Origin of the sequence: Amycolatopsis bullii (genome assembly GCF_014654205.1) — a bacterium.
GTDB classification, from domain to species: Bacteria; Actinomycetota; Actinomycetes; order Mycobacteriales; family Pseudonocardiaceae; genus Amycolatopsis; species Amycolatopsis plumensis.
In genome coordinates, this window is sequence record NZ_BNAW01000046.1 from 1 (window position 1) to 57,324 (window position 57,324).

The following is a 57,324-nucleotide window of genomic DNA, read 5'->3' on the forward strand; positions in this document are numbered from 1 at the left end:
GCGCGGTGAGCAGGGCGGCGCCGGCGAGCAGACCGGCCGCCGGCTTCGGCCGGGAGCGCGTGGCGAGCGCGGCCGCGCCGACGACGACCACGGCGGCGGTCAGCAGGCCCCAGGACGGGGTGTCGAGATGGGACCAGAGGCCGGCGGCGACGTAGCCGGGGACGGCGAAGACCGGCAGCCCGAACGCGGCGACGGCCAGGACGGCGCCGGCCACGACGAGGGTGAGGTTCTTGCCGTCCGGCTCGGTGCCGTCCCCGGCGTCCTCGCGTTCGACGACACCGGTGCCGGCGGCGGCGAGCGCGGCCAGCGCGGCGAGCACGAGCGCGGCGAACGTCCAGGCGGCACCGGCGCCGAGGTCGTAGGTGAAGACGGGCGCGGCCGCGCCCCCGAAGCCGGCGAGGTTGCCGGCCTGGGTGGCGGTCAGTGCGGTGTTGAGGACGGCCGTGCCGGCCAGCACGATCCCGGCCCAGGCCACCCCGAGCACCGGCCGCGCGACGGCGGCGGTCTTCGGGACGAGCACCCCGGCGGCGGGAACGGCGAGCACGAGCGCGGCGGCGAGCAGGAACCAGCGCGCGGGACTGTCGGCGGCGGCACTCACCGGCGCGGTGGCCCCCGGGTTCAGCGCGGTGACGGCGACCTGCGGCGCGAAGGCGCCGATGAGCGCGGCGATCGCGGTCGCGAGGCCGAGCAGGCCGGTGGTGAGCCGCCACCAGAAGAGGCCGGGGAGGTTCGCGGCGCCGGTCTCGGCCTTTTGGGTGCCTTCGGTGAGCCGCGTGCCCGCGAGGCCGCCGACGATCGCCGTCGCGACGAGTGCGAGGGCAGGTCCCCAGGTGACGTGCAGGTCGGCCCGGAAGAGACCGGCGAGAACGGGCGGCGCGGCGACGGCGAAGGCACCGGCGGCCAGCCCGGCAAGCGCGCCCCGGGCAACGTGCTCGGCCGGAGCGGCCAGGGCGACCGCGGCGGCGAGCGGCAGGGCGGCGGCGAGCAGGAGGTAACCGCCGAGGGCGGGCCACGGCCCTTCGAAGGCGGCGCGGGCGAGCAGGAAGCCGTTGTCGGAGTGGACGGGCGCGGTGAGCAGCCCGGCCCCGGCGACGACGGCGAGCAGCGGGACGAGCAGCCGCCAGCGCCGTCGTTCGGGCTCGTCGTGGCTGCGGAGGGCCCGCCAGGCGACAACTCCGGCAGCCCCGGTCAGGACGTCCCCGGCGACGAGCAGCCAGAACCCGCCGCCGACGGCCGAGCTGCCGAGGAACCGGTCGGGCAGGTAGAGCTCGGGCCGGATGGTGAGCGGGCCGTTGACGGCGAACTGGAGGTCGAGGACCAAGCGCCCGGGCGCGAGGGCGGCCAGGCCGAGGACCAGGCCGCCGCCGAGGCCGGGTTTTCCGGTGAAAGCAAGCCAAACGGCGGCGACGGCGGGCGCGAGGGCGAGAAGGGCGAGCCAGGGCCAGCTGGTGAACCCGGGAGCGGCGGCGGGCGAGACGGGAACGATCGCGGCGGCGCTGAGGGCGACGGCACCGAGGGCGGCCAGGGCGAGGGCGGTTTTGAGGGTGCCGGAGGGGCGGGTGTCGGTGTCGTCGGCCCAGGGTTCGGTGGGCTCGACGGCGGTGGTTCGGGGTTTTTGCTGGGGGGTGGGTTGCGGTTTGCCGGGCTTGGCTGAGGCGCGCGGGGAGGTGGTGGCGTTTTCGGGCACGTCGGGTACACGTGCCGCGGCCGGGACCGGGCTTGTCGGTGGCTCGGATTCGGCGGAGTTTTCGGGAGAGGGGTCGGGCCGACGGGCGCTCGAGACACGGCTTGCCGAGGTGGCGGAGTTTCCGGAGGCGGGCTGCCCGGCGCTCGAGGCACCGCCCGCGGAGGTGGTGGAGCTTCCGGACGCGGGCTCGGGCCGCCGAGCGCTCGAGACACCACCCCCGGAGGTGGCGAAGTTTTCCGGCACCCCGCCGGCGGCGGGCACCGGTCGCGTGGGCGGATCCGGCTCGGCGGCGGCAGCGGCATCACCGGTGGAGGCGGAGTTTTCGGGCGTGGCCTGCCCGCCGTCGGCGGCAGCCACAGGCCGCGTTGGCGGGTCGGACTCGGCAGCGCCCGTCGCGGCGGCCCCGGAGGTAGTGGAGCTTTCGAGCCCGCTCCGCCCGCCCGCCGGCGCAGGCCTGGGCCGCGAGGGACCGCCGGACTGGCTAGCTGCCGCAGACCCGGCCGGGCTTGCGGCCTCTGCCTGCCGGCCGCCCGCGGCGGGGACCGGCTGGGTCGGTTCGCTCCCACCCGGGCCGGTGGATTCCCGCCTGGGGTCGCCCTGGCTTGCCGTGGGCGGGGTCGGGGCTGCCTTGGCCGGACCTCGGGCCTCGGGTTCTTCGCGGGGGCCGGGGGTGCTTCCGGTGGGGGGTTCTGCGCGTGGGGGCATATTGCCCGCGACGCTAGCAAGTTCGGGTCGCGCGGGAGCTCTCGGCGGGGCGCGAGTCGTCGGATGCGCTTGAACCCTCTTCGGCAATTCGTTATTCCGGCTCGTGACCCCTGCGGAGGCCCCGCTGGGCCTTTTGGCGGCCCTTCACCACCCCTTCGGCCTGTAAGGCAAGTCACACCGAACGCCGTAAACCCCCTCTAACTTTGGGTGATTTACACAGGTGAGCGCGCCGCCGGTTCCACTCGAACGGCCCACAGCGGGGGCACGTCTTGCCGACAGCGGTACCCCTTCGTTACTGTCCCGGGGTCCCCATTACAGTCAGGTCACGAAGTAGGACGCCGAGCAAACCACCCCCGAGGTTGGCTCACCGGGTTCCCCCGCCCGCAGTCCTCGACCCGGCTCCCCGACGATGGAAGGCCCTGTCTTGGCTTCACACCGCTCCCCCGGCGGCCAAGCTCCTTCCCCGGCACTGAAGGACGCGCTCGAAGGCGCGGTCGTCCGTGTCCGGGGTGCGCACCGCATCGCCCCGCCCTCTTCGGCCCTTCGCGGCCGTGTCGTGGTTGCCGCTGTTGCGGCTGGTGCGTTCGCCGCCGCTGCTGCGGGCTCGACCCTCAAGACGGTCACCGACTCGAACACCGCCGTCACCCCCCTGGCCAACAGCCAGGACGCCAGCGCTTCGCTGACCGCGGGAGGTGCGGGCTCCGGGGGCGCCCCCGAGCTCCTGCCGACCGGCCACGCCGTCGACGCCTCCGCCGAAGCCGCGAAGCTCGCCGACAGCGCCTCCGTCACGCAGGCCCGCGAGCAGCGCGAAGCCGACGCCGCCAAGAGGGCCGCCGAAGAAGCCTCTCGCCCCAAGACCTGCCTGCCCGCGCACGGCACCTTCACCTCGGGCTTCGGTGCCCGGTGGGGCACCAGTCACCTCGGCATCGACATCGCCAACTCCATCGGCACCCCGATCTACGCCGCCTCCGACGGCACCGTGATCGAGGCCGGCCCGGCCAGCGGTTTCGGCCTCTGGGTACGGATCCAGCTCGACGACGGCACGATCCAGGTCTACGGCCACATGAACAGCTTCTCCGTCAAGGAGGGGCAGAAGGTCAAGTGCGGCCAGCAGATCGCCGAGATCGGCAACCGCGGCCAGAGCACCGGCCCGCACCTGCACTTCGAGGTGTGGCAGAACGGCACCAAGAAGATCGACCCCCGGCCCTGGCTGGCCGCGCGCGGCATCGTTCTCTGATCCGTTCGCTCCCCGCACGGGAGCAGGCACCGCCAGCACGCCCGACAGCGGAAGCCCGGCCGTAGAGCGTTCTCCTGCTCCGGCCGGGACAGCGCGGGCAGCCGCCACCGGCGAAGGGCGCTGAAGGCACGCGCTCCGCCGAGCCGCTCGGGTGCTGGAACCGGTCACAAGATCAAGGTTCACCGCCAGAGGCCAAACACAAACAACCGGATCGGGTACGTCTTCCCCGGCACCCGACGAAACGGGCCGGACGGCAGCACGCAGCTCCGGCGAGTTCGCCGCTCCGCAGTGGAAGCACGTGCCGGGCTCGCGGCCTTCCGGACGCGAGACGCTCCCGGCATCCCGGCGAGATGAGGCACCGTGACTCGGCAACGACGCGAGGAGCGCTTCAGACCGAGCCGAGACCCACCGGAGGACAGAGAACCACTCCGGAGCCGGGAAAAAGCGCCCACAGGCGGCTCAGCGGCCGCAACCGCCTATCGCTGTCCGCCCGGTAACCGCCGGATGAAGTACGCCACCGCGACCTGCCACACCGTGCACAGCTCCGCCGGCCGCCGGACCGGCAGCCAGCCCCACGGCACCGCTCCCCCTGCGCCCCCCGCGGAGCGGACACGCGCGGCACTCCGGGCTCTGGTCGTCCAGCGGCGTCCCCGGCCGCAGGTGACACAACGCCCGTCCGCACCGAGCTCGTGCTGCCTGAGCAACGCTCGCCAGGCGGCGGCCAGCCGGCACGCCTCCGCTCCCGCACGCGAAGAGCTTCCCGAAGCCCCCGAAGGCTCCCGACCCCGATCCGGAACCCTCGTCCCCAGGACTCCTCGCAGGTATTTCTGTACCCCTTCGGCCAACAGGCCAAACAGCACCGCGTCCACACCACACTACCCCCTCCGTCGAACCTTTGTTCGATCGCAGGGTCAGTTTTACCGGGTGGGTACGACGATTCCGGCGGCGATCGGGAAGATCGCCGCCGGATTCACTCGGACGAGTGGCTAGAGCTTCACCATCGGCACGCTGCCGATCAGCATCAGGCGGACCTTGCCCGCCTGGCCGAAGTCGATCGTGGCCGTCGCGCGCGGGCCGACGCCGTCGCACGAAATCACCGTGCCCAGGCCGTACTTGTCGTGACTGACGCGGTCGCCGACGTCCAGCTTCAGCGCCACCGTGTCCTTCCAGCCCTTGCCGAACGACGGCGTGCCCGACGAAGACGGCGCGGAAGACCGCCGGCCGCCCCAGGTGGTCGCCGCCCGCGGGGTGCCGCGGGAACCGGAACCGAACGAGCCGAAACCGCTGCTGGACGGCTCCAGCCGCCGCCAGTCGACCAGGTCCGGCGGCAGCTCGTCGAGGAACCGCGAAGCCGGGTTCATCGACGGCTGGCCCCACGCCGAGCGCGTGATCGCGCGCGAGACGTACAACCGCTTCCGCGCGCGTGTGATCGCGACGTACGCGAGCCGCCGTTCTTCCGCCAGCTCCGTCGGGTCGCCGAGCGCCCGCATGTGCGGGAAGACGCCGTCCTCCCAGCCGGTGCAGAAGACCACCGGGTACTCCAGGCCCTTCGCGGTGTGCACGGTCATCAGCGTGACCACGCCCGCGCCGCCGTCGCCTTCCTCGCCGCCGTCGGGCGATGGCACCGAGTCGGCGTCCGCGACCAGCGAAACGCGCTCGAGGAAGGCCGGCAGCGAGCCCGGCGCCGGAACACCCTCCTCGACGACCAGCTCGGCGTTCTCGTCCGCGACGACCTCGGCGGTGATCTCGGTGAACTCCCGCGCGACCGTGACGAGCTCGTCCAGGTTCTCCACGCGCGTGTGGTCCTGCGGGTCCTCCGACTCCTCGAGCTCGACGCGGTAGCCGGTCTTGTCCAGCACCGCTTCCAGCACGTCGTGCACTTCGGCGCCGTCCGAGACCAGCGCGCCCAGCTCGTCGAGCAGCGCCACGAACCCGCCGATCGCCTTGACCGACCGCGGGTTCAGCAGCGGCACCTTGCCTTCGACGGCGTCCCGCAGCGCCTGCGCGAAGGAGATGCGCTCGCGCTCGGCGTGCGTCGCCACGACGGCCTCCGCGCGGTCGCCGATGCCGCGCTTGGGCACGTTCAGCACGCGCCGCAGGCTGACCGTGTCCTCCGGGTTCGCCAGCACGCGCAGGTAAGCGATCATGTCGCGGACTTCGCGGCGCTCGTAGAACCGCACGCCGCCGACGACCTTGTACGGCAGGCCGAGCCGGATGAAGATCTCTTCGAAGACGCGGGACTGGTTGTTGGTGCGGTAGAAGACGGCGACGTCGGAGTAGTCGGCTTCGCCCTTCTCCGCCAGCGCGTCGATCTCGCCCGCGACGAACGCGGCTTCGTCGTGGTCGTTGTCCGCCACGTAGCCGACGATCTTCTCGCCGTCGCCCGAATCCGTCCACAGCCGCTTCGCCCGGCGGTTCGGGTTCCGCTCGATGACGGCGTTGGCCGCGGACAGGATCGTCTGCGTGGAGCGGTAGTTCTGCTCCAGCAGGATGGTGTGCGCGTTCGGGAAGTCCCGCTCGAACTCCTCGATGTTGCGGATCGTCGCGCCGCGGAAGGCGTAGATCGACTGGTCCGCGTCACCGACGACGACCAGCTCGGCCGGCTCGACACCCGCCTCGTTCGGCGCCGTCCCGGCCAGCTCGCGGACCAGGGTGTACTGCGCGTGGTTCGTGTCCTGGTACTCGTCGACCAGCACGTGGCGGAAGCGCCGCCGGTAGTACTCGGCGACGTCCGGGAACGCCTGCAGCAGCGAGACCGTGCGCATGATGAGGTCGTCGAAGTCGAAGGCGTTGGCCTGGTTGAGCCGCCGCTGGTACTCGCCGTAGACCTCGGCGACGCGACGCTCGAGGTCGTTGCCCGCGTTCGCCGCCGCGGTCTCCGGGTCGGTGAGCTCGTTCTTCAGGTTCGAGATGTGCACGGCGAGCGTGCGGGCGGCGTAGCGCTTCGGGTCGATGTCGAGATCGCGCGCCACCAAGGTGATCAGCCGCTTGGTGTCGTCGGAGTCGTAGATCGAGAAGCTCGACGACATGTCCAGCGTCTTGGCTTCACGGCGCAGGATCCGCACGCACATCGAGTGGAACGTCGACACCCACATCGCGTTCGCGCGGCGCCCGACGAGCGCGGCGACGCGCTCGCGCATTTCGGCGGCGGCCTTGTTGGTGAACGTGATGGCCATGATTTCGCCGGGGTGCACGCGGCGTTGCCCGAGCAGGTAGGCGATCCGGCGGGTCAGCACCCGGGTCTTGCCCGATCCCGCGCCCGCCACCACCAGCAGCGGGCCACCGGCGTGGGTGACGGCTTCGCGCTGGGCGGGGTTGAGGTCGTCGAGCAGCTCGGCCTGCCCGCCGGCGGCGGGCTTGCGCACAGGGGTCGCGGCGGGGAGATCGAAGAGGGTGTCCATCGTGGCGTCCACGCTACCCCGGGCGGGCCGGGGCCCGGCAAACCGCGCCGGGTCCGCGGGGCGGTGCTTCGGCGGGGAGCGCCGGGAATGCCTCGTTACTGGCGTGGGACGCAGTGAATGACTCGTTCCTGACGTCCGCCCGGCGCCGGGTACCGCGGAGGGCGTAGCCGGAGGTGTCGCCCGGCACCCGACGCGCGGCGGGCCCGGCGCGCGGAACATCGGCGGACATGGAAGACACCAGTTCGGCCCCCATCCGGGCCGCCGACGCCGATCGTGACCGCGTCGCCACCGCCGTCCAGACCGCCGGTTCCGAAGGCCGGCTCACCCTCGACGAGGTCGAAGAACGCCTCGGCCGCGTCTACGCCGCGCGGTTCACCGACGAACTCGCCGCGCTCACCGCCGACCTGCCGCGGCCCGCGCCGCCCTCGCCCGGCTTCCCGCTCGGCCGGGAGGCGCTGCGGCGCCATCCCGCCCTGCGCGTCCACCTCGCCGTGGTGGTCGCGATCGCCGTGCTGGTGATCGCCCGCTGGGCCGTGCTGGGCGCCGGGTTCTTCTGGCCGGTGTTCCCGGTGTTCTGGCTCGGCGTGAGCCTCTTGGTTCATGCTCGGGTGCGCTCGGTCCGGGAGCGCGTCCGCACCGCTGTGCCATACTGACCGCATGCGGCACCACGCGAAGCGATTTTTTTACGGGACCCGGACTCCGGCTCCCGTGATCGCGTAGTGCCGCCAACCGCCATCACGCCAGCCCCGGAGTCCACGGACCCGGGGCTGTCGCCGTCCCTGGGGCCGGATCCGGGTCTCGAGGAAGAGGTCCCGATGAACGCACACGCCACGAACGCCGACGGACAGCCCGCCGAGCACACCCCCGCGGGCGACGACATCGCTGCGCTCCGCGAGGAGATCGACCACCTGGACAAGGAGATCCTGCGGCTCGTCAAACGCCGGGTCGAGGTGTCCAAGACGATCGGGGCGGCGCGGATGGCCGCCGGCGGCACGCGCATCGTCTACAACCGCGAGATGGACGTGCTCGCGCGCTACCGCGAACTCGGCCCGGACGGCCGGCAGCTGGCCATGGCGCTGCTGAACCTGGGCCGCGGGCGGCTCGGCCGGTAACGGTTGCGGCGAATTCGGGGTCTTCCCCGAGGCACCGGCGGCCGGGATACGGGCAGACTGGGGTCATGGACTGGCTCGTGAACCTCATCGCCGTCATCGTCGCGCTCGCGAGCGTGCTGGCCGCGCTGGGCCATGTGGGGTATCTGGCGCTGCTCAACAACGCGGCGGGTAAGCGGGCCGGCGGCGCTCCGGTCGCGCAGTACGTCAAGAGCAGGTGGGCCGTTGCCGGCGGTACCACCGCGGCTTCCCTGTTCGCCTGGTTGCTCACGGCCGGGGGACCGACGCTGGACGTCTTCGCGATCATCGTCGCCGCCGGTAGCGGCGTGGTGGCGACGAAGGCGCTGCAATCCACGCGCGACCGTTACCGCACGGGAGGCTGAAACCCCTGATCAGGGGCGATGGCACTGCGTGAAACTTCGCAGCGTCACCATCGCCCGTTCGGTCGCGCCCGACCGAGTGAAACCTCTGCAACTTGCAGGTTTGGGGGCGACTTTCTCCGCCGGATGCTCCTAGGGTTGAGGTTGTGAGGACCCTTGCGTCTGGGTCGGGCGATGCCCGGGGGACGCGCGGGGGCACTGGCCCCGCGCGCCTGCCGTCGCGTGCGCGTGCATTTGCGCAGTCCTTTGCGCAGTATTTCGAACGGGATTCCGCGCGTGAGGATGCTCCGATCGGGTCGTCCAGCCGCCGGACGGCGTCAGCAGCGCACGGCCGGGTGGTCGAGCCCACATGAGCCAAGGCACAGAGTTCCACGGACACGCCGCGATGCCCGCGCACCCCGGGCGGCACCGGCGTGGCGGCGCGGAAAGCTGGACGCCACCGCTGCCCGAGCACCGCCCCGTGCGGCACCACGCGGCGGGCGTCGCGCGCGAGCCCGGTTCGCCGCCCTTGCTGAGGTACGAGCCGCCCGAGCCCGGGTTTCCGGTGCGGTACCGCGGGACGGCCGAGGTCGGCTCACCCCCGTTGCGGCGGCAGGCGCGGGGCCAGGAACCCGGCTATCCGGCACGGTTCCGCGGAACAGCCGAGCCGCCGGAGGGTGGCGATCGCCCTTTCCGGCTCCGGGCCTCCGATTCCCGTCCGGGCGAACCTCCGGTGCCCGGTTCGCTTCCGTGGGCGCACCACCCTTCGGAGGCGGCTGACCGCCCTTTCCGGCCCTGCTCCGCCGTTCCCGAGCCGGCCGATCCGCCGGTTCGCGGACTGCTGCCGCTCGATCCGCCGTTGCTGCCGCAGCCGCGGAACCGGCGGCCCTCCGCTCCCCTGTTCCCCGCCGCGCACGGCAGCCTCCCCCTCGACGGCTTCGACCAGGACGAAGACGGCCAGGACGAGGCGCCCGTCACCGAAAGCCACGCCGAGCAGGCCGCCCGGCGCACCCGCGTCTCGCTGGCCGCTCCCGCGCCACGGAACGTCGACCTCGACGAAGAAGACGTCCGCATCTACTCCGCGCCACCGCTCGACGAGCTCGATGAGCTCGGCGGGCTCGGCGGGTTCGCCATCGGGTCCGTCCCCGCGTCGGTGACGCCGCCGAAGACCTGGAAGAAGGCCGCCTGGTTCGCCACCGGGGCCTCCGGAGCCGTCGTCGTCGGGCTGCTCTGCGCCGGCTCCTTCCTCGTCGGGAAGCCGCCGGTGGACCAGGCCGTTCAAGGCGCCTGGCCGGGCTACCAGGGCGCGCCCACCATCGCCGACCCCACCGGGGAGCACCGGCCGCCCACGCAGGGCGGCTCCGCGCCCGGGCCGGAGAGCCCGTCCCGGCCGGAAGACGATGCCGCCGCCGGCAAGCCTGGCGGGGGTACCGGGCCGGTCGACGGCGTGGCTCCCCCTCCCCACGCCGGCACCCCCAACGCGCCCGACACGACGACGACGACCGGCCCCGCCCGGCCGAGCGCGACCCCGCGGAAGCCACCGGTCACGCCCGCCCAGCGCGAAACCCCCGTCAAGCCACCGTGGTGGTACTCCTTCCCGCCCGACGCCCAGACCATGGGGGACAACTCGGAGAAGTTCTTCAACACCGTCACCACCGACCCGTCCGCGGCGTCGGCGGTGACCACCGGCCGGCTGCACGACGAGGGGCCGCAGGCGCTCGCCGACCGCTACGCCGGCATCGCCTACTTCGAAGTCAAGAAGGTCAGCATCGACCAGCAGCGCGGCGTCACAGTCAACACCGTCGAAGTGACCCACACCGACGGAACCAAGACCGTCGAAGAGCGCACCCTGACCTTCGGCGACGGCGACAAGATCACCGCTGACGGCCAGTAGCCGCACCTGCACGTGCGGTTCGCCCGTTCTGATGCACGTGCGGTGCGCCGAGCGGTTATGCCTGGTCCGGGTGGGTGACATAAGCTGCCGCTCGTCGTGTGGCGACGGCATTCCGGCGACAGAGCCTGGTGGTCGTCGTCCCCACAGGGTTACCTGACGACAACGAATCCGACAGTGAATCCCAAGACCGGCCACGAGCCGGCCGACCGGACCAACGGGAGCCCGGCCGAACGGCCGGGCGACCGTCCCCGGAACCCAGAGCGAGGACTTTCGTGCTTGATCGGCAGCGCACACGGCGTGAGTCACCCCACGCCGTCCGCGTCGAGGACGTCATCCCGGCCGAGATCCTGGACGGCGTCGCCGACGCCGACCGCGACCACCTCGAGCAGGTCTTTCGCGACCCACAGCGGTTCCTGCCGGCGCGGCCCGAGCCGGTCCGCGAGCCGGAGCAGGCCGAAGACGACGGCGAGCCGGAAAGCCGGTTCGCGCGCCGCGCGAAGCTGACCGGGCTGGTCGCCGCGGGCGCGCTCGTCGCCGGCGCCGTGGTCGCCGCGCCGATGCTGACCAGCTCGCACCGCGCCGCCACCTCCTCCGGCGGCCAGTCCACGCCCGCCGGGTTCACCGGCGCGGCGGAGCTCGGCGGCCTCGCCGTCCCGCAGCACCAGGCCGGTGGCAGCGCGCCGGAGCGGCACAGCCCGGCGACGCCGGGCACGCGCGCCGAGGACCCGCCGTCCACCCAGCCGGTGAACGGCACCCCGCGGTCCCAGCCGGCCCCGGTCGCCACCACCCCCGTCCCGGACAAGGCCGCCGACGCCCGCAGCGCGAGCCGCAAGATCCAGGCCGTCAAGGAGTTCTACGCCAAGATCGCCCGCGACTCGGCGGGCGCGCTGGCGCTGCTGAGCCCGGCGCTGGTCGACGGCACGGCCGGCGAGCTGGTCCGCACCTGGAGCTCGATGGACGCCATCGACGTCCAGGAGGGCGACACGCAGATCAACCCGGACGGCTCGATCCTCGCGGTCGCGACGCTGCACCGGCCGGACGGCGCACTGGTGCGCGTCACCCAGTTGTTCCGGGTCGCCGACGCCGGTGGGCTGATCACCGAAGCCCAGCTCGTCTCCGCCCAATACATGTAGCCCACGGCGACCACCCCTTCACCCCAGGTTCAAGTGCCCGTGCCGGATTCGTGTGCGCAGAGTGAGCGCCTAGCCTTGTCACGGGCCGGTCTCGGAAAAACCGGCTCAGAGCCCACGACATGTGCATACGCTCCAGCGAAGCGGCGTGTTCGCGGCCGCGTCACCAGGCATCGAACCGCACGCCCTGGTGAAGCCGGAGCCCAAAGGGAGGTCGCGTGAGCGACGAGGGTCGTCTGGTCGCCGATCGGTACCGCATCGTCGGCCGGATCGGCACGGGCGCGATGGGGGCCGTCTGGCAGGCGCACGACGAGGTCCTGGGCCGCACCGTGGCCATCAAGCAGCTCCTGCTCCAGCCGCACCTGGACCAGCACGACGCCGAGGACGCCCGCCAGCGGACGATGCGCGAGGGCCGGATCGCGGCCCGGCTGCACCACCCCAACGCGATCTCCGTCTTCGACGTCGTCACCGACGACAACGGCCAGCCGTGCCTGATCATGGAGTACCTCAACTCCACCAGCCTGGCCGCCGTGCTGCAGGAGCGCCGCACGCTGCCGCCGACCGAGGTGGCGCGCATCGGCGCCCAGGTCGCCGCGGCGCTGCGCGAGGCGCACGCGGTCGGCATCGTGCACCGGGACATCAAGCCGGGCAACATCCTGCTCGGCGGCAACGGCGTCGTGAAGATCACCGACTTCGGCATCTCCCGCGCCAAGGACGACGTCACGGTCACCAAGACCGGGATGATCGCCGGCACCCCCGCCTACCTGGCCCCCGAGGTCGCCATCGGCGGCGAGCCCGGCCCGGAGTCCGACGTCTTCTCCCTCGGCTCCACGCTCTACGCGGCGTGCGAGGGCCAGCCGCCGTTCGGGCTGTCCGAGAACACGCTGAGCCTGCTGCACGCGGTCGCGGCCGGGCAGATCAACCCGCCGCGCCAGTCCGGGCCGCTGGCCAGCGTGCTGGCCGTGCTGCTGCACCCGGAAGTCGAACACCGGCCGACCGCCGAGGAGTGCGAAGAGCTGCTCGCGGCCGTCGCCCGCGGCGAGACCCCGCTGGGTGGCCCGGCCGACGAGACCATGATGGCGCCGTCCGCCGGCGTCCTCGGCGCGGCCGCCGTCGCCGACCCGAACGCGACGCAGATGTTCGACGAGATCCCCGCGGGTCACTCGGGCACGCTGCTCAACGGCGGCGGCGCCCCGACGCAGGCCGTGCCGTTCTACGACGAGGACGACTACCCCGAGGCCACCGGCTACCCGGAGAACGACTACGACGGGTACGACCACTACCGCGACGACGACCAGCACGCGGCCGGGGGCGTGCCGCCGGGGCTGGCCGCGACCCGCGCCGTGCCGGTGCCGCCGCACGAGCACGACGGGTACGAGGACGACTACGACGATTACGACGACGACCCGGAGCCGCCCCCGGCGCGGTCGCGGCCCCAATTGAGCCCGGTCGACGAAGACGACAAGCCCGGCGCGTGGAAGCGCCCGGCGATCATCGGCGGCGTCGTGGTCGTGGGCCTGGTCGCGCTGGTCGTCTGGCTGCTGAGCCCGAACAACCCGGAGGCACCGGCCGCGCCGGTGCCCAGCACCAAGCCGTCGCCCGTCGCCACGTCGGAGTCGGAGCCGTCGACGTCGGAGACGCCGTTCAGCACGGCGGAGGTGCCGCCTCCGGTGAGCGAGACGACGTCGTCGTCGAAGCGCGCGACCACGTCGAGGGCCAGCGAGACGCCGACGACCACGCCGTCGAAGACGTCAACAAAGACGACGCCGCCGGAAACCAGCAGCGAAGCTCCGCCGTCGAGCTCGCAGGCGACGCCACCACCCACTTCCACCACGCCGTGACCCGAGGTATGTGTTGAGTTCCGAAGGCACCATCGTCGGCGGCCGGTTCCGGCTGGACCAGCCGATCGGCCGCGGCCGCGCGGGCATCGTGTGGCTGGCGTTCGACACGCGGCTGTTCCGCACCGTCGCGATGAAGCGGATGTACCTGCCGGTCGGCGCGGGTGAGCGTGCCGAGCAGGCGCGCGCCGCCGCCATGCAGGAAGGCAAGGACGCGGCCCGGATCGAGCACCCGTGCGCGATCAAGGTGTTCGACGTGCTGCCGGACGGCCAGGACGTCTGGCTGGTGATGGAGTACATCCCGTCGCGCAGCATGGCGACGTTCCTCGCCGAGCACGGCCGGCTCACCCCCGACCAGGCGGCGCAGCTGGGCATCCAGCTCGGCAACGCGCTGGCGGCCATCCACGCGGCCGGGTTCGTGCACCGCACCCTCGAGCCGGGCACGGTGCTGCTGGCCGACGACGGCGGCGTCAAGCTCACCGACATCGGGATCAGCGGCGGCGGGCCGAGCCCGGCGTACGTGGCCCCCGAGGTCGCGCGCGGCCTGCCGGGCACGCCGGCGGCGGACGTCTTCTCCCTCGGCGCGACGCTCTACACCTCCGTGGAGGGCGTGCCGCCGTTCGGGGACGACGGCCAGTCGTCCGAGCGCCCGCCGCAGAACTCGGGCGTGCTGACCGAGGCGCTGCGCAAGATGCTGCGTCCGGACCCGAACACGCGGCCGACGATGGCGGACACCGTCCACTCGCTGAAGGCGATCACCGAAGGCCGGGAAACGGCGTTCATCCCGCCGACCGCGCCGGCGATGCCGACCATGCCGGTCGGATGGCCGGCGGGGCCGGGCGGCCCCCCGATGCCGCCCCCGGGCGCGCCGATGCCCTCGGGCCCGCAGTTCCAGCCGCAGTACCCGATGACGCCGCCGCCGGGCTACGCGCAGGGGGCGACGCAGCAGATCCCGCCGGTTCCGCCCGCCCCCCAGGCAACGCAGTACGCGCCGCCGCCCGCCGCCGCGTCGCAGCCCGCCGAGCAGTGGAACCTGCCGGTGTCGAAGAAGACGCTGGTCACCGTGGCCGCGATCCTCGCCGCGGTGCTGGTCGGCATCCTCGTCACGGAGCTGTTCTTCGTCTAGGCCACCTTGGCGGTCGCCGCGCGCATGGCGGCCAGCAGCGTGCGGACGGCCGGGTGGCCCGAGGCCCGCGACGCGACCGCCGCGTGGATCGCGCGGACCGGCTCCGGGTGGCGGATGCGGCGGACGACCACTCCCGGATGCTGTGCGCCGAGCCCGAGCTCGGGGATCAGGCCGACGCCGATGCCGGCGGCGACGAACCCCTGCGCCGTCTGGTAGTCCTCGGACTCGACCACGATGTTCGGCGCGAAGCCGGCCGACGCGCAGGCGCCCTGCAGGATGTCGCGGCAGATACCGGGCAGGCCGTCGACGCCGACCCAGGGCTCCTCGGCGAACTCCGTGAGGTCCAGCACGCGCTTGCGGGCCAGCGGGTGGGCCTTCGGCAGCACGGCCCGGTACGGGTCGTCGAGCAGGTGCACCAGCTCGATGCCCTTGGCGGGCGGGGTCTGGCGCGGGAAGACGGTGATCGCCACGTCCGCGTCACCCGATTCGACGTCCAGGATCGGGTCGTCGAGCTCGACCAGCTTGAGGTCCAGGCGCACCCCGGGGTGCTCGCGGCGGACGGCGGCGATGGCGGGCGGGACGAGCGACGCCCCGGCCGTCGCGAAGTAGCGGATCGCCACGCGGCCGGTGCGGCCCTCCTTGAGCTCGGTCAGCGCCGCTTCGGCCTTGGCGAGCTCGGTGCTGAGCGTCTCCGCGTGTTCGGACAGCAGCGCCCCCGCCGCCGTCGGTCGGACGCCGCGGCCGACGCGTTCGAGCAGTTCGGTGCCGGCCTCGCGTTCCAGCGCGGACAGCTGCTGGCTGATCGCGGACGGCGTGTAGCCGAGGTTGCGGGCCGCGGCGGTGATCGACCCGCTGGTGATGACGGCGCGGAGGACCTGCATGCGGCGGACGTCGAGCATGGCCCTGATCGTACAGCTCAGCTTAAGTGTTCGTGCAGTTAATTTCGCTTGTCCTTACGTCTGGTCCGGGCGAAGCTGACCTCGGCTGTCGAAGGAGGACTGGGGTGGGCGAGACGAAGACCCTGCTCAGGATCGGTGCGCTGGCGCTGATGTGGGGCTCGAGCTTCTTCTGGATCAAGCTGGGGCTGGGGATGTTCTCGCCGGTCCAGCTGGTCCTGGCGCGACTGGTGCTGGGCGCGGCGATGCTGCTCGTGCTGTGCCGGCTGCAGCGGGCGCGGCTGCCGCGCGACCGCCGGATGTGGGGCCACCTCGCGGTCGCGGCGTTCTTCCACAACGCGCTGCCGTTCCTGCTGTTCGCGATCGGCGAGACGACGGTCGATTCCGGCATCACCGGCGTGCTGAACTCGACGACGCCGCTGTGGGTGCTGCTCGCGGCGCCGCTGATGGGGACGTCGTCGCGGATGACCGCGGCGAGGCTGACCGGGCTGGTCGTCGGGCTCGGCGGGATCCTGCTGATCTTCGCGCCGTGGCAGGCGTCGGGCCTGCTGAGCTGGGGCGCCCTGGCGTGCCTCGCGGCCGCGGCGAGCTACGGCTTCGCGTTCGTCTACGAGGGCAAGTACCTGTCCTCCTCGACGTCTTCGCCGTACGCGATTTCGGCCGGGCAGATGCTGCTGGCCAGCGGGATGCTCGTCCTGGCCCTGCCGGTCGGCGGGTTCACGCCGGTGCACGTGTCGACGGGGCCGCTGCTGGCGGTGCTGGTGCTGGGCATCGGCTCGACGGGAATCGCGTTCGCGCTCAACTACCAGCTGCTGGCCAGCGAGGGCGCGGTGGCGGCGTCGGTGGTCGGGTACCTGCTGCCGGTCGTGTCGGTGCTGCTCGGGGCGGGGTTCCTGGGCGAGCAGCTGCACCTGCGGGTGATCGCGGGGATGGTGGTCGTGCTCGGCGGGGTGGCGCTGACGCGGATTCCCCAGCGGGTGCCGTCCGCGGAGCCGGCGATGGAACGCGTCTAGGGAAACCCAGCTGGGAGCGCCGAGGAAGAACGTCACTCCATCGTGTGTTGACGCGGAACCCGGGCCGCCCAGACCATGGGTCGGGCCGGACGTCGTGGACCCGGGGGGAACCGTGCGCCATTCGAGAAGCAAGGTGGACACCTCGGGACGGAACCCCCAGGGAACGCCGGCGCGCGGCGCACGGCCGAGCCCGACGGTTCCTCCCGCGGCCGCCGACGCGTTGCGGCTCCAGCGGACCGCGGGCAACCAGGCCGTATCGAGGCTCCTTGCGGGCACCCGGCAGACTGCCGCGGGCGGGGGCGGCAACCTCCCGATCCAGCGCACACTGTCATGGCGCGGAAGGACGGTGGCGGCCTACGAAGATCTCCCGGAAATCGACCGGGACCGGCTCGAGGAAAAGACCGATCACGGGTACGGCATATTCGTGCGGCCGGTCATCGAGGCGATGATCGACGACGATGTCCCCACAAGGTGTCCGTCGAACTGATCGCCAAGGAGATCCCCGAGATCGCCAAGCTCTACTTCGCGAGCGACCTGTCCAAGCTCAAGCCGGACAGTCCCAGGAACCGAATCGTCCGTCGGCTCCTGGAAAAAGACGAGCAGGTCGGCAAGCTGAAATCGAAATTCGGCAAAACATCCGATGCCGAGAAGGTCCCCGCACGCAACCTCCGCGGGTTCAATGAGTTTCTGGACGCGAATCCGGCATTCGTCAATCATCTGGCCAAAGCCGGCATCACCATCCGGTTTGGTTCCGGGCACGCCAGTGGCCTCGGCGGCCTTTACACGCACGCAGACAGAACGGTGCATCTCGAAAGAGGGGTGGAACGGACGAGTCCGGGTATCTTCCTCCGTTTGCTGCTACACGAGATGGGGCACGCTTCATTCGAGCAGATGCTGATGACCACCAACCCGAGCACCCTGAACCAGGACGAGCAGGCGTTCCGCGACGCCTGGACGGTGCTACGCCGGAATGATGGGCAGTATCTGCTCGGACTCGATCTGGGTGAAGGCAGAGAACCTGCCGAGAGGAAGAAGTACCAGGCGGGGAACTTCTCGGAGTTCTGCGCCGAGAACTTCATGCACAGGGTGACCGCGCCGGACCTGTTGAACAAGCACTTGACCGAGATCAACAAGCCAGGCAGTCACATCCCGCAGGACATCAGGGACGCCTGGCGTGACGCGATCGTGGTTTTGGACAAGTACGAGCGTCTGCTGCTGCGCCACTCCTAGACGAGGCGGCGGTCGGAGGCCCAGCGGGAGAGCTCGTAGCGGTTCGACAGCTGGGTCTTCCGCAGGACGCTCGACACGTGCGTCTCCACCGTCTTCACCGAGATGAACAGCTCCGACGCGATCTCCTTGTACGCGTACCCGCGGGCCAGCAGCCGCAGGACGTCGCGCTCGCGCGGCGTCAGCAGGTCCAGCTCCGGGTCGTTGATCGGGGCCGAACCCGGGCGGTCGGCGAACGCGTCCAGGACGAAGCCCGCCAGCCGCGGGGAGAACACCGCGTCGCCGTCCGACACGCGGACCACCGCGCGGACCAGTTCCTTCGACGAGATCGTCTTCGTCACGTAGCCGCGGGCACCCGCGCGGATGACCGCGATGACGTCCTCCGCCGCGTCGGACACCGAGAGGGCCAGGAACACCACGTCCGGCAGCTCCGGGCGGACCCGGCGCAGCACCTCGGCGCCGCCGCCGTCGGGCATGTGGACGTCGAGGAGCACCACCTGCGGCTTCGTGCGGGCGATGCCGGCCACGGCTTCGGCGACCGAGCCGGCCTCGCCGACCACCCGGACCTCGTCGGTGATCGAGTCGAGCTCGGTGCGCACCCCGGCGCGGAACAGCGCGTGGTCGTCGACGAGGAACACCTTGACCGGTTCACGCTGGTTGTCCGTCACGTCGTCGAGCATAGCCGCCTCACGCCGCTCCCTTGCCCGCTTTCACCGGCATGGCGAGCTGCACTTCGGTGCCCTCGCCCGGCGCCGTGCGGACCTTGCAGGTGCCGCCGTGGCGGGTCATCCGGCCGCGGATCGAGTCGGCGAGGCCGTGGCGGTCGTCCGGGACGAGGTCGGGGTCGAAGCCCTTGCCGCGGTCGCGCACGAACACCGTCACCGACGTCGGCTCGACCTCGGCGTAGACGCTGACCTCGTCGACGCCGGCGTGCTTCGCGGCGTTGACGATGGCCTCGCGGGCGGCCTGGACGAGCGCGACCAGCGATTCGTCCAGCTCGGCGTCACCGACGACGACCTGGCCGACCGAGATCGCGAAGGTGTCCTCGACCTCGCCGCACGCCGTCGCGAGCGCTTCGGACAGCTGGCCGGTCGCTTCCTCGACCTTCTCGGCGGGCTTGCCGTAGCCGTTCGGGCCGTAGAGCCAGCCGCGCAGCTCGCGCTCCTGGCTGCGGGCCAGCCGCGCGACCTCGCGCGGCGACTCGCTCTGCTTCTGGATCAACGCGAGCGTCTGCAGCACGGAGTCGTGCAGGTGGGCGGCGATCTCGGCGCGCTCGTCGGTGCGGATGCGGGCCTTGCGCTCGTCGGAGAGGTCCCGGACCAGCCGCAGCCAGAACGGCACGGTCAGCACGGCGACCCCGATCAGAGTGGCGATGACGGCGATGAGCGCGAACTGGACCTGGTCCAGGGTGCCGCTGCGCAGCACGACGACGGTGATGCCGGTGATCACCAGCGCGACGCCGGCGACGATCCGGATCGCGGCCGACCAGCCGCCCCCGCCGAGGAACGCCCCCGCGAAGCCGTCCTTGGCGCCGACCCGCCAGCGACGGCGCTGCGACTCGTCGGCCTCCCGCCAGACGACCGCGAGACCGATCATGGCGACGGCGAGCGGCACCGCGACCCAGCCGCTGATGAACCCGGTGAGCGTCCCGCTGGCGACGGCGAGGCCGACACCCAGCGCGATCAGGCCGAACGCCTGCTGGCGTTCCTTGGGCTTCGGCGCTTCCGCGGTTTCCTCGGACTGCTGCTGGACGAACACCCAGAGCAGGCCGTAGGCGAGCAGCCCGGCGCCGTTGAGCGCGGCGAGCAGCGCGAACGCCGTCCGCACCCACAGGACCGGCACGCCGAGGTGGTCGGCGAGCCCCCCGGCGACCCCGGCGATGGCCCGCCCGGAGCGGCGCCGGAACATCTTGGGCGCAGATGACTCCGTCGTGGTGGGCGTGATCGCCTGCTCGGCGGTGACGTGGTCGAGGGACTCCTGCACGCCGTCCATGGTCACACGCACCGGCAGGCGGTTCCATCGGGGAAACCCCTGATCCATCGGCCCAGGGGAAACCTCAGGGACCATCCCGGATGTTCGGCGGCGACGGGTGCCGCATGCTTCTCGGTATGAGTGGTGCGAGCGAAACCCGGTCACCGAAGCCGGGTGCCCTGAACGGCTTCGAGGAGACCGTCAAGGACTTCTGGGTCAGCCGGCCCCGGCGGCCGCACTCCGGGCGGAAGCTGGCCGGGGTGGCCGCCGCCATCGGGCGGCGGTACGGGATCGATCCCGTCGTCGTGCGGATCGCGCTGGTGGTCGCGACGATCTTCGGCGGCTTCGGCGTTCCCTTCTACCTGCTGGGGTGGCTGTACCTGCCCGGCGAGAGCGACGAGGTCTCCGGCTTCGAAAGCCTCATCGGGCGCGGCCGGTCGTCGGTGTCGCCCGCGTTCGCCGTCGTGCTCATGGTCCTCACCGTCCTCAGCGCCGGGGGCTCGATCAGCGGCTCCTGGTTCGACGGCGGCGGGCTGATCAGCTGCGCCCTCATCGCCACCGCGCTCTACCTGCTGCACCGCAGCCGCGGCCACGAGAACCGCCCCGCGCCGGTTGCCGCGCGGTCGTCGTACCCGGCCTTCACCGGAAACGGAGCCTTCACCATGACCGACACCGCCGAGGCGCCGTCGCCGGCGCGCGGCTGGGACCCGCTCGCCGCCGACCCGGCCGGCTGGGACCTCCCCGACGCCCCGTCCGCGCCGGAGCCGCGGCCCACGCCGCCGGTCTCGGTCGAGGCGCCGCAGCGGCGGCCCCGGTCGAAGGTCGGGTCCGCGACGTTCGCGCTGGCCGTGCTGACCGCCGGCGGCGGCGTGCTGGCCGGTCTCAACGGCGCCACCTGGTTCGACGCGCAGCACATCGTCGGCCTGGTGCTCGGCGTGGTCGGGATCGGCCTGGTCGCCGGCGCGTTCGCCCGCGGCGGCCGCGGCCTGATCGGGCTGGCCATCCCGCTCGCCATCGCCGGGCTGGTGCTGACGTCGTCCCCGTTCAAGAACTTCGACGTCCGCGGCGGCGTCGGCGACCTCGACCCGACGCCGCAGTCGGCGGCCGAGCTCCAGTCGCTCTACCAGCACGCGGCCGGCGACATCCGGCTCGACCTGACCCAGCTGCCGGCCGGGGCGCCGTACGCGACGGCCGTGTCCAACGGCGCCGGCGACACCACGGTGATCGTGCCCGCCGACGCCGACGTCACCTTCGACTGCCACACCGGCGCGGGCGAGGCGTCGTGCTTCGGCCGCTCCGCCGACGGCATCGGCCAGCCCGCGGTGACCGGCACGGACAACGGCCCCGACGGTGTCGGCGGCCAGAAGATCACCCTGAAGGTTTCGAACAACGTGGGCAACGTGGAGGTGCGGCGTGGCTGACCAGAACCCTTACGCCTACGACGAACCGGCGGACACCCAGCCCGCCAAGCGCGGCGGCCTGGACGTCTTCACCCTGATCTGCGGCATCGCGACGCTGCTGGTGTCGGCCTACGTCCTCTCGGACGGCGCGAGCTGGCTGCCCTCGTTCGACTTCCGCTGGGTGATCGCCGGCGGCGCGGTGTTCGTGGGGCTGATGCTGCTCACCGCGTCCTTCGGCGGCAAACGGCGCCGCTGACCCTCACCGAAAAGACCCTCGAGGCCCCGGATCCCACGCCGGGGCCTCGAGCCTTGTCGTCTACAACGGACTCATTCCCACTCGATGGTGCCCGGCGGCTTGGACGTCACGTCCAGCACCACCCGGTTGACCTCCGCCACCTCGTTGGTGATCCGCGTGGAAATCCGCTCCAGGACTTCGTAGGGCAGGCGCGTCCAGTCCGCGGTCATCGCGTCCTCCGACGACACCGGCCGCAGCACCACCGGGTGCCCGTACGTCCGGCCGTCGCCCTGGACGCCGACGCTGCGGACGTCGGCCAGCAGCACCACCGGGCACTGCCAGATGCTGCGGTCCAGCCCGGCCGCCGTCAGCTCTTCGCGGGCGATGAGGTCCGCCGCGCGGAGGGTGTCGAGACGCTCCTGGTCGACCGCGCCGATGATGCGGATGCCCAGGCCGGGGCCGGGGAACGGCTGGCGCTGCACGATCGTCTCGGGCAGGCCCAGCTCCAGGCCGACCCGGCGGACCTCGTCCTTGAACAGCAGCCGCAGCGGCTCGACCAGCTCGAACTGCAGGTCGTCCGGCAGGCCGCCGACGTTGTGGTGGCTCTTGATGTTGGCCGTGCCCTCGCCGCCGCCGGACTCGACGACGTCCGGGTACAGCGTGCCCTGGACCAGGAACTTGTAGTCGCCCTGGGCCTTGAGGTCGCGCTCGGCCTGCTCGAAGACGCGGATGAACTCGCGGCCGATGATCTTGCGCTTCTGCTCCGGGTCGGTGACGCCGGCGAGCGCGTCGAGGAACCGCTCGCGTGCGTCGATGGTGACCAGGTTGACCCCGGTGGCGGAGACGAAGTCCTGCTCGACCTGGGTGCGCTCGCCCGCGCGCAGCAGCCCGTGATCGACGAACACGCAGGTCAGCCGGTCGCCGATGGCGCGCTGGACCAGCGCGGCCGCCACGGCGGAGTCGACGCCGCCGGACAGGCCGCAGATCGCCCGGCCGTCGCCGATCTGGTCGCTGATCCGCTTGACCTGTTCTTCGACGATCGACGACGTCGTCCACTGCGGCTCGATGCCGGCGATGTCACGCAGGAACCGGCGCAGCACCTCCTGGCCGTGCGGCGAGTGCGCGACCTCCGGGTGGTACTGGACGCCGGCGAAGCGACGCTGGACGTCCTCGAAGCCGGCCACCGCGGCGCCGTCCGAAGAGGCCGTGACGACCGAGCCTTCGGGGGCCTTGGTGACGCTGTCGTTGTGGCTCATCCACGCGGGCTGGTGCGCGGGCAGGCCGGCGTGCAGGACACCGCCGTCACCGGTCACGCGGACCTCGGTGCGGCCGAACTCGCGGACGCCGGTCGGCTCGACGACCCCGCCGAGCGTGCTGGCCAGCAGCTGGTGGCCGTAGCAGATGCCGAACATCGGCACGCCGGCTTCGGTGAGCTTCGGGTCCATGCCCGGCGCCCCTTCGGCGTACACGCTCGAAGGACCACCGGAAAGGATGATGGCCGAGGGGTTCTTCGCGAGGATCTCTTCGGTGGACGCGCTGTGCGGCACGACCTCCGAATAGATCTGTGCCTCGCGAACGCGCCGGGCGATCAGCTGCGCGTACTGCGCCCCGAAGTCCACGACGAGAACCGGACCGGTGGGGTTGGGCACCTGGCGACCTCCTGGCGAGAAGCGGGATTCCCCACCATCGTCCCAGGTGGGCCCGGTCACCCGGGATTCAGGGCCGTCCCTGTCCTCGATCGGGCTTACGGTGCCCGGTATGGCGGTGAACTGGACGAAGGAACTGACCGATCAGCTCGGCTTCCACTGGGAGGTGCACACGCGCCCGAAACTCGAAGGGCTCACCGACGACGAGTACTTCTGGGAGCCGGTCACGGGCTGCTGGACCGTGCGGCCGCGCAAGTCCGACGACGAACCGGGCACGGGCCCGTTCACCATCGACTGGGCCTACCCCGAGCCGACGCCCCCGCCGGTCACGACGATCGCCTGGCGGCTCGGCCACATCCTCGTCGGAGTGCTGGGCGCGCGGATCGGGTCCCACTTCGGCGGCGAGCCGATCGGCTACGACACCTACCCGTACCCCGGAACGGCCGCCGAAGCGCTGTCGGAGCTCGACAAGCTCTACGCGCAGTGGGTCGCCGGGGTGCAGTCACTCGACGAAGAAGCCCTCGCGCGGCCGTGCGGCCCGGCGGAGGGCCCGTACGCGAAGTACCCGATGGCCACGCTCGTGCTGCACATCCACCGCGAGATGATCCACCACTGCGCCGAGGTCCTACTGCTGCGCGACCTGTACCGGAGCCGGTAGCAGCAGGAAACCCAGCACCAGTCCGAGCAGGGCGGGGAGGCCGTGGTTGTCGTGCAGGACCGTGTCGGCCACGGCCAGCACCGGCACCGCGAAGGCCATGATCCGGAACTGGACCGGCAGCACCACGCCGTAACGGCGCGACGCCACCATGGCCACGGCCGCGAGGCCGCCGATCAGGCCGGCGGTGCACATCGAGTTGCCCGCGCCCACCGGGTTGAGCCAGACGTAGCTCATGAACTGGCCGAACAGGCCGCAGGTGAAGTACAGGACGAGCCAGCGGACGCGGCCGAAGACGCGCTCGGCGAGGATGCCGAACACCGCCAGCCACGCCAGGTTGAAGACCAGGCCGAACGCCCACGCGTCCTGGAAGAACATGCCGGTGAGCAGGCGGTACCACTCCCCCGCGTCGATGCGGGCCGCGTCGCGGTGCATCGCGTCGTACAACGGCGGGTGCACCAGCTGCGCGATTCCGCAGGCCAAGGTGACCACGAAGACCGCGGCGGTCAGGTACGGACGGCGGCGCACCGGAGCGAGCGCCACGAACGGGTTGCGGGATGCGGTGCGCGTGGTCATGGACGAAAATCTAGGCGCGCCACCGCCGTCGCACCCCCGACGTTTGTCACGAACCTCCACGGGAAGGCCCCAGTATGCGAGCGACAGTCATCTACGGCGCCGGTGACGTGCGGGTGGAAACCGTCCCCGACCCGAAGCTGGTGGAACCGACCGACGTCATCCTGCGGGTCGTGCGGTCCTGCATCTGCGGTAGCGACCTCTGGCCGTACGCCGACATGGCGCCGAGCGAGCACGGCCGCCGCATCGGGCACGAGTTCCTCGGGATCGTCGAGGAGACCGGCGCGGACGTCACCACCGTCACCAAGGGCGACCTCGTCATCGCGCCCTTCGTCTACTCGGACAACACCTGCCAGTTCTGCCGCGAAGGCCTGCAGACGTCGTGCGTCCACGGCGGGTTCTGGGGCGCGAAGGGCGTCGACGGCGGTCAGGGCGAAGCCGTGCGGGTGCCGCAGGCCGACGGCACGCTCGTCAAGGTTCCGCACACCGAGGACGACGACCTGCTGGCCTCGCTGCTCACGCTGTCCGACGTCTTCCCGACCGGCCACCACGCCGCGACGAAGGCACGCGTGAGCGCGGGCCAGAACGTCACCGTGATCGGCGACGGCGCGGTCGGCCTCTCCGCGGTCCTGGCCGCGAAGCGCCTCGGTGCCGAGCGGATCGTCCTCATGGGACGCCACCGCGCGCGGACCGACCTCGGCCGCGAGTTCGGGGCGACCGACGTCGTCGCCGAGCGCGGCGAGGAGGGCATCGCGAAGGTGCGCGAGCTGACGAACGGCGAGGGCACGCACGCCGTTCTCGAATGCGTCGGCACCAAGCCCGCCTTCGAGATGGCCGTCGGTGCCGTGCGCGCGGGCGGTGCGGTCAGCCGCGTCGGCGTCCCCCAGTACGAAGAGGGCCCGATCGGCCCGGCGCTGTTCCGGCGGAACGTCACCGTCACCGGCGGTGTCGCCCCGGCCCGGCACTACATCCCCGAGCTGCTGCCGGACGTCCTCGACGGCAAGTACCAGCCGGGTCGCGTCTTCGACCGGACCATCGACGTCGAAGGCGTGCCGGACGGCTACCGCGCGATGGCGGACCGCGAAGCGCTGAAGGTGCTCATCAAGCCGTGACCCGTCCGGGTGGGGGTCACTCGGACGCGCCCCCACCCGCATTACGTTGGTACGCATGGACATGATCACCCCCGAGCCGCGCCCCGCCTGGATCGCCGGCCGCCCGGAGCCGGGCGCCACCACCCTCGTCGTGCACCACCCGTACGACTGCAGCGAGGTCGCCACGGTCGCCGTGCCCGGGCCGGACCAGGTCGAACGCGCGGTGGCCGCCGCGGCCTCGGTCGCCAAGGAGTTCCGGCGCAGCCCCGCGCACCTGCGCGCGGGCGCGCTCGACCACGTCTCCCGCGTGCTCGCCGCGCGTGCCGAGGAGATCGCCGAGGTGATCACCGCCGAAAACGGCAAACCGCTCAAGTGGGCCGAAGCCGAGGTCAAGCGCGCGGTGTCGGTGTTCCGCATCGCCGCCGAGGAGGCCCGCCGCTTCACCGGTGACGTCCAGCGCCTCGACACCGACCCCGCCGGCGAGGCGCGGCTGGCGCTGACCCGCCGCGTCCCGCGCGGGCCGGTGCTCGGCATCGCGCCGTTCAACTTCCCGCTCAACCTGGTGGCGCACAAGGTCGCGCCGTCACTGGCGATCGGCGCGCCGATCATCGTCAAGCCCGCGCCGCGGACGCCGTTGTCGGCCCTGATCCTCGGTGAGATCCTGGCCGAAACGGACCTGCCGGAAGGCGCGTTCTCCGTGCTGCCGCTGGGAAACGAGGAAACCCAGGCGCTCGTCGCCGACCCGCGGCTGCCGGTCGTGTCGTTCACCGGCTCGGGCCCGGTCGGCTGGTCGCTCAAGGACGCCGCGCCGCGCAAGCACGTCGTGCTCGAGCTCGGCGGCAACGCGGCGGCCGTCGTGCTGCGCGACTGGCCCGACCCCGAAGGCGCGGCCCACCGGATCGCCACCTTCGGCAACTACCAGGCCGGCCAGTCCTGCATCGCGGTGCAGCGGGTGATCGTGGACGCCGCCGTGGCCGAGGAGTTCGTGCCCGCCCTGGTGGAAGCCGTCGAGGCGCAGCGGACCGGCGACCCGTACGACCGCAACACCGACGTCGGCCCGGTGGTCGACGAAGCCGCCGCCGAGCGGATCGTCGCGTGGATCGACGAAGCCGTCGAGGCCGGCGCGAAGGTGCTCACCGGCGGCACCCGCGACGGCGCGACCGTCGCCCCGACGCTGCTCACCGACGTCCCGCCGGACACGAAGGCCTGGAACGAGGAGATCTTCGGCCCGGTTCTCGCAGTGTCCATTGTGGACGGCGTGGACGCCGCGTTCCGCTCGGTCAACGCCTCCGCCTACGGCCTGCAGGCGGGGGTCTTCACCACCGACGTCCAGCTGGCGTTCCACGCGTCGGCCGAGCTGGAGGTCGGCGGCGTGATCATCGGGGACGTCCCGTCCTACCGCGCCGACCAGATGCCCTACGGCGGCGTGAAGGGCTCCGGCTTCGGCCGCGAAGGCGTCCTGGCCGCGATGCACGACCTGACCGAGGAACGCGTCACCGTCTTCACCGACATCGACCTCTAGCTGACGACGCCCTGCCCGAACCGGAAGACGTTGTAGGGGTCGTACTTCTTCGCGACGTCCTGAAGCCGCTTGGCGTTGTCGCCGTAGTAGGCGGTCTTCCAGTCGGGCAGGGCGGGGTCGATGTAGTTGACGTACCCGCCGCCCGCGCCGGCCGCGGCGAGGCCCGCGACGACGTCGCCGACCGCCTGCGTGACCTTCGTCCGGGTCTTCGCCGTCGCGGGCGCGTAGACCTGGACGCTGGCCAGCGCGTCGCGGTGCCAGAACGCGGTGGCGTCCTTGGCCGGCCCGGCGACCGCGCCGCCGAGGCCGTCGATGAGCAGGTCCATGCCCTGCCTGCCGTCGGCGACCGCGACGACCTTCGCGGCGTCGACCGGGGCGGTGATCATCCGCGAGGACGCGACGAACGACTGGCGGTTCGAGCTGCCCTCGAAGTACTTCATGGCGCCCAGGTAGTCCAGGGTCTTCACGACTCGCTGGGTCGGCCGGGCGCCGGCGTTGGTGGTCAGATTGTTCAGCAGCGTGGTGAGCCCGGCGGCACCTCCGACGTAGCAGCCGCCGACCCGGCACTGCACCGGCGACCCGCCCGAGAGCACCAGGTTCGCCCAGAGCTCCGGCGGCATCGCGGCGATCCACTGCTGCCACGCCGCGAGCACGCCGGCGCCCGACCCGGCCGGGAAGTGCAGCGAGAACACCGTCAGCTCCTGCGGCGCCGGATCGGTGTCGAAGGTGAACTCGGTGACGACGCCGAAGTTGCCGCCGCCCCCGCCGCGCAGTGCCCAGAACAGGTCCGGTTCGGAGTTCGCGGACGCGGTGAGCGCCCGGCCGTCGGCGGTGACGACCTGCGCGGAGCTCAGGTGGTCGCAGGTCAGGCCGTACTTGCGGGCGAGCACGCCGATGCCGCCGCCGAGGGTCAGCCCGGCGATCCCGACCGTCGGGCAGGACCCGGCGGGCAGCGCGCGCCCGGCCCGCGCGAGCCCGGCGTAGACGTCCTTCAGCTTCGCGCCGGCGCCGATCACCGCCTTGCCGCCCTGGACGTCGACCTTGTTCAGCGCGGCCACGTCGATGACCAGCCCGCCCACCGGCACCGAGTACCCGGCGTAGCTGTGGCCACCGCTGCGCGCGGCGATGGTGACGCGCCCGGCGGTCGCCCGGACGCAGGCCTGGACGTCCGCGACGCTGGACACGGTCGCGACGGCGACCGGGTTGTTGCCGTCGAACAGCTGGTTGAAGCCGTGCCTGGCGGTGTCGTAGCCGTCGGTGCCCGGGCGCAGCAGGCTGCCGGTCAGCTTGCTGCGCAGGTCGTCCCAGTTCGGGGGCCCGGTGGGCAGCCCGGTGCCGGACGGCGCGGACGTGGGTGGCGCCGGGGCGGTCGAGGCGACCGGGGCCGCGGGCTTCTCCGGCCCGCACGCGGCGGCGACCGCACCGGCGGCCGAGACGCCCGCGATCCGCAGGAACGTCCGGCGGCGGACGCCGGGCCGCCCCTGGTCGTGCTCACTGTCCACAGCGGACTCCTCGGTGCCGGGACGCCCAGTGTAGAGCGGGCGCAAGCCGTTCACCGGGTGGCACGGGCCGGTCACGCCCAGGCGGGGAGCGCGGGCACGGCACCGTCGAGTGCGGCACCGTCGGAGCGCCCGCTGAGCCAGGCCAGCAGCGCCCCGGCCGACCCGCGGACGGTCGTCTTCGGAGCGGTCCCCATCGTCCACTCGAACCCGTCGGCGGCCAGGCGCAGCGCCGGGAGGTGGGCCGCGCGCGAGGTGATGGCGTGCTCGACGACGTCCTCGGTGAGCGGGCCGAGCAGCGCGAGCACGCGGTCGAGGTCGTAGCCGCGGTCGAGGTCGGCGAGGTGGATGGTCAGTTCGGACAGCCGCATCCGCGCCACGACGGCCCCGGTGACCGGCGCACCCTGCCGGTTGCGGGCTTCGCGCGCCCAGGCGTCGTCCGGCATCGCGGCGGCGTACTGCTCGAACCGCCCGGCCGACGCGACGAAGTCCGCGAGCAGGTCGGCGGCCCCCTGCTGCGAGCCGGTCTCGATGTCGCGCTCACGGGCCTCGGCGCTGGGGTACATCGGGGTTTCGACACCGGTGTTCGCCCAGACCAGCAGGTTCTGCAGGCCGTCGGCGTTGCGGGCGACGTGCGCGAGGACGTGGGCGCGCGACCAGCCGGGCAACGCGCTGGGGGCGCGCAGCTCAAGCTCGCCGAGGCCACCGATGGCCCGCGCCCATTCGTCGTCGAGCTTCCGGATGCCGTCGAGCAGTGCGTGTGCCTTTTCGGATGCCGTCACGGCCCCGAGTCTAGGAGGATCGCCCCCAAGAGGATCGGCGCAGCGCGGCGGGGGCTTCGGCGGGGACGGCCGGGTTCTTCGGCGCGATCGGCTCCAGCCGCACGTACGGCGCCTCCTGGGCCGGTCGCAGGTCCTGCTCGCCCTTGTTCGGCCAGAGGGAGAACGCGCGCTCGGCCTGCGCGGTGATCGTCAGGGACGGGTTCACGCCCAGGTTGGCGGTGATCGCCGCGCCGTCCACCACCGACAGGCCCGGGTAGCCGAACACGCGGTGGTACGGGTCGATGACGCCCTCGTCGGCCGTGGCACCGATCGGGACGCCGCCGATGAAGTGCGCGGTCAGCGGGATGTCGAAGATCTCGCCCCAGGTGCCGCCCGCGATGCCGCCGATGCGCTCGGCCGTGCGCTCGTTGGCCTCGTGGCCGGCCGGGATGAAGCTCGGGTTCGGCTCGCCGTGGCCCTGCTTGGACGTGTACTTGCGGCGGCCGAACAGCCCGCGCTTCGTGTACGTCGTGATCGAGTTGTCCAGGCTCTGCATCACCAGCAGGATCACCGTGCGCTCGCTCCAGCGGTAGCCGTTGAGCAGCTTCGCCGCCTGGACGGGGTGCTTGAGCATGAACGTGACGGCCTGCCGCCAGCGCGGCACCGGCGAGGCGCCGTCCGTCGCGATCGTCTGCAGCAGGCTCATCGCGTTGCTGCCCTTGCCGTAGCGGACCGGCTCGATGTGGGTGTTCTCGTCCGGGTGGATGGACGAGGTGATCGCGACGCCGCGGCTGAAGTTGCGGCTCTCGTCGACGTCGGTTCGGGCCGCGCCGATGATGGCCTCGGAGTTCGTCCGGGTCAGCTCGCCCAGCCGGCGCGACAGCTTCGGCAGCGTGCCGGTGTCCTTCATCCGGTGCAGCAGGTTCTGCGTGCCCCAGGTGCCGGCGGCGAAGACGACCTTCTCGGCGGTGATCGTGGTCCGGAACTTCTTCGAGGTCGTCCCGGTCTTCTTGAGGCTGACTGCGTAGCCGCCGTCGATCGGTTTCACGGACGTCACGGTCGTCAGCGGGATGACCTGCGCGCCGTCCTGCTCGGCGAGGTAGAGGTAGTTCTTGACCAGCGTGTTCTTCGCTCCCACGCGGCAGCCGGTCATGCACGAGCCGCACTCGGTGCAGCCGGTGCGCTCGGGGCCCGCGCCGCCGAAGTAGGGGTCCTTCGCCCGCTCCCCCGGCTTGCCGAAGTAGACGCCGACCGGCGTCGGGTGGAACGAATCCGCGACACCCATGTCCTTCGCGACGTCCCGCATCACGACGTCCGACGGGGTCATGGTCGGGTTCGTGACGACGCCGAGCATGCGGCTCGCCTGGTCGTAGTGCGGGGCGAGCTCGGCCTCCCAGTCGGTGATGTGCGCCCACTGCCGGTCGCGGTAGAACGGCTTGAGCGGCCGGTACAGCGTGTTCGCGTAGACGAGCGAACCGCCACCGACACCGGCGCCCGCCAGCACCATGACGTCGTTGAGCATGTGGATGCGCTGGATGCCGTAGCAGCCGACCTGCGGCGCCCACAGGTAGCGCTTGAGGTCCCACGACGTCTTCGCGAATTCGTCGTCGGCGAACCGGCGGCCCGCTTCGACGACGGCTACCCGGTAGCCCTTTTCGGTGAGCCGCAGCGCCGCGACGCTGCCTCCGAACCCCGACCCCACCACGACGACGTCGTAGTCGGGGCCACCCGCGCTGGTGGTGGTGTTACTGGCAGTCACACCTGGAGCGTAACTCCGGCTCCGCGTTCTGACCAGAGGTAAGTTACTCGCCGGTTATGGTTGTCCGACGACAACAGTGGGTAACCTCAACAGTGGTCGATGTCCACGTCGGCGAATCACCGCCGGTCGGGACACAAGGGCGGGAGACACCACGATGAGCCCACGAACGCTCACCGGTTGGCGCAAGTCGAGCCACAGCCACTTCGAAGAGAACGCCTGCGTCGAGATCGGCACCGGCCCCGGCGTGGTCGGGGTCCGGGACACCAAGCAAGCGGTGCCCCGGCCGGTCCTCCTCTACTCGGCGACCGCCTTCGCCGCGTTCCTCGAGCACCTCACCGCCGGACGGTGAGGCCCACCCGCTGGAACTCCTTGAGGTCCGAGTAACCCGTCTTCGCCATCGCGCGGCGGAGCGCCCCGAAGAGATTCACCACGCCTTCCGCGTCGGACGACGGCCCGAACAGCAGGGTCTTGAGGTCCACGGCGTAGTCGGGGCCGGCCGCCACGCGTGAGCGCGGCAGCGACGGGTGCGCCGCGGCCGCCGTCCAGTACAGGCCCTGACCGGGCGCGTCCGAGGCGGCGGCCAGCGGAGAGCCGAGCATGACGGCGTCCGCGCCGCACGCGATGGCCTTGGCGATGTCGCCCGACACCGTCATGCCGCCGTCCGCGAGCACGTGCACGTACCGGCCGCCGGTCTCGTCGAGGTAGTCGCGGCGGGCGGCCGCGGCGTCGATGATCGCGGTGGCCATCGGGACACCGATGCCGAGCACGCGGTCGGTGCTCGTGACGCCCGGCGTGTAGCCGTGCCCGACGATGACCCCGGCCGCGCCGGTGCGCATGAGGTGCATCGCGGTGCGGTAGTCGCTGACGCCGCCGGCGATGACGGGCACGTCGAGCCGGCCGATGAACTCCTTGAGGTTCAGCGGTTCGGCGTCGCGCTGGACGTGCTCGGCGGAGATGATCGTGCCCTGGACGACGAGGATCTCGACGCCGGCCGCGATCAGGTCCGGGGTCAGTTCGGCGGCGTGCTGCGGGCTGACGCGCGCGGCCACCGTGACGCCGGATTCGCGGACGGTCTTGATCGCCTCGGTCAGCAGGTCGAGCCGGATCGGCGCGCTGTGCAGCTCCTGGAGGACGCGGCCGACCGCGGTCGGGTCCTCGAGGTCTTCGGCCGCGCGGACCAGCTGGAAGATGGCGTCCTCGACGTTGGCGTGCCGCGCCCAGAGCCCTTCGGCGTTGAGCACGCCCAGCCCGCCGAGCTCGCCGACGGCGACGGCGGTGCCGGGCGAGACGATCGCGTCGGTCGGGTGCGTGACGAGCGGCAGGTCGAAGCGGTAGGCGTCGATCTGCCACGAGGTGGACACCACCGAGGACGAGCGCGTCCGCCGCGACGGCACGATCTCGACGTCGTCGAGGTCATACGCCCGCCGCGCGGTGCGGCCCATCCCGATCTCGACCAGGTCCCGCACGTGAAGCCTCCTCCGCCGACGACAATCTGCCGTGCCCCATTGTCGCTAGGCCGCGTGGGTGACCTGCGCACGGGGGTCTACACCCGCACGAAGACCGCGACCGGCGCCAGCAGTGCCCCCAGCGCCAGGGCCAGCCAGGTCGCCACCGGCGGGTACAGGGTGAGCCGGACCGCGCCGATGTACACCGCGCCCAGGGCCAGGAGCGCCGCGAAGATCAGCAGCACCGGCCGCACCACTCCGGGACGCAGGTCGACCACGCCGCCGCCGGCACCGAGGTACGCCACACTGCCGTCCGCCTTGGAGATGTCGAGCACAACCGGCTGGCCCGCCGGGAGGTCGAGGCCCGGGTCGACCGCCGTGATGTCGTAGCGGCGGCCGCTCGCGTCGATCGAGACAGACTGGCTCTCCACGCCCTCGTCACCGGCGACCGGGAGCGCGCCGCGCGTGTGGGACACCACCTGGCCCTCGACGCGGTACGTCGGCGCGTCGCGGCCGGCCAGGACCTGGCACATCAGGCACACCACGCCGCCGAGGAACAGGGACACCAGGGCGACGGCGGTGAAGAACACCCTGCGCAGCAGGACCGTCATGTGTCCTAGTGCACACCACAGCGGCCACGCAAGGCGATAGGCCGATTACGGTAAGCACGCTAGGTCACGGTGACACAGCGAGAAGCCCGCACTTCGGATCGGTTCCGAGTGCGGGCCGCGCCGCCGGCGGTGACTCAGCGGGTCGTGTAGTTCGGGGCTTCCACCGTCATCGTGATGTCGTGCGGGTGGCTCTCCTTGAGCCCGGCCGCGGTGATCCGCACCAGCTGCGCCTCCTGCAGCTGCGCGATCGTCTCGGCACCGGCGTAGCCCATCCCGGCGCGCAGGCCGCCGACGAGCTGGTGCACGACGTTCGCGAGCGGGCCGCGGAACGGGATCCGGCCCTCGATGCCCTCGGGGACCAGCTTGTCCTCGTTGAGCACGTCGTCCTGGGCGTAGCGGTCCTTCGAGTAGGACTTGCCCTGGCCACGGGACTGCATCGCGCCCAGCGAGCCCATGCCGCGGTAGACCTTGAACTGCTTGCCGTTGACGAGGATCAGGTCGCCCGGGGACTCGGCGGTGCCGGCGAGCAGGCTGCCCAGCATCACCGTGGACGCGCCGGCCGCGATGGCCTTCGCGATGTCGCCGGAGTACTGGATGCCGCCGTCGCCGATGACCGGGATGCCCGCCGGCCGCGCCGCCTGGTCGGCCTCGTAGATCGCCGAGATCTGCGGCACGCCGACCCCGGCCACGATCCGGGTGGTGCAGATGGAGCCCGGGCCGACGCCGACCTTGATGCCGTCCGCGCCCGCGTCGACCAGCGCCTGCGCGCCCGCCCGGGTCGCGACGTTGCCGCCGACGATGTCGACCGACTCGCCCAGCTCCTTCTTCAGCAGCGAGACCGTGTCGACGACCGCGCGGGAGTGCCCGTGCGCGGTGTCGACCATCAGCACGTCGACGCCGGCCTCGGCCAGCGTCATCGCGCGCTTGTGCCCGTCGACGCCCACGCCGACCGCGGCCCCGACGATGAGCCGGCCGTCCGGGTCCTTCGTCGCCTTCGGGTACTGCTCGGTCTTCACGAAGTCCTTGACCGTGATCAGGCCGCGGAGCTTGCCCGCGCCGTCGACGATCGGCAGCTTCTCGATCTTGTGACGGCGCAGCAGGCCGAGCGCGGCGTCCGCGGACACCCCGACCTGGGCGGTGACCAGCGGCGCCTTCGTCATCACCTCGGACACCGGGCGGCTGTGGTCGACCTCGAACCGCATGTCGCGGTTGGTGATGATGCCCACCAGCGTCCCCGCCGCGTCGGTCACCGGCACGCCGGAGATGCGGAACTTCGCGCACAGGGCGTCGACCTCGGCCAGCGTCGCGTCGGGCGCACAGGTGACCGGGTCGGTGACCATGCCGGCCTCGGACCGTTTGACGACCTCGACCGCGGCGGCCTGCTCGTCGATCGGCAGGTTGCGCTGGAGCACGCCGATGCCGCCCTGGCGGGCCATGGCGATGGCCATCCGCGCCTCGGTGACGGTGTCCATCGCCGCGGACACCAGCGGGACGCCGAGGGTGATGTTCCGGGTCAGCCGGGTGCTCGTGTCGACGGTGCTCGGCACGACGTCCGATTCGGCCGGCAGCAGCAGCACGTCGTCGAAGGTCAGGCCGAGCATCGCGAACTTGGCCGGAACGGGGGCGGTGATGCCGTCGCTGGTCATGCGGGTGAAGGGCCTTCCTGGCGCGGGATGAGCAGGTCGCTGTGGTCAATCAAGATCAACTGGCGACTCGGAGCCTTCTCCTCATGATATCCGCCGCCCACCGCCCGCCCCGGGCGGTGGGCGCGCCGCCGAGGCGGCCCGGTACCGTGCAGGCCGTGGCGCACGATGTCCTGCCTCCAGACCCGTTCGCGGACGACCCGGACGACCCGGCCCGCGCTTTCGGAGACCCCGAGGACCGGCTGGACGAGCCGATCAGCGACTCCGAACGCACCGAACTGCTGGCCGATCTCTCGGATCTGGCCGTCTACCAGGCCCTCCTCGAACCCCGCGGGGTGCGCGGGATCGTCGTCGACTGCGGTGAGTGCGACGAACCCCACTACCACGACTGGCACCTGCTGCGAGCCAGCCTCGAACAGCTGCTGGCCGACGGGCGGATGCGCCCGCACGAGCCGGCCTACGATCCGAACCCCGGCGACTACGTGAGCTGGGACTACTGCCGCGGCTTCGCCGACGGCGTCACGGCCAACGAGAGCGCCTACTGAGCGCGCTTCCCCCGGACATGAAAAAGCCCTGGTGAGCTTCCTCACCAGGGCTTTTCCATGTCCGTTCTACGGCGTTTCGCTGACGCCCTGCGACTGACCGCCGGCGGACTCGCTGCGCGGCGTGCCCGGGTCGTTGCCGGTGGCGCCGGTGGTGGTCGGCGGCGGCGGCGTGGTGGTCGGCGGCGGGGTCGTGGTCGGCGGCGGGGGCGTCGGCGTCGGGGTCGCGCTGCCCGGCAGGCTCGTGGTGCCGCTGCCGCTGCCCGGGAGGGACGACGCCGACCCGGCCGGCGCCGCCTGGCTCGTCGGCGCGCCGGGCGAAACCGGCGGGACCGAGGTCTGGATCGGGCCCTGGACCGGGGCTTCGGGGTTCTGGAGCTGGGCGGCGAGCTGCCGGTGCTGCTCCATCAGCTGGTCGCGGTTCTCCTCGTCGGTGACCTGCGACAGGGCGGCTTGGGCGTCCTGGAGGGCCTGGCGGGCGGCGTCGAGGTTGCCGCCGGCGATGGCGAGGTTGGCCTTCTCGAGGTCCAGCTTCGCGGTCGCAGCCGCCTCGACCGAACGGGTGTGGTCGGAGTAGAGGACCTTGGCGAGGCCCCACAGCGTGTCTCCGGGCTGCGCGGAGCGCGCGGCCAGCCCGGTGCCGGTGAACGCGATCGCCAGTACGGCGGCGGCGACGGCGACCGGGACGAGCAGCCTGCGGCGGCGTCCGCTCGAAGCGTGCCGCTTCGCGAGGGCGGCGGTACTGACGGTGCGCACGGCGGTGTCGACGTCGACGAGCTCGGCCAGCGGCTCGCTGTCGATGTCTCTTCGCCACGCCACCAGCAACGCGTTGAGCTCCTGGTCGCCGAGACCGTCGGCCAGCGCCGGGTCGGACCCGCCGAGCGCGTCGAGCAGGGCGTCGTCGGCTTGGACCGCCGACAGGTCGGCGGCGAACTCCGCCTCCGACGCCGTGAGGCCACTGCCCCAGACGTCATCCGGCTCGAATCTCTTCTCGTGACCGGTCACTCAGATCACCTCCTCCGCGGCCAGGACCTTTCTCAGCCGCGCGAGGGCGCGGTGCTGGGCGACGCGGACGGCGCCGGGGGTGGAACCGACCGCATCCGCGGTCTCCTCCGCCGACAGGCCGACGACCACGCGCAGCACCACGATCTCCCGCTGCTTGTCCGGCAGCACCTGCAACAACTGGGACATCCGCTCGTTCAGCTCACCTTGCAGCGCCCGCTGCTCGGGGCCGACCCCACCCTCGACCTCGTCGGGGATCTCGGCCACCGGTTCGGCCCGGTTGCGCGCCGCCGCGCGGTGCGCGTCGGCCACCTTGTGCTGGGCGATCCCGTAGACGAAGGCCAGAAACGGGCGGCCTTGATCGCGGTACGAGGGCAATGCCGTTAGCACCGCGAGACACACCTCCTGCGCAACGTCGTCCGCCGAAGCGAACGATCGCTCCTGCCTGCCAACCCGGGCGCGGCAATACCGCACTACCAGTGGACGGATAGCAGCCAGCAGCCGCTCCACTGCCTGGGGATCTCCCTCGACAGCAGCGGCGACCGGCTCATCCAGTCCATCCCCCACATTGGCCATCGCAGACAACAGTCCCAGTGTTACGTGTAGGTGTGCAAAGAACCCGGCCCGTGGTCGCCTCCACCGCGCACCGGTGACCGCTACCGTACCGTCGGCTTGCTCCGGACCGGCGCGCGCGGTGTGCCCGGGCGTGCCGCAGGAGCTGGAGCCGCGAAAACACGGTTCGTCGTGCTGAACTCGCGGTCGAGGTCGCCGATTCAACGAGCGAGCCCGGTTGCGGGTACGAGATCCGCCGGGGCGGCGGGGTGGCGGGTGGGAATCCGCCGCGTCGAACGCCGGTGCGTGATGGGGACCACACAGGTGCGGGCCAGGGCGATGCGCCCTGGCCCGTCGTCACCTGGGAACCGGCCGTGTCAGGAACGGGGAGAGCGGCAGGTCAGCTGACCAGGCCGCGGCGGAAGCCGTGGGCGACGGCCTGCGCGCGGTCGCGCACGCCGAGCTTGCGGAACAGCCGCCGGGCGTGGGTCTTGACCGTGTCCTCGGACAGGTAGAGCTCGCGGCCGATCTGGCCGTTGCTCTTGCCCTGGCTCATCCCGCGGAGCACCTGAAGCTCGCGCTCGGTCAGCTGGACGCCCGGGTCGGACGGCTGACGGGGCGCGGGCACCGAGGTGCTCGCCAGGGTGTGGGCCAGCGCGGCGACCAGCTCCGGCCGGGACGCGTCCCAGCGGAGGTAGCCGCGGGCACCGCCGGCGATCGCGGCGGCGATGCTGCCCGCGTCGTCCGGGGCGCCGAAGACGATGACGTTCGCCTGGGGGTTGGCCGAGACGAGCCGCCGGGTGGCTTCGACACCCGTCGGGACCGCGCGTTGCGTCCCGACCAGCACGACGTCGACGGGCTGACGGGAGTACCGGGCCAGCAGCTCGTCACCGTGCGCTACGCAGTCGATGCGACTGACCCCAGGGACCGCGGACATCACTCGGGTGAGCCCTTCACGGACACTGCGTCGGTCGTCGCAGATCAAGACCGTCGTCACGGGGTTTCCTTCCTGCAGCCGGGTGACATTCCTCTTCCCCTATCGGACGCTTTAGCCCGAACCTTGACACGATCCGGTGGCTTTTTTTGAACTTTCTTAGCCCGGATGCCGGAACACCCCATTCCGACGGCTCAACCACCCGGGACGGGCACCCATGGTGATTCCCCCGCAACCCTCCTCCCGCAAGGATCTGCGCTTCGTAACACTGCGTGCAACACCTGCGCCACTCTGAATCGATACTCCTCGGCGTGTCCTGGGCGCAGGTCGGCCGCGACGAGCGCCGCCGGCCACAAAAGTGAAAGGAGTTCGCATTCCTCCGCCGTCGCCATTGCGTTTCCGACAAGGTCGTCCGAAATCTTCCGGTGATCGGGATCCCCGGCGGCGAGGAGGGACACGGCCAGCACTATCTCGGATTTCACGGAGTGCCGCCGCGCGCCCCGCGCTCGCGCGGTTTCCCGAGCCCGCTCGGCATGCGGGACGGCATCGGCGCCCTGACCTGCGGCGAGTTCGATTTCGGCGCCCACCCACCCGCCGCGGACCTCGGCTCGCCACCCGGCATCCTCGGCTCGCGCCCGCTCGGCGAGCCGGCGGGCGGCGGTGAGGCGGCCCAGCGCGAGGTTGTCGGCGGCCAGGCCGAGCAGGGCGTCGGCTCTGGCGCCGGCCGCGTCGAGGCCATCGGGGTCACGCTCGGTTTCCAGGGAGGCGGCTTTGGCGTAGGCCTCACCGTCGAGCGAGCGGGCCTGGCGGTGGCCCCCCAGCTGCCGCCGGTGCGAGGCGAGGGTGCTGGCGGCGAGCGAGGCGACGACCAGGTCATGGTCGTGCCGGAGGGCGCCGAGGAGGGCGGCGGCGGAGGCGTACCGCCCCTGCGCACCGAGCACGACGGCGGCGAGCAGCCGCGCCCGCGGGCTGCCGGAGCCGCGCATGACGGCGGGATCGGGTAGCGAGTCACTCCCGAACGCGGCGGCCCTGAGGGCGGGTTCGTGCACGGGTCCTTTCTAGCGGGTGGGTCCGACAAAAACATGATCGAAGTACCGCCAGTGGGCAGTGACGCCCTGCCCGTCGCCGGCAGGTTCCGGCCAGTCGGTCGGTTGTTGCGGGGCGGAAGCCGGGATCTGCCGGCCGGGCTCGGCGCGGAGGTGCGGCTGATTGAGCGGGGCCGGGGCGCCCTTGGCCGACCGGCAGCTTGGTGCCCACCACCCCGAAGCCGCAATTGTGACGATGGCCGGCAGCACCGCGTCAAGGCGGGAAAGCGTGCCTTGACCCGGCGCCACCGGCCGTGTTCTGGCTTCGTATCGGGGTGCAGGGAGGGGTCTAGGTGGGGTGCGGGTTGGGCGTCAACGTCCCGTTCGGGCCGGTAAAGCCCTTGCGAAGGCGCCCCCCTCGCGACCAGACAAGCCCCACCCGATCCCTGGGGGCTGACCCCGGTCCAGTCTATCGGCGCCCACCGACGAACCGGCCGGATCCGGGGCCGGGCGGCCGAGTTGTCCCCAGCCTTCGCCGGTTGTGGACAACCGCTACCGCCACCCCCTCAGCCAAGGACGGGAATGACTCCTTGCGGACCTCGCCCCCTCATCCGAGGTCGCGAACGACTGATTGCTGACCTCCCCTCACCCGAGGTCGCGAACGACTCATTGCGGCCCCCTCGCCGGAGGTCGCGAATGACTCATGCGGCGCCCCTCGCCGGAGGTCGCGGCGCTACCGGCGCGCGCCGACCAGGACGTGCTCGATGCGGTCCGCCGCGCTCGGCAGGTCCGTCAGGAGCTCCACCTTGTCCGGCAGCCCCGCCGGGTCCCAGCCCGGGCCGCACGCGAACAACCGGCTCCGCTGCCGCCCGCGGGAGACCCGAGCGAACAGCCGGGCGTCCGCCACCCCGCGGCCGTGGGCCCACAGCACCACCGCCGCCGGTGCGCTGCGGCGGACCGCCACCGCCAGCACCTCCGCCGGCAGCGGCACCCCGAACAGCTGCGCGCCGATCCGGCGGCCGGCCAGGGATGCCGCCAGTGCGTACATCGGCATCGAGTCGCGCTCGTCCGGGACGCAGCCCAAGAGGACCGGGCGCGTGTTGCGGGGCTCGTCGAGCACCGGGGTCGCCCGGACCAGCGCCGCGAACACGCACTCCGCCAGCAGGTACTCGACCTCGGCCCCCGCGCTCGCGCCGCGCCACCGGGCGCCGAGCGCCGACAGCACCGGCTCGATCACCCCCGTCCACGCCGGGAGCACGCCGAGCTCGGCGATGGTGTCCGCGAGCATGCGCTGAACCGCGCCGACGTCCATGGCCAGGGCCGCCGTGCTCAGACGGCGGGCCAGGCGGGAGCGGACCTCGAGGGCGTCGTCGGCCGCCGACACGTCGGCCGGTTCGGAAGGCTCCTCCGGCTGCGGTGGCCCGGACCGCGGGATCTGTTCGAGGGCGTAGCGCGCCGCCTCGGCCGTCGACGCGCCGCTCAGCAGCGCGCGCTGCATCAGTTCGAGGCGGCCGATGTCGGAAGTTCCGTAGCGGCGGTGACGGCCGTCGGTGTGCCGGCTGGGACCCAGTCCGTAGCGGCGGTCCCAGGTTCGGAGGGTGGACGGCGCGACCCCGAGCCGGCGGGCGACCGAGGCCACCGGCAGGGTGGGTTCTTCGGTGCCCGACCCAGCTCCCACGAGGCTCAATATCCAGGCACCCAGCGCGGTCGGCAACCGGAGGCGAACGCCCTGCTCACACCTACGGGGGATGCCTAACGGCTGAATCGGGCCGGATCGCTTGAACAACTATTGGCGCGCTTCTAACGTTACCGCCGTTGCACCGAATGGAGTATCGACACCACAGCAGAGCAGCTAGCGGCATCGACCGAATGACGGAGGCGGTCAGGATGGCAGACACGCGCAGGCTCCCGGGACCCAACGCCGACATGTGGGACTGGCAGCTCGAAGGGTCGTGCCGGGGGATGGACAGCGCGTCCTTCTTTCACCCGGACGGCGAGCGCGGCCCGGCGCGGGCACGGCGGGAGGCCAGAGCGAAAGCCGTCTGCCTGAGCTGCCCGGTCTTGGAGATGTGCCGCAGCCACGCGCTGGCGGTGCACGAGCCGTACGGCATCTGGGGCGGGCTCTCGGAGTCCGAGCGGGAACACATCATCAAGTCGGACAAACGCGCGCTCAGCATGTCCGGCGGCTGAGCGCACCACCGGCTGGAGACACAGACATCGGAGGGCGGCACCGGGTGGGGTGCCGCCCTCCGTGCCCTCCAAGGGCACTTTCACGTGAAAGTGCCCGCGGGCGAGACGGGAACGGGGCGGCACCTCGCGAGAGGTACCGCCCCGTCTTCGTGGAACTGCGTCAGTGCGAGTGGCCGTGGCCCGCCGCGGCGGGCTCCTCCGCGGCCGGCTTCTCGACGACGGAGCTCTCCGTCGTCAGCACCAGCCGGGCGATGGAGGCGGCGTTCGCCACCGCGGACCGGGTCACCTTGACCGGGTCGACGATGCCGGCGGCCAGCAGGTCGGTGAGCTCGCCGGTGGCGGCGTTGAAGCCCTGGCCCCAGCCCTGCTCCTGCACCTTGTTGACGATGACCGCGCCCTCGTGGCCCGCGTTGGTCGCGATCCAGAACAGCGGGGCCGTCAGCGCGTCCTTGACGATGCGGACGCCGGTGGCTTCGTCACCGGAGAGGCCGAGGCCGCCCTCGAGCTCCTTGACCGCGTGGACCAGCGCCGAACCGCCGCCGGGCAGGATGCCCTCCTCGACGGCCGCCTTGGTCGAAGCCACGGCGTCCTCGATGCGGTGCTTGCGCTCGTTCAGCTCGGTCTCGGTGGCCGCGCCGACCTTGATGACCGCGACGCCGCCGCCGAGCTTCGCGAGCCGCTCCTGCAGCTTCTCGCGGTCCCAGTCGGAGTCGGTCGTCTCGATCTCCTTGCGGATCTGCGCGACCCGCCCGGCGATGGCGTCCTTGGAGCCGGCACCGTCGACGATCGTGGTGTCGTCCTTGGTGACGACGATCCGGCGGGCCTTGCCCAGCGCGCCGAGGTCGACGTCGGACAGCTTGCGGCCGATCTCCGCGGAGATGACCTCGCCGCCGGTGACGACCGCGAGGTCGTCCAGGAACGCCTTGCGGCGGTCGCCGAAGAACGGCGCCTTGACCGCGACGGCGGTGATCGTCTTGCGCAGCGAGTTCACCACGAGGGTGGACAGCGCCTCGCCGTCGACGTCCTCGGCGATGATCAGCAGCGGCTTCTTGGCCTCGACGACCTTCTCCAGCACCGGCAGCAGGTCGGCCAGCGCCGAGATCTTCTCGCGGTGCAGCAGGACGTAGGCGTCCTCGAGGATCGCCTTCTGCTCCTCCGGGTTGGTCGCGAAGTGCGCCGAGAGGAAGCCCTTGTCGAACTGGACGCCCTCGGTGATCACCAGCTCGGTCGCCAGGGTCGACGACTCCTCGATGGTGATGACGCCGTCCTCGCCGACCTTCTCGACGGCTTCGCCGAGCAGGGCGCCGATGTTGGCGTCGCGGGAGGTCACGGTGCCGACCTGGGCGATGTTCTCGCGGCCCTTGACCGGGGTGGCCTTGGCCTTGAGGACCTCGATGACCTTCTCCGCGGCGGCCTCGATGCCGCGGCCGATCGAGGTCGGGTTGGCGCCGGCCGCGACGTTGCGCAGGCCGACCTTCACCAGCGACTGCGCGAGCACGGTCGCGGTGGTGGTGCCGTCACCGGCGACGTCGTTGGTCTTGGTGGCGACGCTCTTGGCGAGCTGCGCGCCGAGGTTCTCGAACGGGTCGTCGAGCTCGACCTCACGGGCGACGGTCACGCCGTCGAGGGTGATGGTCGGGCCGCCGAACTTCTTGTCGAGCACGACGTGGCGACCGCGCGGGCCGAGGGTGACCTTGACCGCGTCGGCGAGCTTGTTCACCCCGCGCTCCAGCGCGCGACGAGCGTCCTCGTCGAAGTTGATCTGCTTGGGCATAGCGTGTTCCGCTTACCTTTCTCTGAACGCAAGAACGCCCCGCTCCCCGGCTTGCTGCGGGGCCCGGGGCGTCATTGCGCTGCGAGCGGACGTCAGTTGATGACGGCCAGCACGTCGCGGGCGGACAGGATGAGGTAGTCCTCGCCGTTGTACTTGACCTCGGTGCCGCCGTACTTCGAGTAGATGACGACGTCGCCGACGTTGACGTCCAGCGGGACGCGGTTGCCCTTGTCGTCGATCCGGCCCGGGCCCACGGCCAGAACCTTGCCCTCCTGGGGCTTCTCCTTGGCGGTGTCGGGGATGACGAGGCCGGAAGCGGTCGTCTCCTCGGCCTCGCTCGTCTGGACGACGATCTTGTCCTCGAGCGGCTTGATGTTCACGCTCACCGGGTTGACCTCCACGGTCGTCGAAAGCGTTGGCAGGATGTGGTTACGGCTCTACCACCCCCGCCGTCGCGGGTGCCGGGGCTGTTCGGGCCGTGCATTTAGCACTCTAGCCAGGTGAGTGCCAGTCGTGCAAGGAGGGTCCACCCGACGTGGGACAGCGCCGCCGGACGGGCCCTGACCGGCTCCTTTGCCGCGGGCGGGCATCCGCGGGGAACGGGCGGACGACTGCGGACCCCGGCGGAGAGCGGCCCCCATCAGCGGGTCGGCCCTTACCCCGGGGGTGAGTTTCTGGTTAGGTTCTCACCTCTGGCACCTGCACCCTGGGGGTTCATGCCCATGCCCGTCCCGAGAACAGCAGCCGTAGCAGCCACCGTCGCCCTCCTCACCGGCCTGGCCGCCGCGCCGGCCCGAGCCCAGGCCGACCCCGCCTCCCAGCGCCAACGCGACTTCGCCGCCGCCGCGAAGGAGTTCAACGTCCCGGAGAACGTCCTCCTCGGCGTCTCCTACCTGGAGTCCCGCTGGGACGCCAACGCCGGCACGCCCAGCACGTCGGCGGGCTACGGCCCGATGCACCTCACCGACCTGCGCGAAGCCGGTGTCGCGGGCACCCACCACGACGAAGGCACCGAAGACCCTCGCGGCGACGACGCCCGTCCGGCCGTCCACCCGCAGGCCGGCCCCGCCGCGCCGCCGCCCACCCTGCAGACCGTCGACGAGGCCGCCCAGCTCCTCCGAACCGACGCGAAAACGCTGCGCACCGACCCCGCCCAGAACATCCGCGGCGGCGCGGCCCTGCTCGCGAAGTACAACACCGACGGCAACTGGTACGACGCCGTCGCGAAGTACAGCGGGTCCACCGGAGACGCCGCGCAGACCTTCGCCGACGAAGTCTTCGACACCATCAAGACCGGCACCGCCCGGACGACCGACGACGGCCAGCAGGTCACGCTGGCCCCGACGCCGGACCTGGCCGTCCCGCAGCACGCCGACCGGACACCGGCCGGCGTCGAATGCCCGCGCCGGGTCACCTGCGAGTCCGTCCCCGCGCCGTACCAGGAGCTGCCGAAGGACGACTACGGCAACCACGACCTCGCGAACCGGCCCGAGAGCCAGAAGATCGACCACATCGTCATCCACGACACCGAGGGCTACTGGGCCAACGTCCTCGACCTCGTCCAGGACCCGACGTACGTGAGCTGGCACTACACCATCCGCTCGGCCGACGGCCTGATCGCCCAGCACGTGCCGACCAAGGACGTCGCCTGGCACGCCGGCAACTGGTACGTCAACGCGAAGTCCATCGGCATCGAGCACGAAGGCTTCGCCGCGAAGGGCACCTGGTACACCGAGGCCATGTACCGCTCGAGCGCGAAGCTCGTCGGCTACCTCTCGCGCAAGTACGGCATCCCGCTCGACCGCGCGCACATCATCGGCCACGACAACGTGCCGGGCACGACGCCGACCACCATCCCCGGCATGCACTGGGACCCGGGCCCGTACTGGGACTGGTCGCACTACTTCGACCTGCTGGGCGCCCCGCTCGGCGGGTTCGGCCTGCCCGGCTCGTCGCTGGTCACCATCGACCCGGACTTCGCGAAGAATCAGCCCGCGTTCACCGGCTGCGACAAGTCCGGCAGCGGCACGCCCTGCGCGCTGCGGGGCTCGGAGGCGGTCGTGCTGCACTCGGAGCCGAGTGAGTCCTCGCCGCTGCTGGTCGACATCGGCCTGCACCCGAACGGGACGCCGTCGACCATGGACGTCGCCGACGTCGGCAGCCGCGTCGCGACCGGGCAGCGGTACGCCGTCGCCGAAGTCCGCGGCGACTGGACGGCGATCTGGTACCTCGGCCAGAAGGGCTGGTTCCACAACCCGCGCAACGGCCGGGTCGCGAAGCCCGCGATCGGCTGGGTCGTGACGCCGAAGCCCGGCCTCGCCACGGTGCCGGTGTACGGCCGCGCCTACCCCGAGCCGGAGGCCTACCCGGCCGGCGTGACCGTGCAGGCCATCACGCCGCTGCCGTACACGCTTTCCGCCGGCCAGAAGTACTCCTCGGGCGGGACCGTCGGCTCCGAGTACTACTGGGCGACCACCTTCGACCCGGCGAACCACGTGGTGGTGAAGGGCAAGCTCAAGTACGTCCAGATCCAGTTCGGGCACCGGATCGCCTTCGTCAAGGCCGACGACGTCCGGATCGTCCCGGCGTTCTGACCCGGCGCGGTGGAGGTCGCGCTCACGCGTCGAGCGCGACCTTCACCCCCGCCGCCTGCTCGGTGTTGCGGCGCGTCTTCGCCCAGCCGTTGCGCCCGCGGACGAGCCGGAACAGCGCGCGCCACGACGTCACGTAGAACGTGTAGATGTACGCGGCGTACGCGAACCCCATCCCGATGCCGCGCAGGACGTTCCTGCTGCGCAGGCACTTCAGCTGGTAGATCGGGCCCCAGACGAGGAACGGCAGCAGCCCGAACGAGCCGTAGATGGCGAACAGGATCCAGGCGCCGCCGGTGAACCACGTCCACATCTGCGCCGGGTCGCCCGCCGTGCCGATGACCAGCAGCACGAACGGGATCGGGTACAGCAGCGAGCCCAGCAGCTGCAGCCACGGCTGGGCCAGGTAGTACATCATCTCCGCCGCGCCGAGCGTGCTGACGTGCGGGGAATCCCAGATCCGCCGCAGGTACCGGGCGCACTGCATGGTGCCCTGGCCCCAGCGCGTGCGCTGCACGAGGAACCGCCGCAGGCTGTACAGGCCTTCCTGCGAGACGTGGGAATCCGGGGTGAACCCGGTGCGCCAGCCCGCGGTCAGCAGGTGGACGCCGAGTTCGAAGTCCTCCAGCAGCGAGCCGCGCCACGGCTCCCTGGCGTCGCCCGCGATCGAGTCGAGCGCGGTGAGCCGGGTGAACTGGCCGTTGCCGCCCATGGAGATCGTGCCGGTGAACCCGCGGGACGTCTGGATCGCCGCGATCGCCGTGCGGAACTCCAGGTCCTGCAGCTGGGCCAGCTTGAGGCCGAACCAGCGGCCGACCGGGTTGCGGCTCGGCGGCGGCGTGTCGGTGTTGCCCATCCACACGTCGAGCTGGACCGCGCCGACCTCCGGATCGCCGAAGAGGTGGTCCGCGGCGCAGACCTCCAGGCAGTTCGGCGCCGGGCGGCCGTCGGCGTCGACGACCACCACGACGACGTCGTCGCGGCTCGCGTCCGGGCCCATCCAGTCGTTCAGGGCGCGGTAGGCCGCGTTCAGCGCGTCGCCCTTGCCGGTCCGGGCTTCGGGCCGCACGCGCGGCACGAGGTGCAGGTACGGGTCGTAGCCGCCGTGGCGCCGCCACAGCATCCGGACGACGCGGGCGGTGCGGTCCTCCGAATCGTCGTCGACGACCCAGACGTGCGCCCTGCGGAACGTGGTGCGCAGGTAGCGGATCGTCTCGCGGATGACCGTCTGCTCGTCGCGGCACGGCACGAAGAAGTGCCACGTGAAGTCCGCCGGGTCGCCCACCGGGCCGGGCTTGCGGCGCAGGTACGGCACCACGATCACCACGACGTAGACGAGGAACGCCACGCTCATGGTCAGCGCGAACGCCTGGGTGATCGCCAGCAGGACCTTGACGCTCATGCCTTCTTCTTCCGGGTGGCCAGCCAGACGAACAGGACGATCGAGACGGCGCCGCCGAACACGCTCACCATCGAGCCGAGCAGTGTGTGGCCCCAGTAGTAGCCCTCGTCGGTGCCGAACCCGTGCACGAGCCCGACGATGGTCAGAATGCGCAGCTGGTTCACCAGCACGACGACGACCGCGGAAATGCCGAGCGAAAAGAAGAGCCGCCGCGCATTCGACGGCCGGAAGTAGAGCATGGCCATCGTGACAACGAGCAGCGGAAGCAAAAGGAACGCCGAAGAACATTCCGGCGTCATTCTCAACCCGAACGGAGTAGTACTGGTCAACCCAAAGTAAACGGACTCCCGATCGGGTGCCACATAAACACCCGATGTAGTGAACAAGTTGAGGATCGCGCCGGCGAGCCGCACCTCCAGCTCGCGGTAGAACCGCTCGGCCAGCACCACCACGACCCCCGCCGCGGCCAGCGCACCCAGCGCGGCGACCAGCGGAAACCGTGTCATTCCTGAGTTCGGAGCGCTCGCTACCGCCACGACGTTCCTCTCGGTGTCGGAATTCCCGATCAAGTTGCGGGCACGGGCGAGCGTAGGACATGTGTGCACCCCGTTTCCACTCGGAGGGGTGGAAAAGCCGCCCCAATCGGTTGGTCTTCAGTCGAACTTGTTACGCCATTCGAGTGACATCGAGAGCGACCAGCGGAAACGGCATCCAGCCTTACCCGATCCGGTGATTCGGGAAATTTTGTGTGCTATTCGGGCCGGTCTTCGCGATAGTCGATCCGCGTGCCGAGTTCGAGGCAAGCCGGTTCGATCCGCGCCGCCGTCACGCACCCCCGATAAATCCAGCGAATTCGGAGGACCACTTGATGAAGAGCTCCCTCGTGCGCCGCGGCGGACTGCTCGCCGCGGTCGTGGCGAGCGTCGTGCTCGCCGGCGCGGCCCCCGCTTCGGCGGCCCCCGGCGACGGGTCCGCGTACGGCGTCAAGGTCGACGTCAAGCTGCTCGGCCAGAACGCGGTGAAGGCGGGCCCGTTCGCGGCCGCGACCACCGCGGGCCCGACGAGCAGCAGCCTGGCGAAGGCCGACGTCCCCGGCATCCTCACCGCCGGCGTGATCAACGCCGAAGCGAAGCGTGACGAGAATTCCGGTGCGGTGACGGCGAAGGCGAGCACCGCCGACGTCACGCTGCCGCTGCTGAAGGCGGCTCTCGGCGACGTCGGCATCAAGCTCGTCGAGGCCGTCTGCACCGCGACGCAGAAGGGCGTCGAAGGCAGCACGAAACTGGTCGGCGCGAACCTCGGCAGCGTCGGCGCGGTCGACGCCGCCCCGGCCGCGAACACGCAGATCAAGGTCGGCCTCGGCGCGCTCAACGTCGCGACGATCATCCTGAACGAGCAGGTCAAGAACCCCGACGGCAGCCTCACGGTGAACGCCGTCCACGTGAAGCTGCTCGGCGGAGGGCTCAAGGCGCTCGGTGACGGTGACGTGATCGTGTCGTCGGCGACCTGCGGCCCGGCCGCGCCGCCGATGCCGCTGGCGTCCGGCGCCGGGCTCTGGATCGGGCTCGGCCTGCTCGGCGCCGTCGCGGTGCCGGTCGGCACCCGCATCCTCCGCCGCCGTTCCGCGCAGGCCTGAGCGAGGTCGGACATGTACAAGATGCCGGGCGCCGGAGTCGGCGTGGCCGGGGGCGGGGTGGGCACCCTCGCCGCCACCGGAGCCGACATCGGGTGGTGGCTGGCCGTCGGCGTGCTGCTGGTCCTGCTCGGGACCGTCGCGCTGATCGCCGTCCACCGCCGCAACCGCCGTCTCTCCCGGGCGCGGGAGTGAGAAAGGGGCCGCCGGCGTGTGCCCCTCGCACGCCGGCGGCCCCGCCGGGCGGCACCCATAGCCGGAAATTTGCTGGACACTCGATGATGTGGAGAAGGGGCGGCACGGGGTGGACGTGATGTTGCTGGCCGGAACGCGGCCGGAAGCCGTCAAGCTCGCGCCGCTGGCGCTGGCGCTGGCGGAGCACCCGGTGCTGCGCCCGGTGGTGGTGCACAGCGGCCAGCACCCGGGCATGGTCGAGCAGGCTCTGGAGCCCTTCGGCCTGGCCGTCGACGCCTGGCTCGACGTGCCACCGCGGGTGACCGGCGGCCAGGCCGAGCTGGTGGCGGGCCTGCTGCCGGCCCTCGACGACGCCCTGCGCCGCCACGCCCCGGCGGCCCTGGTCGTCCAGGGCGACACGACGACGACGCTCGCCGGCGCGCTGGCGGCGTTCTGGCTGGGCATCCCGGTGGTGCACCTGGAGGCCGGGCTGCGCACCCACGACCTCGCGGCACCGTTCCCGGAGGAGGGCGCGCGGCAGATGGTGTCCCGCATCGCGGCCTTGCACCTGGCCCCGACCCTCGGCGCGGCGGCGGCGTTGCGCTCCGAAGGCGTTGCGCGGCAACAGATCGCGGTCACGGGCAACACGGTGGTCGACGCGGTGCTGGAGATCGCGGCCCGCGACCTCCCGGCTCGCGACACGGCACTGGCGCTGCTGGAGATGGAGCTCGCGGAGGCCGGCGAGCGGCTGGTGCTGGTCACGTCCCACCGCCGCGAGTCCTGGGGCGAGCCGCTGGAGCGCACGCTGGCGGCGGTGCAGCTGATCGTGGCCGAGCACCCGGACGTCCAGGTGCTGTTCCCGGCCCACCCCAACCCGCAGGTCCGCGCCCAGGTGGAGACGGCACTGGCCGGCCTCCCCCGGGTGACGGTGACGGACCCGCTGGAGTACCCGGACCTGGTCCGCGCGTTGCGCCTGGCATCCCTGGTGCTGACGGATTCGGGCGGCATCCAGGAGGAGGCCCCGACATTCGGCACCCCGGTGGTGGTCCTGCGAGACGTGACCGAGCGCGCGGAGGTGGTGGAGGCGGGCTGCGCCTGGCTGGCGGGCACCGACACGGCGCGAATAGTGGACCTGGCAGCGCGGCTGCTGAGCGGCGAATTGCGCCCGGCCCAGGTGGGCAACCCGTACGGCGAAGGGAACGCGGCGGCCCGGGCAATCGCGGCGATCGAGGAACTACTGGCCGTACGAACCGCAACCCCGGCGACGGCTTCGTAATTCGGTCGCGGGCGGGTGCCGAGGTCCATGACACTGGCGCGGGTGGACGTCGAACTCGCCGCCGTGGCCGAGGCGGACAAACCGGTGCTGGCGAACGTGCTCCAGCTCTACCAGTACGACTTCTCCGAGATCCGCGAACTCGACCTCACCCCGCACGGCACGTTCACCTACCGCTACCTGGATCCGTACTTCACCGAGCCCGGCCGCGAGGCGTACTTCATCACGGTCGACCGCACGCTCGGCGGCTTCGCTCTGCTGCGCGGCGATGTCGACGACGACGGGTCGTGGAACGTCGCCGAGTTCTTCGTCGTTCGCCGGCACCGCCGCCGTGGAGTGGGCCGCCGCGCGGCGAGACTGCTGTTCGCCCGCCACCCCGGCGAGTGGACGCTGTCGTTCGACCGCAACAACGCGCCCGCGGAGTCGCTGTGGCGATCGGTCGTCGCCGAGGCGGCGACGGGCGCGATCACCGAGACCGAGCGCCCGCCGCCGATCGCGGGGACCCGGCTCCGGTTCACCGTTTCGGCTTCCTGAGTCCCAGACCCCTCGTGAGTGGCAAAGAGGGTTAGAACCCGCCTTACCACTCACGACCGGCGGCTAAAGCGACACCACATTCACCGGCAGAGCCGGGTTCGCGCTGAAGTCCAGCGGGGTCGTCGGGAGCTTCGCCGCCACGACGTGCGCACCCAAAGCAGCAATCATCGCGCCATTGTCCGTACACAGCCGAGGCCGAGGAACCCGCAACTCGATCCCCGCAGCCGCACAACGCTCCGCCGCCAGCTCCTTCAACCGCGAATTCGCCGCCACCCCACCGGAAATCACCATGGTGTCGATCCCCTGCTCCTTCGCAGCACGGACCGCCTTGGCCGTCAGCACATCGGCCACAGCCTCCTGGAACGAAGCCGCGACGTCGTCCACGGGAATCTCTTCCCCCCGCCGCGCGGCCCCCTCGACCCAGCGCGCCACCGCAGTCTTCAAACCGGAGAACGAAAAGTCGAACGCAGCATCGCGCGGACCAGCCATCCCCCGCGGAAACGCGATCGCCGTCGGATTCCCGTTCTTGGCCGCCTTGTCGATCGGCGGCCCACCCGGGTACGGCAACCCGAGCACCCGCGCCACCTTGTCGTAAGCCTCACCGGCCGCGTCATCCACAGTGGACCCCAGCTCGGTGAACGACGAAGCGATGTCGTCCACCCGCAGCAACTGCGTGTGCCCACCGGAAACCAGCAGCGCCAGGCACGGCGTCGGCAACGGCCCGTGCTGCAGCGTGTCCACCGCGATGTGCCCGGCCAGGTGGTTGACCCCGTACAGCGGCACGTCCAGCGCCGTCGCGTACGCCTTCGCCGCCGAGACGCCCACCAGCAGCGCACCGGCCAGCCCCGGGCCGGCCGTCACGGCGATCGCGTCCACATCGGACATCGACAGTCCGGCAGCAGAAAAAGCCCGCGACGTCGTCGGGACCATCGCCTCCAGGTGGGCGCGGCTGGCGACCTCGGGCACCACGCCGCCGAAGCGGGCGTGCTGCTCCACGCTCGAAGCCACCTCGTCCGCCAGCAGCTCGACCGTGCCGTCGTCGTGCAGCCGGACCAGGCCGACGCCGGTCTCGTCGCACGAGCTCTCGATACCCATGATGATGCGTGCCATCAGCCCGCCACCCCGTCTCGCGTCCGCGCCGGGCGGACCATCGTGTACGCGTCGGCGCCGGAAGGCTGGTAGTAGCGCTTCCGGATGCCGAGCCGTTCGAAGCCGTGGCGCTCGTACAGGGCGAGCGCGGTCGTGTTGTCCGTGCGGACCTCGAGGAACACCGGCGCCTCGAACTCGTCGGCCCGCGCCAGCAGCGCCTGCAGCAGCGCCTTGCCGATGCCCCGGCCCTGGTGTTCGGGCGCGACGCCGATCGTGTGCACGGTCGCCTCGTACTCGCCGCGGCGGCGCCCGACGACGGCCAGCCCGGCGTAGCCGAGCAGCTCGTTGCCCTCGTCCGGGCGCGCGGCGAGGTAGAAGTTGCCCGCGTCCAGCTCCGAGTGGAAGGCACGGGCGCTCCACGGGTCGTCGCCGGGGAACAGGATCTTCTCGATCTCCACGCACCGGGCGATGTCCATGCGGCGCAGCGGCTCGAGTCTCACGGAGCGGTCACCCGTTTCGGCGCCGCGGGCTCGGCGGCGTCCGGACGTCGCAGGTACAGCGGCGTCAGCGGGGCCGGCGGTTCCTTCCCCAGAAGAGCGCTCCGAGCGACCTTCACCAGGCCCGCGGGCGACGGGAAGCGCGGCTCGACCGGCCGGACGCCCAGCGCGTCCGCGTACAGCAGGGCGCCGTCGCCGGCCGCCACCTTGACCTCGGTCTCGAGGTCGGCGGGGCGCTGGACGTGCGGGCCGTCGGTGCGCTGCCCCGCGGCATCGTAGGCGGCCCAGTAGACCTCGCGGCGACGCGCGTCGGTGAGCACGAGGAAAGCGTTGTCCCCCGGCGGGACGTCGGCGGCCAGTGCGTCGAGGCTGCAGACGGGGTACACCGGGATGCCCAGGGCGTGGCCGAGGGCGGCGGCGGTGGCCATCCCGGCGCGCAGGCCGGTGAACGGCCCGGGGCCGACGCCGGCGACGATCGCGTCGAGGTCCTTGAGGGTCACGCCCGCGGCTTCGGCGGCGGCCAGCGCGTGCGGCGTGATCAGCTCTCCGTGGGCGCGGGGGTCGACGGTGACGCGCTCACCGCGCGTCTCGACCAAGCCGCCTTCCAGCGCGACGACGCCCGCGGTCACCGCCGGGGTCGAGGTATCGATCGCCAGTACCAACACGGTGTCCCAGCCTACGACCAGCGTCTTCGCCTGGTTGCTGCAGGGGACCGATCCGCGCGGTAACGTGCTGATCGAGTCCGACACTGGGAGGTCCCCGCGGTGCCCGACCCGTTGTTCCCCACGCTCGTCGCCGGTGCCGCGAAGGAAGCCTTGCGCTTCGGCGACCACGCCCTGACCTACGACGACCTCGCCGCCGTCGCCGGCGGTCTCGCCCGCGAGCTGCCGCCCGGCCGGGTCGCGGTCTGGGCGACACCGACCCTGCACACGAGCGTCGCGGTCGTCGCCGCGCTGGTCGCCGGGGTGCCGGCGGTGCCGCTCAACCCGAAGATCGGCGAACGCGAGCTCGCCCACATCCTCGCCGACAGCGAACCAGCGCTGGTCCTGGCGGAACCCGGCGCCGAGCTGCCCGCCGGCCTCGCCGCCCTGCCCCGCCGGGACATCCCCCTGACCGGCGGGAAAGCGCCACTCGCGGACGAACCCGACCCCGAGTCCCCCGCGCTGATCGTCTACACCTCGGGCACCACCGGCCCGCCGAAGGGTGTCGTGCTCCCCCGGCGCGCCCTCGCGACCACGCTCGACGCCCTGGAGGACGCCTGGGGCTGGACGGCCGACGACGTCCTCGTGCACGCGCTTCCGCTGTTCCACGTGCACGGGCTGATCCTCGGCATCCTCGGCCCGCTGCGCCGCGGCGGTTCGGTGCGCCACCTCGGCCGGTTCTCGACCGAAGGCGTCGCCCGGGAACTCGCGAACGGCGCCACGATGCTGTTCGGCGTCCCGACGATGTACCACCGCATCGCCGGTGAAGTCGGCACCGACAAGGCGCTGGCGGACGCGCTTCGCCACGCCCGGCTGCTGGTTTCCGGGTCCGCGGCGCTGCCGGTGCACGACCACCAGCGGATCACCGCGGCGACCGGCCAGCAGGTCGTCGAGCGCTACGGGATGACCGAGACGCTGATGAACACCAGCGTCCGCGCCGACGGCGAGCGCAAGCCCGGCACGGTCGGCGTCCCGCTGCGGGGCGTCGAGCTGCGGCTGGTCGGCGACGCCGGCGAGGTGGTCGACGACGTCGAGAGCGTCGGCGAGATCCAGGTCCGCGGCCTGAACCTGTTCACCGAGTACCTCAACCGGCCGGACGCGACCGCGGCCGCGTTCGACGGCGGCTGGTTCCGCACCGGCGACATGGCGACGCGCGACGCCGACGGGTACGTCAAGATCGTCGGGCGCAAGGCGACCGACCTGATCAAGAGTGGTGGCTACAAGATCGGCGCGGGCGAGATCGAGAACGCGCTGCTCGAGCACCCCGGCGTCGCCGAAGCGGCCGTCACCGGCGAGCCGGACGACGACCTCGGCGAGCGGATCGTCGCGTGGATCGTGCCGTCCGGGGAGCCACCGGCCGCGGACGAGCTCGCCGACCACGTCGCGAAACTGCTCGCACCGCACAAGCGCCCCCGGGTCGTCCGGTACCTGGATGCGTTGCCCCGCAACGACATGGGCAAGGTCATGAAGCGGGCGCTCGGTGCCTAGGCTGCCCGCGCGCGAGGTCGTCGGCGCGATCGCGAGCGGGTTCACGGAGTTCCCGACCCCGCTGCGCGAGGAGCCCGCCGACGGCCCGATCGGCTGGCCGGACTACCGGGAAGCGCGTTCCGCCGCGGAAGAACGCACCGGCGAGAAGGAGTCGGTCGTCTGCGGGACGGCGAAGATCGGTGACGCCGAAGCCGTGCTGATCGCCTTCGAGTTCGGGTTCCTCGGCGGCTCGCTCGGGCAGCGCACCGGCGACCGGATCGAGGCGGCGTTCGCGCACGCCCGCGACGCGCGGCTGCCGGTCGTGTCGCTGATCGCGACCGGCGGCAGCCGCATGCAGCAGGGCATGCGCGCGTTGATGCAGCTGCAGCGGGTGGCCCGGGCGTCGGCGCTGACGCGGTCGATGGGCATCCCCCGGATCTCGGTGCTGCGCGACCCGACGACCGGCGGCGGCTGGGCCACGCTCGGCGCGGGCGCCGACATCGTCCTCGCGCTGCCGGAGGCGCAGGTCGGGTTCGCCGGCTCGCGGGTGCGCCCGCCGGATTCGCCCGAGGCGTACACCGCGGAAGCGCACCACGAGTGGGGTCAGGTCGACGCCGTCGTGGCGCCGGAGGACCTCGGCGGGGCGCTGGAACGGTGGCTGCGGCTGCTGACCGCGCGTTCCTCGGCGGCCGCACCGCCGCCTTCCGCGCTGCGGGCCACTTCGCTGCCGGCGACGGGCTGGGAAGCGGTTCAGGCGGCGCGTTCACCGGAGCGGGCCCGGGCGGCGGAGTACCTCGACGCGTACTTCGACTGGCGGGAGGACATCAGCGGCGACCGCGTGGGCGGCGCGGATCCCGGCGTCGCGTGCGGCTTCGGCTGGCGTGACGGGCGGACGATCGCGTACGCGGCGCAGTGCGGCACACCGACGCTGCCGTCGGGCTTCCGGACGGCGGCCCGGCTGGTGCGGCTGGCGTCCCGCCTGGGCATCCCGGTGCTGACCCTGGTGGACACCCCGGGCGCGGCGAACGACGCGGCGGCGGAGCAGGCGGGTGTGGGCGGCGCGATCGCGGAGATGTTCGCGGCGGTGGCGACGGCGTCGGTCCCGGTGACGACCCTGGTGATCGGCGAAGGCGGCTCGGGCGGAGCGCTGGCCTTCGCCGCGGCCGGGTCGACGTGGGTGGCGCCGGACGCGTACTTCTCGGTGACGTCCCCGGAAGCCGCGGCGGCGATCCTCAAGCGCCCGGCGTCGGAGGTGCCGGACATCGCCAACCAGCTCCACCTGCGCCCGCAGGACCTGGTGGACCTGGGCGTCGCCCGCGCGGTCGTGAGTGAGAAACAGGGTTAGAACACTGTTTCTCACTCACGAGGTCTGGTTGGATCCTGCGATGGGGTATCGACTCAACAGGCGCGCGGCGTTCGGTTTGGGGACCGCCGTCGCCGCCGGAAGCATTCTGGCCGGCTCTCCCGCGTCCGCGCAGGAAGCAGACATCGAGGCCAGCCCGGCCACCCCGGACCGGGCCAGGCAGAAAGTGAAGAGCGTCTACGACGCCGCGGCCGCTGAGGCGGGCGGCACCTGGAACTCCTGCATCAGCGTGGCCGACCAGGTGGCCGTCGACGTGGCGTCCGACGAGGTCGTCGAGGCCTACAGCGTCAACAAGGTGGCCGTCGCGGTCACCTTGATGGACAAGATCGACCGCGGCCTGCTCACCCTGGACCAGCAGGTCCAGGTGCCGGCGAGCATCGTCGTGCCGGGTGGTGACGGCATCGTCATCCTGGACAGGGCGTACCCGAGCGCGTTCACGCTGGGTCACGTCCTGTCGCTGTTCCTCACGGTTTCGGACGACACGTGCGTCCGGCTGGTGGGGCTCGTGGTGCCGGCGGCCGAGATCAATCAGATCCTGGTGGCCAAGGGCTTCCCCAAGACCCAGGTCACGCCGGTGGCCAACCCGAACCGCTACTTCCTCGGCCAGACCACTCCGCGCGAGACCCACGACCTGTTGAAGGCGCTGGTCGCGGGCACCCTGCTGAGCCCGGCGTCGACGGAGTACCTGCTGTCCATCCTGCGGTCGCCGGTGGCGTTCACCGACGGCATCCGCCGGGAGATGTCGTCCGCCGACCGGGCGAGGATCGCCACTAAGGCGGGCTGGCTGAACGACGGCCGCAACGAGGCCGGAATCATGTTCGACACGGCGGGCAAGCCGGTGCTGATCTACTCGATGTTCGCGCACGGCCAGGCGAACCCGGAGGACTTCGGGGCCACGCACCCGGTCCGGCAGGCCACCGCGAAGATGGGGCCGAAGTTCCTGTGCGCGGTCGACAGGATCGCGGGCGCCGGCACCAGGACGTTCCGGGCACCGGCCTACCAGCAGTACAACGGCGGCTGAGAGCGGCGTCCAACCGCAGTGAATGACTCATTCCTGGCTTCGGACGCCAGGAATGAGTCATTCACTGCGCCGGCGTGAGCTCCGGGACGCGGTCGGCCCAGGTGCCGTGCGGCTCCAGGGTGACCTCGCGGACGTCGTCCTCGCGGCGGTCCAGGCGGACCACCAGGTAGTCCTCCGACAGCCGCTCGGCCGAACCCTCGCCCCACTCGACCACGATGGCCGAGCGCTCCAGGTCCGTGTCGAGGTCGAGATCGTCCAATTCGGACAGGTCGCCGCCCAGGCGGTACGCGTCCACGTGCACCAGCGGCACGCCCGCGGCACCGGCCGGGTGGACGCGGGCCAACACGAACGTCGGGGAGCTCACGCGGCCGCCGACGCCGAGGCCGTCCGCGATGCCGCGGGTCAGCGTCGTCTTGCCCGCGCCGAGCGGCCCGGCCAGCAGGACCAGGTCACCCGCCCGCAGGACGCGGCCGAGGGCCCGCCCGAAGTCCATGGTCTCTTCGGGGGTCGGGAACACGAAACTCAACGCTGCCACCACCAGGTTCGCCGGGACGAGGTCACGCCGTCCACACCGGAACAGCGTTGCAGGAGATCGATCAGATGGCTGTTCACCAGCTCGGGCTGCTCGAGCTGGACCATGTGGCCGGCGCCGCGGACGCGCACCAGCTCCGCGTCGGGCAGCTCGGCCGCGATCCGCTCGGCGTGCGCGAACGGCGTGAACCGGTCCGAATCGCCGCCGATGACCAGCACTTCCGCGTGCTTCAACCCGGCGAGCGCCGCGTAGCGGTTGTGGCTGCCGAGCGTGTCGACGAAGTTGACGAGCCCGCGCACCGGCGTCACTTCCAGCATCTCGAGCATGAAGTCGACGAGCCGCGGTGCGACGTCCCGGCTGCCGAAGGCCAGCCGGCGCACGGCTTGGCGGGTCAGCTGCCCACCGGCCGCGCGGACGAACTCGACCAGCCCGGGCTGCCACCCGGCCAGACCACCGGCCGCGCGCGTCAGCGGGTTGTACTTCGAGAGCAGCGAACGCGGCAACCCGCGTGCGCCGACTTCGCCCGCCGCGGTCGCGATGAACGCAACCCCGCAGACGCGGTCTTCGAACAGCTCAGGGAATTCGGCGGCCAGCT

The 57,324-nt window shown here is 71.9% G+C and carries 54 protein-coding genes (1 of these 54 only partly in view); 27 read left to right on the forward strand and 27 right to left on the reverse strand.

Annotated features, from left to right (window positions below; translation table 11 throughout):
- Positions 1-1,687: hypothetical protein (locus tag IE317_RS34825; RefSeq protein WP_229903061.1), on the reverse strand; the 1,687-nt coding region annotated here is incomplete at its 3' end.
- 1,261 nt (positions 1,688-2,948) lie between these two features.
- Between IE317_RS34825 and IE317_RS34830 the strand changes: the two genes are divergently transcribed.
- Positions 2,949-3,629, forward strand: a complete 681-nt coding sequence (locus IE317_RS34830; protein WP_191315627.1) for a M23 family metallopeptidase — start codon at positions 2,949-2,951, stop codon at positions 3,627-3,629.
- A 986-nt stretch (positions 3,630-4,615) separates the two neighbouring features.
- Here the strand turns inward: IE317_RS34830 and pcrA are convergent.
- A complete protein-coding gene (gene pcrA, locus IE317_RS34835) occupies positions 4,616-7,030 on the reverse strand; it encodes a DNA helicase PcrA (protein ID WP_191315628.1) in 2,415 nt (804 codons plus the stop codon).
- 227 nt (positions 7,031-7,257) lie between these two features.
- Here pcrA and IE317_RS34840 point away from each other — a divergent pair, with 227 nt between their 5' ends.
- The 7 genes from IE317_RS34840 to IE317_RS34870 all read left to right on the forward strand — a co-directional run bounded on the left by IE317_RS34840 (position 7,258) and on the right by IE317_RS34870 (position 14,486).
- The gene (locus IE317_RS34840) at positions 7,258-7,683 is read left to right on the forward strand and encodes a DUF1707 SHOCT-like domain-containing protein (protein WP_191315629.1); all 426 of its coding nucleotides are present in this window, start codon (positions 7,258-7,260) and stop codon (positions 7,681-7,683) included.
- 162 nt (positions 7,684-7,845) lie between these two features.
- On the forward strand, positions 7,846-8,142 hold the full coding sequence (locus IE317_RS34845; RefSeq protein ID WP_176173200.1) for a chorismate mutase: 297 nt from the start codon (positions 7,846-7,848) through the stop codon (positions 8,140-8,142).
- Between the two features lie 65 nt (positions 8,143-8,207).
- Entirely contained in the window at positions 8,208-8,522 is a 315-nt protein-coding gene (locus IE317_RS34850) for a hypothetical protein (protein ID WP_086844131.1), read from the forward strand.
- 835 nt (positions 8,523-9,357) lie between these two features.
- Positions 9,358-10,392 carry a hypothetical protein gene (locus tag IE317_RS34855; protein WP_229903062.1) on the forward strand — a complete coding sequence of 345 codons (1,035 nt, stop codon included), beginning with the start codon at positions 9,358-9,360 and terminating at the stop codon, positions 10,390-10,392.
- A 272-nt stretch (positions 10,393-10,664) separates the two neighbouring features.
- The gene (locus IE317_RS34860; protein WP_191315630.1) at positions 10,665-11,525 is read left to right on the forward strand and encodes a hypothetical protein; all 861 of its coding nucleotides are present in this window, start codon (positions 10,665-10,667) and stop codon (positions 11,523-11,525) included.
- A 215-nt stretch (positions 11,526-11,740) separates the two neighbouring features.
- Positions 11,741-13,363, forward strand: a complete 1,623-nt coding sequence (locus IE317_RS34865) for a serine/threonine-protein kinase (protein WP_191315631.1) — start codon at positions 11,741-11,743, stop codon at positions 13,361-13,363.
- Positions 13,364-13,376: 13 nt separating this feature from the next.
- Complete coding sequence (locus tag IE317_RS34870; protein ID WP_191315632.1) at positions 13,377-14,486, forward strand: serine/threonine-protein kinase; 1,110 nt, start codon at positions 13,377-13,379, stop codon at positions 14,484-14,486.
- Here IE317_RS34870 and IE317_RS34875 read toward each other — a convergent pair.
- Positions 14,483-15,385: a LysR family transcriptional regulator gene (locus IE317_RS34875; RefSeq protein WP_191315633.1), complete on the reverse strand. Its 903-nt coding sequence runs from the start codon at positions 15,383-15,385 to the stop codon at positions 14,483-14,485. The genes IE317_RS34870 and IE317_RS34875 overlap by 4 nt on opposite strands.
- 104 nt (positions 15,386-15,489) lie before the next feature.
- Between IE317_RS34875 and IE317_RS34880 the strand changes: the two genes are divergently transcribed.
- The 3 genes from IE317_RS34880 (at position 15,490) to IE317_RS34890 (ending at position 17,625) form a co-directional block, all read left to right on the forward strand.
- Positions 15,490-16,395, forward strand: coding sequence for a DMT family transporter (locus tag IE317_RS34880; protein ID WP_191315634.1), 906 nt, complete (start codon positions 15,490-15,492; stop codon positions 16,393-16,395).
- A 346-nt stretch (positions 16,396-16,741) separates the two neighbouring features.
- Positions 16,742-16,882 carry a hypothetical protein gene (locus IE317_RS34885; protein WP_191315635.1) on the forward strand — a complete coding sequence of 47 codons (141 nt, stop codon included), beginning with the start codon at positions 16,742-16,744 and terminating at the stop codon, positions 16,880-16,882.
- Entirely contained in the window at positions 16,867-17,625 is a 759-nt protein-coding gene (locus IE317_RS34890) for a hypothetical protein (RefSeq protein WP_191315636.1), read from the forward strand. The genes IE317_RS34885 and IE317_RS34890 overlap by 16 nt, the downstream gene beginning before the upstream one ends.
- Here the strand turns inward: IE317_RS34890 and IE317_RS34895 are convergent.
- A complete protein-coding gene (locus IE317_RS34895) occupies positions 17,622-18,302 on the reverse strand; it encodes a response regulator (RefSeq protein WP_013222701.1) in 681 nt (226 codons plus the stop codon). The two genes, IE317_RS34890 and IE317_RS34895, sit on opposite strands and share 4 nt — an antisense overlap.
- Before the next feature lie 7 nt (positions 18,303-18,309).
- Positions 18,310-19,620: an ATP-binding protein gene (locus IE317_RS34900; RefSeq protein ID WP_191315686.1), complete on the reverse strand. Its 1,311-nt coding sequence runs from the start codon at positions 19,618-19,620 to the stop codon at positions 18,310-18,312.
- A gap of 110 nt (positions 19,621-19,730) precedes the next feature.
- Here IE317_RS34900 and IE317_RS34905 point away from each other — a divergent pair, with 110 nt between their 5' ends.
- Positions 19,731-21,014 carry a PspC domain-containing protein gene (locus IE317_RS34905; protein ID WP_191315637.1) on the forward strand — a complete coding sequence of 428 codons (1,284 nt, stop codon included), beginning with the start codon at positions 19,731-19,733 and terminating at the stop codon, positions 21,012-21,014.
- Positions 21,007-21,249, forward strand: a complete 243-nt coding sequence (locus tag IE317_RS34910; RefSeq protein WP_191315638.1) for a hypothetical protein — start codon at positions 21,007-21,009, stop codon at positions 21,247-21,249. Before IE317_RS34905 ends, IE317_RS34910 begins: the two co-directional genes overlap by 8 nt.
- Positions 21,250-21,320: 71 nt before the next feature.
- Here the strand turns inward: IE317_RS34910 and guaA are convergent, their stop codons facing one another.
- Positions 21,321-22,877: a glutamine-hydrolyzing GMP synthase gene (gene guaA, locus IE317_RS34915; RefSeq protein WP_191315639.1), complete on the reverse strand. Its 1,557-nt coding sequence runs from the start codon at positions 22,875-22,877 to the stop codon at positions 21,321-21,323.
- Between the two features lie 109 nt (positions 22,878-22,986).
- On the opposite strand from guaA, the gene IE317_RS34920 reads away from it, so the two are divergent.
- Complete coding sequence (locus IE317_RS34920; RefSeq protein ID WP_191315640.1) at positions 22,987-23,532, forward strand: DinB family protein; 546 nt, start codon at positions 22,987-22,989, stop codon at positions 23,530-23,532.
- Here the strand turns inward: IE317_RS34920 and IE317_RS34925 are convergent.
- A complete protein-coding gene (locus IE317_RS34925) occupies positions 23,500-24,105 on the reverse strand; it encodes a rhomboid family intramembrane serine protease (RefSeq protein WP_191315641.1) in 606 nt (201 codons plus the stop codon). The two genes, IE317_RS34920 and IE317_RS34925, sit on opposite strands and share 33 nt — an antisense overlap.
- Before the next feature lie 74 nt (positions 24,106-24,179).
- Here IE317_RS34925 and IE317_RS34930 point away from each other — a divergent pair, with 74 nt between their 5' ends.
- Together IE317_RS34930 and IE317_RS34935 are read left to right on the forward strand one after the other, a co-directional pair.
- Complete coding sequence (locus IE317_RS34930) at positions 24,180-25,214, forward strand: zinc-dependent alcohol dehydrogenase family protein (RefSeq protein WP_191315642.1); 1,035 nt, start codon at positions 24,180-24,182, stop codon at positions 25,212-25,214.
- Positions 25,215-25,269: 55 nt separating this feature from the next.
- Positions 25,270-26,715 carry an aldehyde dehydrogenase family protein gene (locus IE317_RS34935; protein WP_191315643.1) on the forward strand — a complete coding sequence of 482 codons (1,446 nt, stop codon included), beginning with the start codon at positions 25,270-25,272 and terminating at the stop codon, positions 26,713-26,715.
- Here the strand turns inward: IE317_RS34935 and IE317_RS34940 are convergent.
- From IE317_RS34940 to IE317_RS34950, 3 genes are all read right to left on the reverse strand, one after another.
- A complete protein-coding gene (locus IE317_RS34940; RefSeq protein WP_191315644.1) occupies positions 26,712-28,217 on the reverse strand; it encodes an FAD-binding oxidoreductase in 1,506 nt (501 codons plus the stop codon). The genes IE317_RS34935 and IE317_RS34940 overlap by 4 nt on opposite strands.
- A gap of 71 nt (positions 28,218-28,288) precedes the next feature.
- Entirely contained in the window at positions 28,289-28,996 is a 708-nt protein-coding gene (locus IE317_RS34945; protein WP_191315645.1) for a maleylpyruvate isomerase family mycothiol-dependent enzyme, read from the reverse strand.
- Positions 28,997-29,006: 10 nt separating this feature from the next.
- The gene (locus IE317_RS34950) at positions 29,007-30,734 is read right to left on the reverse strand and encodes a GMC family oxidoreductase (RefSeq protein WP_191315646.1); all 1,728 of its coding nucleotides are present in this window, start codon (positions 30,732-30,734) and stop codon (positions 29,007-29,009) included.
- A 154-nt stretch (positions 30,735-30,888) separates the two neighbouring features.
- On the opposite strand from IE317_RS34950, the gene IE317_RS34955 reads away from it, so the two are divergent.
- Positions 30,889-31,083: a DUF397 domain-containing protein gene (locus IE317_RS34955; protein WP_191315647.1), complete on the forward strand. Its 195-nt coding sequence runs from the start codon at positions 30,889-30,891 to the stop codon at positions 31,081-31,083.
- Here IE317_RS34955 and IE317_RS34960 read toward each other — a convergent pair.
- From IE317_RS34960 to guaB, 3 genes are all read right to left on the reverse strand, one after another.
- Entirely contained in the window at positions 31,067-32,200 is a 1,134-nt protein-coding gene (locus IE317_RS34960) for a GuaB3 family IMP dehydrogenase-related protein (protein WP_191315648.1), read from the reverse strand. The two genes, IE317_RS34955 and IE317_RS34960, sit on opposite strands and share 17 nt — an antisense overlap.
- A gap of 77 nt (positions 32,201-32,277) precedes the next feature.
- Positions 32,278-32,790 (reverse strand): hypothetical protein, encoded by a 513-nt coding sequence (locus tag IE317_RS34965; RefSeq protein WP_191315649.1) that lies wholly within the window; start codon positions 32,788-32,790, stop codon positions 32,278-32,280.
- A gap of 134 nt (positions 32,791-32,924) precedes the next feature.
- Positions 32,925-34,436: an IMP dehydrogenase gene (guaB, locus tag IE317_RS34970; RefSeq protein WP_191315650.1), complete on the reverse strand. Its 1,512-nt coding sequence runs from the start codon at positions 34,434-34,436 to the stop codon at positions 32,925-32,927.
- A gap of 146 nt (positions 34,437-34,582) precedes the next feature.
- Here guaB and IE317_RS34975 point away from each other — a divergent pair, with 146 nt between their 5' ends.
- Positions 34,583-34,978 (forward strand): DUF5319 domain-containing protein, encoded by a 396-nt coding sequence (locus IE317_RS34975; RefSeq protein WP_003073549.1) that lies wholly within the window; start codon positions 34,583-34,585, stop codon positions 34,976-34,978.
- A gap of 66 nt (positions 34,979-35,044) precedes the next feature.
- On the opposite strand, the gene IE317_RS34980 is transcribed toward IE317_RS34975, so the two are convergent.
- The 5 genes from IE317_RS34980 to IE317_RS35000 all read right to left on the reverse strand — a co-directional run bounded on the left by IE317_RS34980 (position 35,045) and on the right by IE317_RS35000 (position 40,127).
- On the reverse strand, positions 35,045-35,980 hold the full coding sequence (locus tag IE317_RS34980; protein ID WP_191315651.1) for an anti-sigma-D factor RsdA: 936 nt from the start codon (positions 35,978-35,980) through the stop codon (positions 35,045-35,047).
- Complete coding sequence (locus IE317_RS34985; RefSeq protein WP_026468912.1) at positions 35,981-36,553, reverse strand: sigma-70 family RNA polymerase sigma factor; 573 nt, start codon at positions 36,551-36,553, stop codon at positions 35,981-35,983.
- Positions 36,554-36,929: 376 nt separating this feature from the next.
- Positions 36,930-37,526, reverse strand: a complete 597-nt coding sequence (locus IE317_RS34990) for a response regulator transcription factor (protein ID WP_003073605.1) — start codon at positions 37,524-37,526, stop codon at positions 36,930-36,932.
- Positions 37,527-37,657: 131 nt separating this feature from the next.
- Entirely contained in the window at positions 37,658-38,512 is an 855-nt protein-coding gene (locus tag IE317_RS34995) for a hypothetical protein (protein ID WP_191315652.1), read from the reverse strand.
- Between the two features lie 709 nt (positions 38,513-39,221).
- Positions 39,222-40,127 carry a MerR family transcriptional regulator gene (locus IE317_RS35000; protein ID WP_191315687.1) on the reverse strand — a complete coding sequence of 302 codons (906 nt, stop codon included), beginning with the start codon at positions 40,125-40,127 and terminating at the stop codon, positions 39,222-39,224.
- A 248-nt stretch (positions 40,128-40,375) separates the two neighbouring features.
- Between IE317_RS35000 and IE317_RS35005 the strand changes: the two genes are divergently transcribed.
- On the forward strand, positions 40,376-40,678 hold the full coding sequence (locus IE317_RS35005) for a WhiB family transcriptional regulator (RefSeq protein ID WP_033261506.1): 303 nt from the start codon (positions 40,376-40,378) through the stop codon (positions 40,676-40,678).
- A gap of 160 nt (positions 40,679-40,838) precedes the next feature.
- Here IE317_RS35005 and groL read toward each other — a convergent pair whose 3' ends face one another.
- Both groL and groES read right to left on the reverse strand, forming a co-directional pair.
- Positions 40,839-42,452, reverse strand: coding sequence for a chaperonin GroEL (gene groL / locus IE317_RS35010; protein ID WP_191315653.1), 1,614 nt, complete (start codon positions 42,450-42,452; stop codon positions 40,839-40,841).
- 92 nt (positions 42,453-42,544) lie between these two features.
- Entirely contained in the window at positions 42,545-42,838 is a 294-nt protein-coding gene (gene groES, locus IE317_RS35015; RefSeq protein WP_004559922.1) for a co-chaperone GroES, read from the reverse strand.
- A gap of 330 nt (positions 42,839-43,168) precedes the next feature.
- Here groES and IE317_RS35020 point away from each other — a divergent pair, with 330 nt between their 5' ends.
- Positions 43,169-45,046 (forward strand): N-acetylmuramoyl-L-alanine amidase, encoded by a 1,878-nt coding sequence (locus tag IE317_RS35020; protein WP_191315654.1) that lies wholly within the window; start codon positions 43,169-43,171, stop codon positions 45,044-45,046.
- Between the two features lie 22 nt (positions 45,047-45,068).
- Here the strand turns inward: IE317_RS35020 and IE317_RS35025 are convergent, their stop codons facing one another.
- Positions 45,069-46,445 carry a glycosyltransferase family 2 protein gene (locus IE317_RS35025; RefSeq protein WP_191315655.1) on the reverse strand — a complete coding sequence of 459 codons (1,377 nt, stop codon included), beginning with the start codon at positions 46,443-46,445 and terminating at the stop codon, positions 45,069-45,071.
- On the reverse strand, positions 46,442-46,951 hold the full coding sequence (gene xrtP, locus IE317_RS35030) for an exosortase P (protein ID WP_191315688.1): 510 nt from the start codon (positions 46,949-46,951) through the stop codon (positions 46,442-46,444). Before xrtP ends, IE317_RS35025 begins: the two co-directional genes overlap by 4 nt.
- A 362-nt stretch (positions 46,952-47,313) precedes the next feature.
- Here xrtP and IE317_RS35035 point away from each other — a divergent pair, with 362 nt between their 5' ends.
- The 4 genes from IE317_RS35035 to IE317_RS35050 all read left to right on the forward strand — a co-directional run bounded on the left by IE317_RS35035 (position 47,314) and on the right by IE317_RS35050 (position 50,059).
- The gene (locus IE317_RS35035) at positions 47,314-48,081 is read left to right on the forward strand and encodes a choice-of-anchor P family protein (RefSeq protein WP_191315656.1); all 768 of its coding nucleotides are present in this window, start codon (positions 47,314-47,316) and stop codon (positions 48,079-48,081) included.
- Between the two features lie 12 nt (positions 48,082-48,093).
- Positions 48,094-48,273 carry an LPXTG cell wall anchor domain-containing protein gene (locus IE317_RS35040; RefSeq protein ID WP_191315657.1) on the forward strand — a complete coding sequence of 60 codons (180 nt, stop codon included), beginning with the start codon at positions 48,094-48,096 and terminating at the stop codon, positions 48,271-48,273.
- A 109-nt stretch (positions 48,274-48,382) separates the two neighbouring features.
- The gene (wecB, locus tag IE317_RS35045; RefSeq protein ID WP_191315689.1) at positions 48,383-49,528 is read left to right on the forward strand and encodes a non-hydrolyzing UDP-N-acetylglucosamine 2-epimerase; all 1,146 of its coding nucleotides are present in this window, start codon (positions 48,383-48,385) and stop codon (positions 49,526-49,528) included.
- A 42-nt stretch (positions 49,529-49,570) separates the two neighbouring features.
- Positions 49,571-50,059, forward strand: coding sequence for a GNAT family N-acetyltransferase (locus tag IE317_RS35050; protein ID WP_191315690.1), 489 nt, complete (start codon positions 49,571-49,573; stop codon positions 50,057-50,059).
- 63 nt (positions 50,060-50,122) lie between these two features.
- Here the strand turns inward: IE317_RS35050 and tsaD are convergent, their stop codons facing one another.
- Genes tsaD through tsaB form a run of 3 tightly spaced genes read right to left on the reverse strand, consistent with a single transcriptional unit; the run spans position 50,123 to position 52,310 of the window.
- On the reverse strand, positions 50,123-51,169 hold the full coding sequence (gene tsaD / locus IE317_RS35055; protein WP_191315658.1) for a tRNA (adenosine(37)-N6)-threonylcarbamoyltransferase complex transferase subunit TsaD: 1,047 nt from the start codon (positions 51,167-51,169) through the stop codon (positions 50,123-50,125).
- Positions 51,169-51,648, reverse strand: coding sequence for a ribosomal protein S18-alanine N-acetyltransferase (rimI, locus tag IE317_RS35060; protein WP_191315659.1), 480 nt, complete (start codon positions 51,646-51,648; stop codon positions 51,169-51,171). Before rimI ends, tsaD begins: the two co-directional genes overlap by 1 nt.
- Positions 51,645-52,310, reverse strand: coding sequence for a tRNA (adenosine(37)-N6)-threonylcarbamoyltransferase complex dimerization subunit type 1 TsaB (tsaB, locus tag IE317_RS35065; protein WP_191315660.1), 666 nt, complete (start codon positions 52,308-52,310; stop codon positions 51,645-51,647). The genes rimI and tsaB overlap by 4 nt, the downstream gene beginning before the upstream one ends.
- Positions 52,311-52,409: 99 nt before the next feature.
- Between tsaB and IE317_RS35070 the strand changes: the two genes are divergently transcribed.
- The 3 genes from IE317_RS35070 to IE317_RS35080 all read left to right on the forward strand — a co-directional run bounded on the left by IE317_RS35070 (position 52,410) and on the right by IE317_RS35080 (position 56,197).
- Positions 52,410-53,834, forward strand: coding sequence for an acyl-CoA synthetase (locus tag IE317_RS35070; protein WP_191315661.1), 1,425 nt, complete (start codon positions 52,410-52,412; stop codon positions 53,832-53,834).
- Positions 53,827-55,158 carry a carboxyl transferase domain-containing protein gene (locus tag IE317_RS35075; RefSeq protein ID WP_191315662.1) on the forward strand — a complete coding sequence of 444 codons (1,332 nt, stop codon included), beginning with the start codon at positions 53,827-53,829 and terminating at the stop codon, positions 55,156-55,158. Before IE317_RS35070 ends, IE317_RS35075 begins: the two co-directional genes overlap by 8 nt.
- Before the next feature lie 76 nt (positions 55,159-55,234).
- Complete coding sequence (locus IE317_RS35080; protein WP_191315691.1) at positions 55,235-56,197, forward strand: serine hydrolase; 963 nt, start codon at positions 55,235-55,237, stop codon at positions 56,195-56,197.
- A 61-nt stretch (positions 56,198-56,258) separates the two neighbouring features.
- On the opposite strand, the gene tsaE is transcribed toward IE317_RS35080, so the two are convergent.
- Together tsaE and IE317_RS35090 are read right to left on the reverse strand one after the other, a co-directional pair.
- Positions 56,259-56,723 (reverse strand): tRNA (adenosine(37)-N6)-threonylcarbamoyltransferase complex ATPase subunit type 1 TsaE, encoded by a 465-nt coding sequence (gene tsaE / locus IE317_RS35085; RefSeq protein ID WP_191315663.1) that lies wholly within the window; start codon positions 56,721-56,723, stop codon positions 56,259-56,261.
- Positions 56,720-57,324, reverse strand: the 3' portion of a protein-coding gene (locus tag IE317_RS35090; RefSeq protein ID WP_191315664.1) for an alpha/beta fold hydrolase. 493 nt of this gene lie beyond the right edge of the window; 605 of the gene's 1,098 nt are visible here — the last part of the coding sequence; the start codon falls outside the window, past its right edge — the gene reads right to left on this strand; the stop codon is at positions 56,720-56,722. Before IE317_RS35090 ends, tsaE begins: the two co-directional genes overlap by 4 nt.

Excerpts from the sequence above, each read along its gene's own strand:
- IE317_RS35035 (WP_191315656.1), top strand. The coding sequence starts at position 47,314 with ATGAAGAGCTCCCTCGTGCGCCGCGGCGGACTGCTCGCCGCGGTCGTG.
- tsaD (WP_191315658.1), bottom strand. The coding sequence starts at position 51,169 with ATGGCACGCATCATCATGGGTATCGAGAGCTCGTGCGACGAGACCGGC.
- IE317_RS35025 (WP_191315655.1), bottom strand. The coding sequence starts at position 46,445 with ATGAGCGTCAAGGTCCTGCTGGCGATCACCCAGGCGTTCGCGCTGACC.
- IE317_RS34840 (WP_191315629.1), top strand. The coding sequence starts at position 7,258 with ATGGAAGACACCAGTTCGGCCCCCATCCGGGCCGCCGACGCCGATCGT.
- IE317_RS34895 (WP_013222701.1), bottom strand. The coding sequence starts at position 18,302 with ATGCTCGACGACGTGACGGACAACCAGCGTGAACCGGTCAAGGTGTTC.
- IE317_RS34875 (WP_191315633.1), bottom strand. The coding sequence starts at position 15,385 with ATGCTCGACGTCCGCCGCATGCAGGTCCTCCGCGCCGTCATCACCAGC.
- IE317_RS34985 (WP_026468912.1), bottom strand. The coding sequence starts at position 36,553 with ATGGCCAATGTGGGGGATGGACTGGATGAGCCGGTCGCCGCTGCTGTC.
- groL (WP_191315653.1), bottom strand. The coding sequence starts at position 42,452 with ATGCCCAAGCAGATCAACTTCGACGAGGACGCTCGTCGCGCGCTGGAG.
- pcrA (WP_191315628.1), bottom strand. The coding sequence starts at position 7,030 with ATGGACACCCTCTTCGATCTCCCCGCCGCGACCCCTGTGCGCAAGCCC.
- IE317_RS34850 (WP_086844131.1), top strand. The coding sequence starts at position 8,208 with ATGGACTGGCTCGTGAACCTCATCGCCGTCATCGTCGCGCTCGCGAGC.
- IE317_RS35040 (WP_191315657.1), top strand. The coding sequence starts at position 48,094 with ATGTACAAGATGCCGGGCGCCGGAGTCGGCGTGGCCGGGGGCGGGGTG.
- IE317_RS34845 (WP_176173200.1), top strand. The coding sequence starts at position 7,846 with ATGAACGCACACGCCACGAACGCCGACGGACAGCCCGCCGAGCACACC.
- xrtP (WP_191315688.1), bottom strand. The coding sequence starts at position 46,951 with ATGACACGGTTTCCGCTGGTCGCCGCGCTGGGTGCGCTGGCCGCGGCG.
- IE317_RS34925 (WP_191315641.1), bottom strand. The coding sequence starts at position 24,105 with ATGACCACGCGCACCGCATCCCGCAACCCGTTCGTGGCGCTCGCTCCG.
- IE317_RS34920 (WP_191315640.1), top strand. The coding sequence starts at position 22,987 with ATGGCGGTGAACTGGACGAAGGAACTGACCGATCAGCTCGGCTTCCAC.
- IE317_RS34965 (WP_191315649.1), bottom strand. The coding sequence starts at position 32,790 with ATGACGGTCCTGCTGCGCAGGGTGTTCTTCACCGCCGTCGCCCTGGTG.
- IE317_RS34955 (WP_191315647.1), top strand. The coding sequence starts at position 30,889 with ATGAGCCCACGAACGCTCACCGGTTGGCGCAAGTCGAGCCACAGCCAC.
- guaB (WP_191315650.1), bottom strand. The coding sequence starts at position 34,436 with ATGACCAGCGACGGCATCACCGCCCCCGTTCCGGCCAAGTTCGCGATG.
- IE317_RS34935 (WP_191315643.1), top strand. The coding sequence starts at position 25,270 with ATGGACATGATCACCCCCGAGCCGCGCCCCGCCTGGATCGCCGGCCGC.
- IE317_RS34905 (WP_191315637.1), top strand. The coding sequence starts at position 19,731 with ATGAGTGGTGCGAGCGAAACCCGGTCACCGAAGCCGGGTGCCCTGAAC.
- IE317_RS35020 (WP_191315654.1), top strand. The coding sequence starts at position 43,169 with ATGCCCATGCCCGTCCCGAGAACAGCAGCCGTAGCAGCCACCGTCGCC.
- IE317_RS35005 (WP_033261506.1), top strand. The coding sequence starts at position 40,376 with ATGGCAGACACGCGCAGGCTCCCGGGACCCAACGCCGACATGTGGGAC.
- IE317_RS34930 (WP_191315642.1), top strand. The coding sequence starts at position 24,180 with ATGCGAGCGACAGTCATCTACGGCGCCGGTGACGTGCGGGTGGAAACC.